Below are 56,375 nucleotides of genomic sequence, written 5' to 3' on the forward strand. Positions count from 1 at the left end.
CGGGGGCTTTTCTCCCTCGCACTAGTGCGCATTACACGGATCGTCGCGCGGGCCCGCCGGGGGGCGTTTTCCCCCGTAAAACGCCCGCCGACCGCCCGGACGGAGGAGTAGGGGCGCAGGGCGCTGACCTGCGTTTAGCGGGCTAAACGCGCTGCGTCGGCGCGCCGACCTGGGAAGGGGCCCAGTCGTGGATCTGCGCGCCCGGGTGACGTGCACTACGGTGCTGCAAGCGGTGCGCGGGCCGGTAGTGGTCCGCACGAAAAGTTACCCACGGGTCTGGCCAGAAAAGAAAACTGGTGAGTAACCTGTTCGCACTCAGCTCGTTGCACCTGGTTGACGCGGGTATCGCTGCGCGAACGCGTGCGTCTCTCCCGAGCCAGTGGCACGGGAAAGCAGTGCGCGACGACGCGGAACAGCTCCTGGAGGTGCGATGGGTGCCGAGGTGGTCATCGAAGGTCTGACGAAGTCCTTCGGTAAGCAGGCCATCTGGCGGGACGTCACGCTGACCCTGCCCCCGGGCGAGGTTTCGGCGATGCTCGGTCCGTCCGGAACCGGTAAGTCCGTCTTCTTGAAGTCGATGATCGGTCTGCTCAAACCGGACCGCGGCCGCTGCATGATCAACGGCGTCGACATCGTGACGTGCTCCGAACACCAGCTTTACGAGGTGCGCAAGCTCTTCGGCGTCCTTTTCCAGGACGGCGCGCTGTTCGGTTCGATGAACCTCTACGACAACGTGGCGTTCCCCCTGCGCGAGCACACGAAGAAGTCGGAGACCGAGGTCCGCCGGATCGTGCTCGAGAAGCTCGAGATGACCGGCCTCAACGGCGCCGACAAGAAGCTGCCCGGCGAGATCTCCGGCGGTATGCGCAAACGTGCCGGCCTCGCCCGCGCGCTGGTGCTCGACCCGCAGATCATCCTGGTCGACGAGCCGGACTCCGGCCTCGACCCGGTCCGCACCACCTACATCTCCCAGCTCTTCCTCGACGTCAACGCGCAGATCGACGCGACGTTCCTGATCGTCACGCACAACATCAACCTCGCCCGCACCGTCCCGGACAACCTCGGCATGCTGTTCCGCAAGGAACTGGTCATGTTCGGGCCGCGTGAGGTGCTGTTGACCAGCGAGGAGCCGGTGGTCAAGCAGTTCCTCAACGGCAAGATGGAAGGCCCCATCGGCATGAGCGAGGAGAAGGACTCCGCGCAGATGGCCGCCGAGCGCGCGATGTTCGAGGCAGGCCACCACGCGGGCGGGGTCGAGGACGTCACCGGGGTGCCGCCGCAAATGCAGCCCACCCCCGGTGTGCCGACCCGGATGGGCGCGGTCCGCCGCAAGGACCGCGTCATGCAGATCCTGTCCGGTCTCCCGCCCGAGGCGCAGCAGAGCATCATCGAGTCGCTCTCGCCGGAGGAGCAGCAGCATTACGGCGTGCGCCCCCAGCGGCTCGCCGCGGCAGGGCACCGGTCGAGCCAGAGCGAAGGCCCGGTCCCGAACCACCACCAAGGTCAGCTGCCCGACGACCAGGTCGCCCACATCCCGCATCCGGGGAGACCGGGCAACCACCGCATGCGGCCGCATGATCCGGGGTCAGGTGGCGCGTGAGTTCTTCCGCTTCATCGGCGAAGATCCCCGGTATCGGCATGTTGCGCGAAACCGGGAACCTGTTCGCTCTCGGCCTCGACATCGTTCGTGGCATCTTCCAGCGCCCGTTCCAGCTGCGGGAGTTCGTCCAGCAGGCCTGGTTCATCGCGAGCGTCACGATCCTGCCGACGGCGCTCGTCGCGATCCCGTTCGGCGCGGTCATCTCGCTGCAGTTCGGTTCACTCGCCCGCCAGCTCGGCGCCCAGTCCTACACCGGCGCCGGGTCGGTGCTCGCCACCGTGCAGCAGGCCAGTCCGCTGGTCACCGCGCTGCTGGTGGCGGGCGCGGGTGGTAGCGCGGTCTGCGCCGACATCGGTGCGCGGACCATCCGTGAAGAGATCGACGCGATGGAAGTGCTCGGCGTCTCCGCGGTGCAGCGGCTGATCGTGCCGCGTGTGCTCGCGATGATGCTCGTGGCACTGCTGCTCAACGGCATGGTCAGCGTCATCGGCGTGCTCGGCGGCTACTTCTTCAACGTCGTCCTCCAGGGCGGGACGCCGGGTGCGTACCTGGCGAGCTTCTCCGCGCTGGCTCAGCTGCCGGACCTCTGGGTCGGCGAGCTGAAGGCGCTGATCTTCGGCTTCATCGCCGCGGTCGTCGCCTCGTACCGGGGACTGCATCCGTCCGGTGGCCCGAAGGGTGTCGGGGACGCGGTGAACCAAGCGGTCGTCATCACGTTCCTCATGCTGTTCGTGGTGAACTTCGTGATCACGCTGATCTACCTGCAGATCGTGCCCGGAAAGCTGGACTGACGCATGACCTTTCTCCAGGGCGCCAAACGGGTCGCCAACCGTCCATTGCAGACTCTGGACAACCTCGGCGACCAGATGTCCTTCTACGGCCGCGCGTTGCTGTGGACGCCGCGGACGTTGCGCCGTTACATGAAAGAGGTCCTGCGGCTGCTGGCCGAGGTGAGCTTCGGTTCCGGCTCGCTCGCGGTCATCGGCGGCACGGTCGGTGTGATGGTCGGCCTGACGTTGTTCACCGGTGTCCTCGTCGGCCTGCAGGGTTATTCGGCGCTGAACTCGATCGGCACCTCGGCCTTCACCGGCTTCCTGACCGCGTTCTTCAACACGCGTGAGATCGCGCCACTGGTCGCGGGACTCGCCTTGTCCGCGACGGTCGGCGCCGGTTTCACCGCGCAGCTGGGTGCGATGCGGATCTCCGAGGAGATCGACGCACTCGAAGTCATGGGCGTCCCGAGCCTGCCGTACCTGGTGACCACGCGGATCATCGCCGGTTTCGTCGCGGTCATCCCGCTGTACGTCATCGGCCTGCTGAGTTCGTATCTGGCGTCCCGGCTGGTCGTTATCTATATCTACAACCAGTCAGCGGGCACCTACGACCATTACTTCGACCTGTTCCTACCTCCACAGGATGTGCTCTATTCGTTCATCAAGGTGCTGTTGTTCAGCGTCTTGATCATCCTGTCCCATTGCTATTTCGGATACCGGGCCACCGGTGGCCCCGCCGGTGTCGGTGTGGCGGTCGGCAAGGCGGTCCGCCTGAGCATCGTCACGGTGTCCATCATGAACTTCTTCATCGGTTTCGCGATCTGGGGAACCGACGTCACGGTGAGGATCGCAGGATGATTCAGGGGCGGGCGGGATGGTGAACACACTGCGGCGCAGGCTGTTGGGCCTGCTCTTGGTCGCCGTCATCGTCGGCGGTGTGGCGCTGAGCATCGCGTTGTACGAGAAGGCGTTCACCCCGGTGGTGAGTGTGAAGCTGCAATCGAGCAGTATCGGGAACCAGTTGCTGAAGCAGTCCGATGTGAAGGTCCGCGGCCTGATCGTCGGTTCGGTGCGGGAAATCACCGCGACGCCCGCCGGTGCCGAACTCACTCTCGCGTTGAATCCGGAGTCGGCGAAACTGATCCCGCGGAACGTTTCCGCGCGATTCCTGCCGAAGACGTTGTTCGGCGAGCGTTTCGTTTCACTCGAGATCCCGGCCGCCCCGTCGTCGAAGACGATCGCGGAAGGCGACGTGATCACCCAGGACCGCACGTCCAGCGCGGTCGAACTCGAACAGGCTTTCGCACATTTGATGCCCGTACTCCAGGCGGTCCAGCCGCAGAAGCTGTCCAGCACGCTCTCGGCGATCTCCACCGCACTCAACGGCCGCGGCGATCAGCTCGGCGACACCCTCGCGCAGCTCGGCACCTACGTCGGCGACCTGAACCCGCATGAACCCCAGCTTCAGCAGAACCTCAAGGAGCTCGCGAAGTTCTCGGACAACTTCAGCGCCGTCGCGCCGGATCTGGTGCAGACGCTGGACAATCTGAGCACCACCACGCGCACCGTGGCCGACCAGAAGCTGAACCTGCAGAACCTCTACGGCAGCGTCACCCAGGCTTCGGTCGATCTGCGGACGTTCCTGCGGAACAATGCGGACAACCTCATCCGCCTCGCCGATTCCGCCCGGCCGACGGCGGAACTGCTGGCGAAGTACTCGCCGGAGTACCCGTGCGTGATCGGGCAGATGGCCGGCGTCGTGCCGAAGATCGACCAGGCACTCGGCAAGGGCACCAACCGGCCAGGCCTGCACGCGACCATCGAGATCACCGTCAACCGCGGCCCGTACCTGCCCGGCAAGGACGAGCCGAAGTTCGAGGACAAACGCGGTCCGCGCTGCTACGACCTGAAGCAGTTCCCGGACCCGTTCCCGCAGGATCCGCCGGACGGCCCGATCCAGGACGGCACGACGCACAAGCCGCCTGCCCGATCGAGCAACGACGGTCTCTCGCCGTCCAACAACGTCGCGAACTACGGCGGCTACAACGGGAACGGCGGTGGCGCGCCCGCCGGTAACCCGGCCTTCAGCACGTCAGAATCGGACTTCCTCGCGCAGCTGGTCGCCCCGCAGGTCGGCATGTCCGCTTCGGACGTGCCCGGCTGGGGTTCGCTGCTCGTCGGTCCGCTTTACCGCGGGGCGGAGGTGCATGTCCGATGATGGGAACGGGAGTTGCGCCCCTTGCCGAAAAGGTGATCGACACGCGCGCGTTCCGGCCGGAGGCCTCGCTATCGCGGAGGCAGGCCGCCTTTTCCCCGCGACCGTCGGCTGCGGCTGCCAGGTGCGGCCTGGCTACGCGATCGCGATCGCGCGCAGACGGGGGGAAGGCATGAGAGGGCTTCTCGCACCGCTGATCAAGCTCTGCGTCTTCGTCGTGATCACCGTGCTGTTCACGACGATCCTCGGGATCAGCATCGCCAACATCAACACCACCAGCACCAACGCCTACAAGGCACGCTTCAGTGACGCGACCCTGGTGCTGCCCAACGACGACGTCCGCATCGCCGGCGTCCGGGTCGGGCAGGTCAAGGAGGTCCGCATCGTCGACCGGCGCCAGGCCGAGATCGAGTTCGAGGTGGACGCCGGCCGCAAACTGCCGGCCGGGGTGACCGCGCAGATCAAGTTCCGGAACCTGGTCGGCCAGCGCTACCTCTCGCTCGGGCAGGGCACCGATTCCTCCGGCAAGACCCTGGCGCCCGGTGGCAACATCCCGCTGGAACGGACCACACCCGCACTCGATCTGACGCAACTGTTCAACGGCTTCAAGCCGCTGTTCACCGCGCTGAACCCGGACGACATCAACAAACTGTCCTACGAGGTCATCCAGGTCCTGCAAGGTGAGGGCGGCACGATCGAAAGCCTGCTGAAGCACACCGCTTCGCTGGCCACCACGATCTCCGACAAGGACCAGGTGATCGGTGAGGTCATCGATAACCTGAACTCGGTACTGGACACGGTCAACGCGCATACGCCGCAGCTGAACGACCTGATCGTCAAACTGCAGCAGCTGGTTTCCGGGCTGGCCGCGGACCGCGAGCCGATCGGCGACGCCATCGACTCGCTCGGCGACCTCGCCCAGACGACGTCCGGCTTGCTCGGTGAGGCTCGCGAGCCGCTCAAACAGGACATCGCCGCGCTCGGCACGCTGACGAAGAACCTCAACGACAGCCAGCCGATCATCGAGCACTTCATCCAGTTCTTGCCGCAGAAGGTGACGGCGCTGACCCGCACCGCCGACTACGGCTCCTGGTTCAACTTCTTCGCTTGCGAGCTGTCAGGAGCCGTCGCCCTGCCTCCGCTGATCAACGAACCGATCAATCTGCCGCTGCTGCCGGTCAACCGGGCGAGGTGCACGGCATGAAGTCGTTCCGGAAACGCAATCCGATCCCCATCGCGCTGGTCGGCATCTCGGTGCTGCTGCTCGGTTTCCTGGCCGCGCTCAACTCCGAGGACCTGCCGGTGATCGGCGGCGGGACGACCTACAGCGCGGACTTCTCCGAGGCTTCCGGCCTGCAGCAGGACAACGACGTCCGCGTCGCCGGGGTGAAGGTCGGCAAAGTCTCCGAGATCAAACTCGACGGCGACAAGGTCCGGATCTCCTTCAAGGTCAAGGACGCCTGGCTGGGTGACAAGACCAGCGCGGCGATCAAGATCAAGACGGTGCTCGGCCAGAAGTACCTGGCGCTGGACCCGCAGGGACAGCGCACGCTGGACCCGAGCGCGACCATCCCGCGAGACCGGACGATGTCGCCTTTCGACGTCCTCGACGCGTTCCGCGGGCTTTCGCAGACCATCGACGACATCGACACCACGCAGCTGGCGAAGAGCTTCGACGTCATCTCGGAGACCTTCGCCGACACCCCGGCCGACGTGAAGGGCGCGCTGAGTGGCCTTTCGCGTCTTTCGGACACGATCGCTTCGCGCGACTCGCAGCTGTCGACCCTGCTCGCGAACACGCGGCAGGTCTCGCAGACGCTGGTCGACCGGGACGCCGAGTTCCAGAAGCTGCTCGCCGACGGCAACAAGCTGCTCGGGGAGGTGTCGCGCCGCAAGGACGCGATTTCCGCGCTGCTGGACGGTTCGCGCAACCTCGCCACCCAGCTGAAGGGCCTGGTCGACGACAACGACGCGCAGCTCGACCCGGTGCTCACCCAGCTCGACCAGCTGACCTCGATGCTGCAGCGCAACCAGGACGCGCTCGGCCAGGGCGTCGCGCGGTTCGCGCCGTTCATCCGGGTGTTCACCAACACGATCGGCAACGGCCGCTGGTTCGACAACTACATCTGCGGCCTTGTCCTCCCGTCGTTCGGGCCGATCAACGAGAAGGGGTGCTACGACAAATGAGTACCCGTCTCGGAGCAGGTCTCGCCCGCGGCTTCACCATCGCGATCGTGCTCGCGCTGGTCGTCGCCGGCGCACTGTGGTGGACGCTCAAGGACGCCGGCCGCAACCACCTGACCGCCTACTTCGCCGGAGCCGTCGGTCTTTACGAGGGCAACAGCGTCCGCATGCTCGGCGTCGACATGGGCACCATCACCAAGATCCAGCCGATGGGCAATCAGGTCCGCGTCGATCTCGAATACGACCGTGCGGTGGCGGTGCCCGCGGACGCGAAGGCGATCATCGTGTCGCCGTCGCTGGTCAGCGACCGCTACGTGCAGCTCGCCCCGGCCTACAAGGGCGGCCCGCGGATCGACGACGGCGCCGTCATCGGCCTCGACCGCACCGAGGTCCCCCTCGAAGTCGACGAACTCGCCGCCAGCCTCTCGCGGGTCAGCAAATCGCTCGGCCCCAACGGTGCCAACAAGAACGGTTCGCTGTCGAACCTGCTCGACACCGCCGCCAAGAACTTCGACGGCAACGGGCAGGCTTTGCATGACACGATCACCAAACTCGGCCAGGCCGCCGGCACGTTGTCCGGTAACAAGGACGACTTGTTCAAGACCGTCGAGAACCTCGGTTCCTTCTCCCAGACGCTGGTGAACAGCGACTCGCAGGTCCGCGACTTCGAGCGGCAGCTCGCCGACGTCAGCGGTTTCCTCGCGGGGGAGCGGGAGAACCTCGCGGCCACGGTGAAACAGCTGTCCGACACGCTCACCGCGGTGCAGGGCTTCATCGAGAAGAACCGCGACCGGCTCAAGTCCAATGTGGACAAACTGGCCAGTGTGACCAAGGTGCTCGTCGACCAGCGCGGCGCGCTCGCCGAGATCCTCGACGTCGCCCCGGTCGGCCTCGGGAACCTGGTCAACACCTACAACGCCTCGTCGGGCACGCTCGACGCGCGGGCCAACCTGAACGAGCTCACCCAGCCGCCGCTGGTGATGGTGTGCAACCTGCTCAAGCAGACCCCGGAGGCACTCGACGCGCTGGGTGACGCGTGCAAGGGGATCGCCGGGCTGGTCGACGGATTGGTGCCGCTGCCGTCCATCGCTCAGGTGATCCAGTCCTCGCAGGCAGGCCGGCTGCCACCGCTTCCGCTTCCCATCGCGGGTCAGCTCTACGGATCGGCGGCGAAATGACGCGCTGCAAGGAAACCGAACTCAGTGCGCCCGGCCTCGCCGGAGAGCGCGGAGCGCCGCGGAAGACACTGAGGTCTCTTGCCCTCGTGGCCGCCGGAACCGTCGCCGCGCTGACGTTGAGCGGCTGCGGGTTCAGCGGCATCTACGACATCCCGCTGCCCGGCGGCGCCGAACTCGGCGACCACCCGTACACGGTCAAGGTGCAGTTCCGGGACGTGCTGGACTTGACCCCACAGGCAGGAGTCAAGGTCAACGAGGTGTCCATCGGCCGCGTCGAGGAGATCGGGCTGACCCAGGACGGCTGGAACGCCGAGGTCACCCTTCGGGTCAACGGCGACGTGAAGCTGCCGTCGAACGCGCTGGCCAACGTGCGGCAGTCGAGCCTTCTCGGTGAGAAGTACGTCGAACTGGCCGCACCCGCCGACGGACAGGGCAAGCTCGCCGACAACGCGGTGATCCCGCTGGCCCGCACGAACCGCAGCGTCGAGGTCGAGGAGCTCCTCGGTGCTCTTTCGCTGCTGCTCAACGGCGGTGGCGTGGAACAGCTCAACACCATCACCAAGGAACTCAACAACGCCACGAGCGGCCGGTCGCCGGAACTCAAGGCACTGCTGAACAACACCAACCAGCTGGTGACGAACCTGGACAAGCAGTCCGCGAACATCACGCGGGCACTCGACGGGCTGAACCGGCTCTCCTCCACGCTGAACGGCCAGAAGGACAAGCTGGTCGGCGCGGTCGACAACCTCGGCCCCGGCCTCGGTGTGCTGGAGCAGCAGCGCGGCCAGCTGGTGACCATGCTCAACGCGCTTAACAGCCTTTCCGGCGTCGCCATCGACACGGTGAACAAGAGCAAGGAAGACCTCGTCGCCGACCTCAAGGCACTGCAGCCGACCCTGCGGAAGCTCGGCGAGACCGGGGCGGATCTGCCCAAGGCGCTCGAAATCCTGCTGACCTTCCCCTTCAGCGACGCGGCGTACGACGGCGTCAAGGGTGACTACTTCAACCTGTTCGCGAAGGTCGACCTGAACCTCAAGGAGATCCTCGCGAACCTCGGCCGTAGCCGTCAGAACCCGCTCCAGGACGTCATCCCGGTGCCGGGGCTGACCGGCGGGACCGAGGGGCCGGGCGTGAACCCGCCGCTGCCGATCCCCGACAGCGTCGGCTCGTCGCCCGCGATCGGCCAGGCAGGCGCGACACAGGGCGGCGGACAGCCGCGACAGACCGGACCCGCCGGGATCTTCGGCCTGCTCTCGGGAGGTGCGGGCTGATGCTGATCCGCAGGACGAAGCTCCAGCTGGTCGCCTTCGCGATCATCTCCATCGTCGCGATCGTGTACGCGCTGATCCGGTTCGCCGGCCTCGGCCAGGTCTTCGGCGACGAGGGCTACACGGTGAAGCTCGAACTCAAGCAGTCGGGCGGCATCTTCCAGAACGCCGAAGTGACCTACCGCGGCTTCAACATCGGTCGCGTCGGCGAACTGCGCCTGACCAAGGCCGGACTGGAAGCCGACCTCAACATCGCGCCGGACGCCCCGGACGTGCCGAGCGACCTCGACGCGGTGGTCGCGAACCGGTCCGCCGTCGGCGAGCAGTTCGTCGACCTGCGGCCCAAGAGCGAGAAGGGGCCGTTCCTGAAGCCGGGTTCGGTCATCCCCGCCGACAAGGTCAAGACGCCGGTGCCCACCGAGCAGCTCATCGGCGACCTCGACAGCCTCGCGGCTTCGGTGCCGACGGACTCGCTGCGCAAGGTCGTCGACGAGTCGTACAACGCCTTCAACGGCACGGGCCCGGACCTGCAGACGCTGCTCGACACCGCGCGCAGCTTCACCACCACGGCGCAGGAGTACCTGCCACAGACCATCCAGCTGCTGGAAAAGGGCGGGCAGGTCCTCGAAACGCAGAACGACATGGCGAGTTCGATGAAGTCGTTCAGCGCGGACCTGAACAAACTGTCCGGCACGCTGAAGAACTCCGACGCCGACATCCGGAAGCTGATCGGCGTCACGCCGCAGGTGGCCACCCAGATCAGCGAGGTGCTGGCGGAATCGGGGCCGGGGCTGGGCGCGCTGACCGCGAACCTGCTCACGACGTCGAATCTGCTGGTGACCCGGCTCGACGGGCTGGAGCAGGGCCTGGTGACCTATCCGCTGCTGGCCGCCGGCGCGAACAGCGTCGCCAAGGACGGCACCGCGCATTTGGGCCTCGCGCTGAACCTGTTCAACCCGCCTTCGTGCACCAAGGGCTACATCGGCCTCGACAAGTACCGCGAAGGCACCGACACGACGGTGCGCCCGCCGAAGGACGACGCGTACTGCGCCGAACCGAAGGGCAGCCCGATCAACGTGCGTGGTTCGCAGAACGTGCCGTACAACGGTGTTCCGCAGATCCCGTCGCAGGGCGAGGTCGCCGCGAACGCCGGCCGGTCGGCCGAGGAACTGGCCAGCCTGCGCGCGGCGCAGGGCATGCCGAGCGTCCTGCAGAGCCCCGGTGTCAGCCTGGCCAGCCTCGGCGCGCTGCTGGGCCTGCCCGGCTGAGCCCGAGACCGCATACCTACCCTGGAGTGTCATGAGTTCTTCTCGATCGCGGACCCTGGTCCTCGGCGCGGCGGCGTTCGCGCTCGCCGCGTTCATCGCCGCTGCGATCTTCGGTGCCCTGTGGGCGGTGGCCGCGTCGGACGACAACGCCGGCTTGGCGCGCTCGCGGGACGACGTGGTCAGGGCGGGCGGCACCGCGATCAAGGCGTACACCGAGGTCGACTTCGAGAACCTCGACGAGTTCTTCAACCGGCAGAAGGCCGTCTCCGACGACAAGATGAGCCAGCAGCTGGCCCAGCTGGAGCCGACCTACCGCAAGGCGCTCGGCGACGCGAAGACCAAGGTCGCGACCACGATCCAGGACATCGCCGTCGAGGAACTCGACGACCACGAGGGCAAGGCGAGCTTCCTCGCCGCCATCACCACCCAGGTCACCCAGGGCGACAAGGCGAGCTCGAAGGCGCTGCGCCTGGAGGTCTCGATGACGCGGGTCGGCGACGAGTGGAAGCTGTCCGGGATCGACAACGTGCCCCTCGTCGCGGCCGGCAAGTAGAGCGTCACCTAGAACGGAGCCCGTAGTGCCCCCCTCCCGCCGCCAGCCTCCTCGCAGCACTCCGCCGGTGCGCCGCCCCCGGGTGGCCGGTCTGCGCCGGCCCGGTGCGTCTCCCTCCGACGCGCCGGATGCGGCTCCCGGGGTCGACGAGACGCCGGTTCCGGTTCGCCGCCCTTCGCCGCGGCCTGCTCCGCGTCCGGCGTCTGCTTCGGTGTCCGAGGCTGAGCCTGAGGTTGAGTCGGTTCCTTCGGTTCCTGAGGCTCCTTCGGCTCCTGAGGCTCCTTCGGTTCTTGAGGTTGAAGCTGAGGCTCCTGAAGCTGTTGAGGCTCCTGAGGCCGAGGTAGCCGCGGTTGAGGCTCCTGAAGCGCCTGAAGAGGCTCCTGAGGACACTGAGGCCTCCGAAGACGAGGTTGTCGCGAAGCCGAGTCCGCGCGCGAAGGCCCGTGCGGCCGCCGAGGCGAAGCCCGACGACATCGAAGAGGCCGAAGCAGAGGTCGCTCTTTCCGAGTCCGAAGCGAAGCCAAGGAAGCAGGGCTCCTGGCAGCTGAATTTGGCGGCAGCCCTGGTCGTCGTCGGGCTGCTGCTGGTCGCGACCGCGGTGTTCTTCAAGATCCAGGCCGACGACGTGTCGAGTTCGACGGACAACACCGCGCTGCTGGACGTCGCGAGGACCGCGCAGGTCAAGGACCAGGTCGCGAAGGCGACCGAGGCGCTGTTCTCGTACGACTACAACAACATCGCGAAGACCGAGACCGCGGCGGGTGACCTGCTGGTCAACGACGACGTCCGTGCGAAGTACAACCTGCTGATGGGCGAGGTCAAGCGGCTGGCCCCGCAGCAGAAGATGGTCGTGACGTGCAAGGTCACCCGGAGCGCCGTCATCCGGCTGGAGGGCGACCGGGCCGACGTGATGGTGTTCGTCGACCAGAGCTCGACACGGGCCGACACGAACAAGACCACCGCCGGGAGCGCGCAACTGCACTTGAACGCGGAGCTGCGGGGCGACAAGTGGAAGATCACGGCGATGAACACCTACGCCGCCCCTCCCTCCCCGGCCGCCCCCTCGGCCCCCGCCCCCTCCAAGTAGCGCCCGACGTGCGTTTAGCCCCCTAATCGCGCTCCGGCACCTGTCCCCGCGGCAGGCGCCCGGACGTGCGTTTAGCGGGCTAATCGCGCTCCGGCGCCCCGGCCTGCGGTAGGTGCCCCGACGTGCGTTTAGCGGGCTAATCGCGCTCCGGTATCCGAGTGGGTCACTGGCCCGCGGTGGGTGCCCCGACGTGCGTTTAGCCCCCTAATCGCGCTCCGGGGCCCGGAGGGAAGGCCTCGACCAGCCGCACACTGTCCCGGCACCGGGACCCGCCGCTCCGGTCAGCCCCGGCGACCCTCGCGGGCCTCCATGAGCACAGCGCGTTTAGCCCGCTAAACGCGCTCTGGGCACCTTCCTGTGCGCTGCCCCAGCCGACCCATCCGTCACGGCGGCCACACGGCCTGGCGCACCTCCCAGGCCGCCCTGCCCCGGCTTGGTGACTCTCCGGAGCAGGCCCGGCGGGAGCGCGTTTAGCCCGCTAAACGCAGGTCGGCGCCCCAGCGCCGTCACCTGCGGGTACCGGGCGGTAACCGGGATGGACGTCCTGGTGGTCACCCTGTGCGCGACCTCTTCGACGCTGCGCCAACCGGCGGGACCACCGCGCGGCATCTTGACTGGGAGCCCGCTTGGGGTCACGCTTACTGCCAACGGTGAGAACCGGCGGTGCCCTTGCGGGAGGGACGAGCCGGGGAGGCCGAGGAGAGGCATACCTGAAGACGTCGCGACGCAGGCTGGGCCCCATCAGGAGCGCCCCCTGGACATACCGTGACGTTCGGGCTAGACTGCTTCTTTGCGCTGCCCTCTTTCAGGCTGCCCGGAGCCGGTAGTTAGGATAGTGGGCACACGGCACCCTTGACAGACCGCATCAGCTGTTGCTGACGCGGCTGCTCACCGCTCATTGTCCCCGGAAGGACGCATCTTGGCAGTCTCTCCCGCGAACCAGGCCACTGCTGCGACCACATCGGCTGTATCTCGCTCGGAGTCCACGGGAATCCCGGGAGCCCCCAAGCGGGTCTCCTTCGCAAAGATTCGCGAGCCGCTCAGCACCCCGAACCTGCTCGACGTGCAGATCAGGTCCTTCGAATGGTTCACCGGCGACGAGGCGTGGTTCGAACGCCGCGTCGAAGAAGGTGAAGAAAACCCGGTCGGCGGCCTGGAAGAGGTCCTCAACGAGATCTCGCCGATCGAAGACTTCTCCGGATCCATGTCGCTTTCCTTCTCCGACCCGCGCTTCGACGAGGTCAAGGCCTCCGTCGAGGAGTGCAAGGACAAGGACATGACGTACGCGGCCCCGCTGTTCGTGACCGCCGAGTTCGTGAACAACAACACCGGCGAGATCAAGAGCCAGACGGTCTTCATGGGCGACTTCCCGGTGATGACCGACAAGGGCACCTTCGTCATCAACGGCACCGAGCGTGTCGTCGTGTCGCAGCTGGTCCGTTCGCCCGGTGTGTACTTCGACAGCAGTGTCGACAAGACCACCGACAAGGACGTCTTCAACGTCCGTGTGATCCCGAGCCGGGGTGCCTGGCTCGAGTTCGACGTCGACAAGCGCGACACCGTCGGCGTCCGCATCGACCGCAAGCGCCGCCAGCCGGTGACCGTGTTGCTGAAGGCGCTGGGCTGGACCACCGAGGCGATCCGTGAGCGTTTCTCCTTCTCGGAGACGCTGCTCGCCACCCTCGAGAAGGACCACACCGCCGGCACCGACGAGGCGCTGCTCGACATCTACCGCAAGCTGCGCCCGGGCGAACCCCCCACCAAGGAGAGCGCGCAGACGCTGCTGGAGAACCTGTTCTTCAAGCCGAAGCGCTACGACCTGGCCAAGGTCGGCCGGTACAAGGTCAACAAGAAGCTCGCTCTCACCACGCCGTACGACACCGGGACGCTGACCGAAGAGGACATCGTCTCGACGATCGAGTACCTGGTCCGGCTGCACGCGGGCGAGGACAAGGTGACCATCGGCGACCAGACCATCCCGGTCGAGACCGATGACATCGACCACTTCGGCAACCGTCGTCTCCGCACCGTCGGCGAGCTCATCCAGAACCAGATCCGCGTCGGTCTGTCCCGGATGGAGCGCGTCGTCCGTGAGCGGATGACCACGCAGGACGTCGAGGCGATCACGCCGCAGACCCTGATCAACATCCGTCCCGTCGTGGCGGCGATCAAGGAGTTCTTCGGTACTTCGCAGCTGTCGCAGTTCATGGACCAGAACAACCCGCTGTCGGGGCTGACGCACAAGCGTCGTCTGTCCGCACTCGGCCCCGGTGGTCTGTCCCGTGAGCGCGCCGGCATGGAGGTCCGTGACGTTCACCCGTCGCACTACGGCCGCATGTGTCCGATCGAGACGCCGGAAGGCCCGAACATCGGCCTGATCGGTTCGCTCTGCTCGTACGCGCGGGTCAACCCGTTCGGTTTCATCGAGACCCCGTACCGCAAGGTCGTCGAGGGCCGCGTCACCGACCAGGTCGACTACCTCACCGCGGACGAGGAAGACCGTTTCGTGAAGGCGCAGGCGAACGCGCCGATCACCGAGGACGGCACCTTCGTCGAAGACCGCGTCCTGGTCCGTAAGAAGGGCGGCGAGGTCGAGCTGATCGACCCGCTCGACGTGGACTACATGGACGTCTCGCCGCGGCAGATGGTCTCGGTCGCGACGGCGATGATCCCGTTCCTCGAGCACGACGACGCGAACCGCGCCCTGATGGGTGCGAACATGCAGCGTCAGGCCGTTCCGCTGCTGCGCAACCAGGCGCCGTACGTCGGCACCGGTGTGGAGCTGCGTGCCGCGGTCGACGCCGGTGACGTGCTCGTGGCCGAGCAGTCCGGTGTCGTCGAGGAGCTCTCGGCCGACCTGATCACGATCATGCACGACGACGGCACGCGGAAGAGCTACGGACTGTACAAGTTCCGCCGCTCCAACCACGGCACCTGCTTCAACCACCGCCCGATCGTCAACGAGGGCGACCGGGTCGAGCAGGGTCAGGTCATCGCCGACGGCCCGTCCACCGAGAACGGTGAGATGGCGCTCGGCAAGAACCTGCTCGTCGCGGTCATGCCGTGGGAGGGCCACAACTACGAGGACGCGATCATCCTCTCGGAGCGCCTGGTGCAGGACGACGTGCTCACGTCGATCCACATCGAGGAGCACGAGATCGACGCCCGCGACACCAAGCTGGGCGCCGAGGAGATCACCCGGGACATCCCGAACGTCTCCGAGGAGGTACTGGCCGACCTCGACGAGCGCGGCATCATCCGCATCGGTGCCGAGGTCCGCGACGGCGACATCCTCGTCGGCAAGGTCACGCCCAAGGGCGAGACCGAGCTGACGCCGGAAGAGCGCCTGCTCCGCGCGATCTTCGGTGAGAAGGCCCGCGAAGTCCGCGACACCTCGCTGAAGGTGCCGCACGGCGAGACCGGCAAGGTCATCGGCATCCGCGTGTTCTCGCGCGAGGACGACGACGAGCTGCCCCCGGGCGTCAACGAACTGGTCCGCGTCTACGTGGCACAGAAGCGGAAGATCCAGCCGGGCGACAAGCTCGCCGGCCGCCACGGGAACAAGGGTGTCATCGGCAAGATCCTTCCCGCCGAGGACATGCCGTTCATGGAGGACGGCACGCCCGTCGACATCATCCTGAACACCCACGGTGTCCCGCGTCGGATGAACATCGGCCAGGTCCTGGAGCTTCACCTCGGCTGGCTGGCGTCGCAGGGCTGGAAGATCGAGGGCAACCCCGACTGGGCGAAGAACCTCAACGAGGAGCTCTACGACGTCGACCCCGGCACGAACACCGCCACCCCGGTGTTCGACGGTGCGAAGGAAGACGAGCTGACCGGCCTGCTCGGTGCCACCAAGCCGAACCGCGACGGTGAGCGCATGGTGAAGCAGAACGGCAAGGCCACGCTGCTGGACGGCCGCTCCGGCGAGCCGTACCCGTACCCGGTCGCGGTCGGTTACATGTACATCCTGAAGCTGCACCACCTTGTCGACGACAAGATCCACGCCCGCTCCACCGGTCCGTACTCGATGATCACGCAGCAGCCGCTGGGTGGTAAGGCACAGTTCGGTGGCCAGCGCTTCGGTGAGATGGAGTGCTGGGCGATGCAGGCGTACGGCGCCGCATACACGCTGCAGGAACTCCTCACGATCAAGTCGGACGACGTGGTCGGCCGCGTGAAGGTGTACGAGGCGATCGTCAAGGGGGAGAACATCCCCGAGCCGGGTATCCCCGAGTCGTTCAAGGTGCTCCTGAAGGAGCTCCAGTCGCTCTGCCTCAACGTCGAGGTGCTGTCCAGCGACGGTGCCGCGATCGAGATGCGCGACTCCGACGACGAGGACCTCGAGCGCGCCGCCGCCAACCTCGGCATCAACCTGTCCCGCAACGAGTCGCCCTCGGTGGACGACGTCGTGCACTGACGGCTGTCCGAGGCGGGGCCTGCCTCCCGTGGGCCCCGCCTCGACCGCCAACCCCTCTAGTCGACTGGGACATCTGGGGAGCGACCCCCAGACCCCCGAAATACCCCAAGGGGATGCAAAGACGTGCTGGACGTCAACTTCTTCGATGAGCTCCGCATCGGCCTCGCTACCGCCGACGACATTCGTCAGTGGTCCTTCGGTGAGGTCAAGAAGCCGGAGACCATCAACTACCGGACGCTCAAGCCCGAGAAGGACGGCCTCTTCTGCGAGAAGATTTTCGGCCCGACTCGGGACTGGGAGTGCTACTGCGGTAAGTACAAGCGGGTCCGCTTCAAGGGCATCATCTGCGAGCGCTGTGGCGTCGAGGTCACCCGCGCCAAGGTGCGCCGTGAGCGGATGGGCCACATCGAGCTGGCCGCCCCCGTCACCCACATCTGGTACTTCAAGGGTGTTCCTTCCCGCCTGGGCTACCTGCTCGACCTGGCGCCGAAGGACCTCGAGAAGATCATCTACTTCGCGGCCTACGTGATCACCGGTGTGAACACCGAGCTGCGGCACACCGACCTGCCGACCCTCGAGAACGAGATCGGCGTCGAGCGTAAGAACCTCGAGACCAAGCGTGACGCGGACATCGAGGCACGGGCGCAGAAGCTGGAAGCCGACCTGGCCGAGCTGGAGGCGGAGGGCGCCAAGTCCGACGTCCGCCGCAAGGTCAAGGAAGGCGGCGAGCGCGAGATGCGTCAGCTGCGTGACCGCGCCGGTCGCGAGCTGGACCGTCTCGAGGAGGTCTGGACGACCTTCACGAAGCTCGACGTCCGTCAGCTGATCGCCGACGAGCTGCTCTACCGCGAGCTCGTCGACCGCTACGGCGAGTACTTCACCGGCGGCATGGGCGCGGAGGCCATCCAGAAGCTGGCCACCGAGTTCGACGTCGCGGCCGAAGCCGACAACCTGCGCGACACCATCCGCAACGGCAAGGGGCAGAAGAAGCTCCGCGCGCTGAAGCGGCTCAAGGTCGTCGCGGCCTTCCAGGCCACCGGCAACGACCCGCGCGGCATGGTGCTCGACGCCGTCCCGGTGATCCCGCCGGACCTGCGCCCGATGGTCCAGCTCGACGGTGGCCGGTTCGCCACCTCCGACCTGAACGACCTCTACCGCCGGGTCATCAACCGCAACAACCGGTTGAAGCGGCTGATCGACCTCGGCGCGCCCGAGATCATCGTCAACAACGAGAAGCGGATGCTGCAGGAGGCCGTCGACGCGCTGTTCGACAACGGCCGCCGCGGCCGCCCGGTCACCGGTCCCGGTAACCGCCCGCTGAAGTCGCTGTCCGATCTGCTCAAGGGCAAGCAGGGCCGGTTCCGCCAGAACCTGCTCGGCAAGCGTGTCGACTACTCCGGCCGTTCGGTCATCATCGTCGGCCCGCAGCTGAAGCTGCACCAGTGCGGTCTGCCGAAGGACATGGCGCTCGAGCTGTTCAAGCCGTTCGTCATGAAGCGGCTGGTCGACCTGAACCACGCGCAGAACATCAAGTCCGCCAAGCGGATGGTGGAGCGCTCGCGCCCGCAGGTGTGGGACGTGCTCGAAGAGGTCATCACCGGTCACCCGGTGATGCTGAACCGTGCGCCGACCCTGCACCGCCTCGGTATCCAGGCCTTCGAGCCGCAGCTGGTCGAAGGCAAGGCCATCCAGCTGCACCCGCTGGTCTGTGAGGCGTTCAACGCGGACTTCGACGGTGACCAGATGGCCGTGCACCTCCCGCTGTCCGCGGAGGCGCAGGCCGAGGCCCGCATCCTGATGCTGTCGGCGAACAACATCCTTTCGCCGGCGTCGGGCCGCCCGCTCGCCATGCCGCGTCTGGACATGGTGACGGGTCTGTTCCACCTGACCCGTCTGACCGAGAAGGCCGAGGGGGCGGGCAACGCCTACTCCTCGCCTGCCGAAGCCATCATGGCGTACGACCTCAAGGCGCTGAGCCTGCACGCTCCGGTCAAGATCCGCATCACCGATCGTCAGCCCGCCAAGGCCGACGAGGCGAGGCTCGCGGAAAAGGGCTGGGAGCCGGGCAAGGCTTGGCTGGCCGAGACCACCCTTGGCCGCGTGCTGTTCAACGAGCTGCTGCCGGCGGACTACCCGTTCATCAACGAGCCGATGCCGAAGAAGCGTCAGGCCCTGATCGTGAACGACCTCGCCGAGCGGTACTCGATGACGCAGGTCGCGCAGACCCTGGACCGCCTGAAGGACGCCGGTTTCTACTGGGCGACCCGTTCGGGTGTCACGGTCGCGATCTCCGACGTGCTGGTCCCGACGGGCAAGAAAGCCATTCTGGACGAGTACGAAGGCAAGGCCGACCAGGTCGAGAAGCGGTACCAGCGTGGCCAGCTGTCGCACACCGAGCGCAACAACGAGCTCGTCAAGGTGTGGACGCAAGCCACCGAAGAGGTCCACAAGATCATGGAAACGGCGCTGCCGGACGACAACCCGATCGCGATGATCGTGAAGTCGGGCGCGGCGGGCAACATGACGCAGGTCCGGTCACTGGCCGGTATGCGTGGCCTGGTGTCGAACCCGAAGGGTGAGTACATCCCGCGTCCGATCAAGGCCAACTTCCGTGAAGGCCTGTCGGTGGCGGAGTACTTCATCGCGACGCACGGTGCCCGTAAGGGTCTGGCGGACACGGCGCTCCGTACCGCCGACTCGGGTTACCTGACCCGTCGTCTGGTGGACGTTTCGCAGGACGTCATCGTCCGTGAGACCGACTGTGGCACCACCCGCGGTATCAACATGCCGATCGGGCAGGTCCAGCCGGACGGCACGGTCCTGCGTGATCAGCACATCGAGACCAGCGTGTACGCCCGGAACATCGCGGTGGACGCGGTAGACCCGAAGGGCAACGTCGTGCTGAACGCTGGCGACGACATCGGCGACCCGGCCCTGGACAAGCTCGTGTCGAGCGGGATCGCCAAGGTCAAGGTGCGTTCGGTCCTGACCTGCGAGTCGGCCGTCGGTATCTGTGCCACCTGCTACGGCCGGTCCATGGCGACCGGTCAGCTCGTCGACGTCGGCGAGGCCGTGGGTATCGTCGCGGCCCAGTCGATCGGTGAGCCGGGTACGCAGCTGACGATGCGTACGTTCCACCAGGGTGGTGTCGCCGGTGACGACATCACGACCGGTCTGCCCCGTGTCCAGGAGCTGTTCGAGGCCCGGGTCCCGAAGGGCAAGGCGCCGATCGCCGACGTCGATGGCCGCGTGCGCATCGAGGAAAGCGAGCGGTTCTGGAAGATCACGCTGATCCCGGACGACGGCAGCGAAGAGATCGTCTTCGACAAGCTGTCCAAGCGTCAGCGGCTCGCGAACACCCCGAACGGCCCGCTGGGCGACGGTGACCGCGTCAACGTCGGTCAGCAGCTGCTCGAAGGCACGCCGGACCCGCACGAGGTCCTGCGGGTCATGGGGCCGCGCGAGGCGCAGATGCACCTGGTGGACGAGGTCCAGAAGGTGTACCGGGCGCAGGGTGTGTCGATCCACGACAAGCACATCGAGGTCATCGTGCGGCAGATGCTGCGCCGCGTGACGATCATCGACTCCGGTGCCACGGACTTCCTCCCGGGCGAACTGCCCGAGCGGACCAAGTTCGAGGCGAAGAACCGGGCGTCGGTCGCCGAAGGCGGCGAGCCCGCTTCGGGTCGCCCGGTGCTGATGGGGATCACGAAGGCCTCGCTGACCACGGACTCGTGGCTGTCGGCGGCCTCGTTCCAGGAGACCACGCGTGTCCTGACCGACGCGGCCATCAACGGCCGTTCGGACAGGCTCGTGGGCCTCAAGGAGAACGTGATCATCGGTAAGCTGATCCCGGCCGGTACCGGGATCAACAAGTACCGCAACATCCAGGTGCAGCCGACCGAGGAGGCGCGGGTCGCCGCTTACGCGATCCCGTCCTACGACGACGGCTACTACACCCCGGATGTCTTCGGCTCCACGCCGGGGGCGGCGGTTCCGCTGGACGACTACGACTTCGGCCGCGACTTCCGCTGATCCACTCTGCTCCACCGAAGCGCCCCTGGCTCCCGGCCAGGGGCGCTTCACTTTCCCCACCCTCTGCTCCGCCCCCGCTCCGCTCACCCGCCGACCTGCGTTTAGCGGGCAAATCGCGATCCGACGCCGCCAGCTCCACGCCCGGCCGACCCGCGTTTAGCGGGCTAATCGCGATCCGGCCGGGGTAGCGACGATCGGTGCGGTATCCGCCTGGATGCGCGACGGTTGGCGGGCGATCTCGGAGGTGTCGACCGAAAAGATGGTCGATATGGATCCCCTTGTGACAGACGAGAAACCAGCCACGGAGACTCTGCTCGATCCCGCAGAGCTGCGGTCTGCATTGGACGGTGTCCACCACGCGGGAGTACCGGGTGTGTTCGCCGAGGTGCGTCAGGGCGAGCAGGTCTGGCATGGCGCTTCCGGAGTCGCTGACCTCGACACCGGCAACCCCGTCCATCCCGGCATGCGGCAGCGCGTCGGCAGCATCACCAAGACGTTCGTCTCCGCCGCGGTTCTGCTGCAGGTCGAGAAGGGACACGTACGGCTCGACGCGCCGATCGGCGACTACCTGCCACGGCTGGTCCCAGGGGAGCGCGGCCGGAAGATCACGGTCCGGATGCTGCTCAACCACACCAGCGGCCTCGCCGAGTACCTCCCGTACGCCTTTCCGTCGCTCAAGGAACTCGCTCCCGAGAGCCTCGACGACAACCGCTTTCGGCAGTTCCGACCCGTCGAGCTGATCGCCTTGGGCGTCGATGCTCCCTCCACCGGCGAGCCGGGAAGCACTCCTGGCGTGTACTCGAACACGAACTACCTGCTCCTGGGTGAACTCCTGCAGCATCTGAGCGGCACCACGGCCGAGGAACACATCGCCGGCTCCGTCATCGAGCCCGCTGGTCTCACGCAGACTGGATTTCCCGGTGAGCCGCAGATCGAGGAGCCGCACTCGCGGATGTACGAGGCGCTGTTCGGCCGGATCGACCCGCCGCGCGACTACAGCGTCTACAACATGTCCTGGGTGATGCCCGGTGCCGGACTGATCTCGACCGTCGAGGACCTCAACCGCTTCTACGGCAAGTTGCTCGGCGGCGAGATCGTCACACCATCGTCGCTGGAGCAGATGCGGCGCACTGTCCCCGTCATCGCCCAGGACGGTCGGACGCTCGACTACGGCCTCGGTCTGTACAAGACCGAGACTGCCGACGGTGGCACATTCTGGGGTCACGACGGCACTGTCTGGGGAGCGTTGACGATGTCCTGGACCCGCGACGACGGCGGCCGTCAGTTCTCCGCCGCGATGAACCTCGCGAGGTGGACCAAGCCGGGCTCCGAGCCGCACCCCATCGACGACGCCCTGGCGACCTTCAAACGGCAAGCCATGTGACCCCCGACCGGAGCGCGTTTAGCCCGCTAAACGCGCTCCGGGGCGGGAGGCGCGACTCGCGTTTAGCGGGCAAAGTGCGATCTGGCTCGCCGGGGGACAGGCGCTCCCGGGTCGCGTTTAGCGGGCTAATCGCGACCCGGCGGCAGGGCGGGCCGACCTGCGTTTAGCCCCCTAATCGCGGTCTGGACGCGGGGGCGCGTGAAGTGCCCAGAGCGCGTTTAGCCCGCTAAACGCGCTCCGGTCGGGGGGAGGCGGGCAGGTCAGGGGCAGGTCAGGGAGCGCCGGGTGACGGGGAAGTCGAAGTAGGTGTCCGGGAACGGCTCCCCGTTGAACGTGTAGTGCCACCACTCCTCGGCGAGGTTCCGGAACCCCGCGGCCGCGAGCGTGCTCTTCAGCAGCTGCCGGTTCGCCCGCGCCTCGCCGGTGATCCGCGGGTCATCGGTGTGCGAAAGCGTGTCGAAGCAGTCGTACCCGGTCCCCATATCGACCATGTTGTCCGGGAACCGGCCCGGCGCGAAGCACGGCGTCAGGGGTTCGCCCGGCCGATAAGGCCGTTGCGGTCGCGGCGGCAGCTTCACGATCGTCAGGTCCACCGTGCTGCCGCGGCTGTGCCCCGACTTCTCCGCGATGTACCCATCGGCGAACAGTCGTTCCTTCGCCACATTCGGATAGAACTCCGCCTTCATCTTCTCGTCGGTGAGGTCCTTGGCCCATCGGACGAAGTGGTCGACGGCGTGCTGCGGCCGGTAGCAGTCGTACACCTTGAGGGTGTAGCCCTGCCGCAGCAGTCGCCGTTGGGCCGTGCGCAATCCCTCCGCGGCCTGGCGGGTCAGGAGACACAGCGGCTGGACGTATTCGTCGATCCGGCTGCCGACGAAGTTGTGCTGCCCGCGGTATCGGATCTCGTGCAGGATCGTCGGCGCCACGTCGGAGAGCGCGACGAACTCCGACGGCGCCTTCGGTTCGGAAGCCTGCGCGGGTACGGGAAAAGCGGTGAGTACGGCGAGAGCGGCAACGGCCAGCGCTCTTCTGAACGTCTTCGGCATGTGCCTGTCTTACCGCCTCCGGGTCACTCGCGGACCAGCCAATCGTGCGGTGCTCCGGGCGAGTTCCCGAGAATCGGTAACGAATTCATAACGGCGGAGTGTTCGGCGGACGCAGGTTACTGGGCCGTTGTGACCTGCAGTAGTGCCGCCAAGTGGCTTAATTCCCAATATTCGGAAAATCGCCACCCAATCGGTCTAGTGGCCGATCCGCATGGTGGGAAATTCACTCCGTCGTGGTGTCTCCCATTCTTTGATCACGAGATTGACACCCGGGCGGGTTCACACGAGTATTTCGCCCATGCAATCCCCAGTCGCCTTGGTGTGGCGCCGGCACGTTGACTTGCGGCAGCAAGCAAGCGCGCTGTGTATGGATTCCTGACCTATTCAGGCTCGTCGCGCCGTCGCTGAATTCGCGTATCCGAAACGGATATGCCCATTCCTCGTGCGCTGACGCTTTCCGCTGTGCCGCAACGGTTCCTTGCTCGAACCGGCGGCTGTTTGCTTTCCCCTGATCCGCGCCGGTGACGCCTGCGTGAAATGAGGGGAGGGGTGTGCCAATTGTCTGGCGCTTCGGTAGCGAAAACAGGGAGAAAGAATGCTATCCAACTCGCCTAAGCGGCGAAAAGAGTGGCGAAAAGTGGTGATAGGCGCCATGGCGGCGGCGCTCGCCGTGGGCATGGTGACCTATACCGGGTCCGCCACGAGTGCCTACGCCGACGTCCAGGTCGTCAAGGACGCGAAGAAGGCGGCCGACGGCAAGGAGTACTGGGTCCAGAACCACCTCGTGTCCAAGGACGTCGCGGCGTCCCGGAGTGCCGACGGCAAGCGCAAGAAGTGGCTGCTGGTCTGGGCCGGTGACGAGAACATCGCCGACACCCTTGTCAAGGACATCAAGAATCTGCCCGGCTCGCTCGGCGGCGGCCTCAACAAGATCAAGAACGCGTTGCCAGGTCCGGACTTCCTCGCCGTGATCGACGCGACGCAGGGCTCACCGACCTACGGCAAGGTGGTCAACACCGCCACCGTCGGCCCGCTCGTCGAGAACGAGCCGCACCACATGCAATACGTGTGGCACAAGGGAGACACGATCTACGCCGGCGCGTTGTTCGCCGCCGCGACGTACGCCTTCGACGTCTCCGCGTTGCCGCAACTGAAGCTCAAGGGCGTCAGCCTCCCGACCCAGACCCTCGGCGGTTCCGTGCCGGACGCGTACTGGGTGCTCAAGGACGGCACCGCGTACGGCACGTACATGGGCGGTCCGGTCGTTCCCGGCCCGCACACCTACGCCAACGGTTCCACCGTGGTGGGCAACGGTTTCGCCGGCAGCCCCGGCGAGGTCGTCCGCTTCGACCAGAACGCGCGGGTGCTTTCCGAGTCCCCGGCGGCCACACCGCAGGGCGACAACAAGAAGCTCTGCGACAACCTCCCGCAGCTGGACAAGCCGACGTGCGCCAACCCACACGGCATCCAGGCCCGCGAGGACCTCAACACGCTGGTCACCAGTGATTACGCCGAGCCGCGCAACATCATTCTCGACCCGGTGAAGCAGCCGTCGCCGTATCTGCGGCGCCCGACGGTCCGGACCTGGGACATCTCCGATCGCAACAAGCCGAAGCTGAAGGCGGTCTCGTACCTGCCGGACGGCCCCCGTGCCGACCCGGCGGACCCGCTGCACGCGGAAAGCCGCGCGGTCATGGAGACCACGGTGACCAACCAGCCCGGTCACAAGGGCGCGTTCGCCCAGACCATGCAGGGTGGCGCGGTGTTCTACACGCCGGACATCACCGCCAAGGAGCCGCACTGGATCCAGGTGTTCGACGACGGCGCCGCGAACAAGGCGATCCACCCGAACAACGATTCCAACGGTGGCGGGTCGAACGGTGGCTGGATCCAGACCAGCCCGGACGACAAATACCTCTACCGCGCGATCACCGGTCGCTCCAAGGGTGCGCTCGGCCCGGACGACCCCGGCACCACCGGTGGTGTGTACATCCTCGACATCCAGAAGCTGCTCGCCGCGGGCGACAAGGTCGAGAACATCCAGGGCCGGATCGACACGAAGGAGAAGTCGCAGCAAGGCGGGGGCGGCGACCTGCCGACCGTCGTCGGTGCCGCGGCGATCAACCCGGGCACACCGGGTGGCGGCCCGCACTGGGGCGCGTACGACAACTTCGTGCTCGGTGACGACGGCTTCTACCGCGAGACCGACAAGCCGCGGCACCTCGCGGTGTCGAACTACTTCGTCGCGCGGTCCGGTTTGGACGGTGACCACAAGGTCAACCTGCTGAACCTCGGTGAGGACGGGAAGCTCGGCGTCGACCAGAACTTCCGGGACGAATTCACCGGACAGGTCGGGATCAACTTCAACCGGAAGACCTGGCCGCATGGGTCCTTCGGCAACGCCAAACCGCACTCCGAACTGTTCGTCGTAGCGGACGCGGATCTCAAGTAACCCTGTTGGGCGCGGAAGGTCGTGGGTGGCGGGTCCGCCCGTCACCCACGATCCCGCCGACTGCTCGGAGAAGGTCCCCATGGATCACCACGTCATACCGGCGAGCTCGGGTTCGTCCGGAGCGGACCTCGCCCTGGTCCTGCTCCGGCTCGGACTCCTGCTGACCACCGCTTTCCTTGCCGGCAGCGGGATTCTGCGTCCGCTGGTCGGCGGCCTGCCCAAACGCCTGTACCTCACCCTCGGCGCACTCGGCGCGGTTTCCGCCGCGCTCGCCGCGGTTTCGGCCATCACGGTCGACGTCAACGTCCTCGCGTTGATCGTGCACATCCTGCTGGCACTGGCCATTCCGGTCCTCGTCAGGTGGCCGTCCGCTGGGCGCTGGGCCTCCCTCGCGCTCGCCGCGCTGGTGGTGCTCGAAACCTCGCTCGGGCGGTCCGGCGTCGAGTTCGCCATCGACACCGTTTACGTCGCGGCCGCCGCCCTGTGGTTCGGCGTCACGGTTCTTTCGGTCTGGTTGCCCGCCGTGCAGTGGCGCCAGACGAACTTCCGGCTCGGCCCGCTTTCCCTGACACTGGGCGGACTTCTCGTCGTCGCGGGTGCGGTTCACCTGTTCTCCTCTGGTCTCGGGTTCGACCGCAGGATCTACGAAACCTTCTTCGGCATCACGTTGCTGGTGATCGCCGTGCTGCCGGTTGTCGCCACTGTCGTCGCCGGATTCTTCTTGACGGGTACGGATTCCACCCGCTCCTACCGATTCGGTGCGGCCGCTGTCGCGGTCGGATTCGTTGCCTGGAGCGCCATCGCGGCCATTCCGAAGCCCGCCGAGCTGCCGACTCCCGGCGTGCCGCTACTGGCCGACGCCTCCGTCGGTGACCGGACGTTCCCGGTGCTGGTGAGTCCGCAGCGGCCCGGCAAGAACCTCGTCCACTTCCCGGCGAGCGCGGGCGACGAACTGTCCGCCGGAGTCGAAGGGGGGCTGATCGGCAAGGCCATCGTGCGCCCCGGCGCCGAAGGCAGCTGGGCCGAGGTCGACCTGCCGCGAGGACGCAGCGACCTGATCATCAGCCGCGGCGACCAGAAGACGACGATCGTCCTCGACGCCGGCGACGAGCAGGGGCCCGCCGTCGAGGACGTCGACGCGCCCGAGTGCGCTTCGGCGGCGCTGGGCGGCCTGATCGCCGATCGTCGCGAAGTCCTCACCTCTTGCCCTGCCGACGCGCTTTCCCGCGAGGACGGCGGGTCGCTCGTCAAGCTCGTCGAGTTCCTGGCCGGGCGCAAGCCTTCCGCGCTCACCCTCGTCGAGGACACGTCACCGCGCGGTGTGGCCGCCGCGAAGCTGGTCCGGGAGACGGCCGCCCGCTCCGGGCTTCCGGTGCGGGCCGAAGCCGGTCCGAACACCGCGCTGCTCGTCGTGTCCGGCTGGGCGGGCGGCTACACGGCGATGACCCGCGCGGCCGAGTCACAACGGCTCAAGCCGACCCATCAGTACGGCCTGTACCTGGCGCCCTGGCTGCTGAACGGCCCGATCGTGAACTCCGTCGCGAGCTCTTCGCTGCCACTGAGGTTCGACCCGCGCGAGCAGGTCGCCGTGAGTTTCGCGGTCGCCGCGGGCAACGCCTTCGGCGGCGAAAGCCCCACGCTCGGCGGGTTCCGGAACTGGCTCGGAGACCAGTGGACGTCGATCAACGGCGACGTCCAGATCTTCGCGGCGGCGCAGGTCAACGCGATGCCGATGTATCCGGGCGAACCGCACGCCGTCGGGATGATCGCCGACCGGAACTACGCGGGGCAATGGATCCCCGACGGCACGATCGTGCCGATCAGCTCGGTACTCCGCTAAGGATTCCGCTCGATTCCAGCAGCGGTAAGGAAAAGGGAGAAGAGATGAAGCGAATCGTGACCCGTGTGCTGCTGCCGCTCGCCGTGGCGGGCGCGCTGTCCGGACTGGCGGGCGGGGTCGCCTCGGCCGACCCGCTGCCGGGTCTGCCGACCGGTGGCGGCGCCCCCGCGCTGTGGCTGATCCCCGGCCTCGACCTCGGTGGCCTGCTCGGCCCGACCGTCCCGGTGCCCACCGAGGTCCTCGCCCCGATTTACGGGATCATCACGCCGATTTCGTAAGAACTGTTACCAGCAAAGGAGAATCCCTTGAAGAAGACCCTCAACCGCGCGATCACCGGTGCGGTGCTCGCCGGGCTCGTCGTGCTCGGTTCGGCCGCTCCCGCGCTCGCCGTTCAGGCTGCCCCGAACGATGTCGTGGTCGTCGACGAGCCCGACACGAGCGACCTCAACAACATCTGGACGTTCGCCCCGCTCGGTGTCCCGGCGCTGGGCCTCATCCAGTCCCTCAACGGCGTTCCCGGCAGGCTGCTGCCGTCCTGACTTCCACCGCGCGGCGCGGCTCCGGTCCGGGGCCGCGTCGCGTTTCGCTTCGCTTCGGTGAGGAGACCGATGGCCGACAGACAACTGATCGGGCGCATCGCGATCGCGGGGATCGTGGTGGCCGCGCTCGCGACCTGTGTGGTGCTGCTCAACGGCGGCGAGGAACCGCGAGCCGAGACCGTGGCCGTCGTCGGCGAGCCGACCGGCGCCGCGCCGTCGCGGGAGCCGGATCGCACGATCACCCGGACACTGAGCCAGGCGCGGCCGCAGCCGGTGTCGAACGACTGGCAGATCGCCTACGAGCTCGTCGGGACGGGGACCGCGACCGTGGTCTACGACTCGAACGGGCTGGGGCTGGTGCATCAGGAACTGCAGGTGACGCTGCCGTGGCGTAAGGAACTCACCTGGAAGAACACCGGCACCCCGCCGACCGTGCAGCTGATGGGGCAGGGCGAGGGCGCCGTCGAATGCCGGGTGGCCGTGGGTGGCGCCGTCGTCACCTCGGAGAAGTCCACCCCCGGCGAGGTCGCCACCTGCGCCGGCCGCCTTGCCCCCTCCTGACGTGCGTTTAGCCCCCTAATCGCGCTCTGGCGGCCAGGGTCCGCCCGGGTGCCCCAGAGCGCCTTTAGCGGGCTAATCGCGCTCCGGCGGCGGGGGTCTGCCCGGGTGCCCCAGAGCGCGATTAGGGGGCTAAACGCACGTCGGGGGCCCGAAAAATCGCTGGCCAGGGTCGCGAGGATGGGCACATGACCTGGAGCTTCGAACTCGTCGCCGTCGACCACCCGGACGCCGTCCGCATCCTGCGCGAGTACATGGTCGACGTCGCGACGCGCTATCACCAGCGCCACGTGCCCGACGAGGAGATCGACGGCTACCTCGAAGAGCAGCACAGCCGGGACCTGGTGCCGCCGACCGGAGCCTTCCTCCTCGCGCGACGCGACGGCGTGCTCGCCGGATGCGCCGGGGTGCGGGTCGCCATGCCCGGGACCACCGAACTCACCCGCGTCTTCCTCCGGCCGGAAGCGCGGGGCCAGGGCGGGTCCGCGCTGCTCGTAACCGCCGCCGAGGACGTCGCGCGCGACCTCGGGGCCACCGTCATGCGCCTCGACACCCGAAGCGACCTCGTCGAGGCGAGAGCTCTGTACGCGCGCCTCGGCTACGTCGAGATCGAGCCGTTCAGCGACGGCCCTTTCGCCCAGCACTGGTTCTCGAAGCCCCTGGTCCTGCCACTTTCAGAGCGCGTTTAGCCCGCTAAACGCAGGTCGGGGCGGCGCGGGCGCGGGAGGTAGGTCGCCTTCGCGAGGGCCAAGCCAACGAGGGCGGGGGCCAGGCCGATCAGCAGCAGGAAGACGCCGGTGTCGGTGCCTTCGATCAGCGGGTGCCACCAAAGTGGCCCGATCGACACGTCGACGACGTCACCCCGCTCCGGGAACGTGCCGAACGACATCCACCGCAGGTCGGTGACGCGGACCGTCTCCCCGGAAAGCTCATACGTGCCGTCCACCAGGTTGCCGTTGCCACAGCTGGTGCAGCTCGCCGTACCCGCCTCCGCCCGCTGGGTCGTGGTCACGGTGAGCCGCACTTCGGGGGCCAGCCCGGTTAACGCCGTCAGCGAGTTCACCGCTAGCGCCAGCCCCGGCAGCACCAGCGCGAGCGCGATCACCGAGCGGGCCACCAGGGAGAACATCGACAACGGCTGCCGGTCGGCGGCTTCGCGCCGCCGGTCGAGCGACCCGCCCTGCCCCGCACCGCCGGTGTCCGCCGCCTTCGCGACCGCATCGAACGCCTCATCACGCCAGTCCGCCGCCGCGGCCAGCAGCGCCAGCCGCCGCGCGCCGGTGAACATCCGCTGCTCGGTCAGCGCCCCCGCCTCGGTGACCCACAGCGAGCCGCCGTGCAGCGCGACCTCCCGGACCCGGAACCACACGTCGCGGGTCAGCAGATCGCGGACCGCGGGGGAGAGGAACGTGCGCGCGAACTCCGGATCGGACGTCGTGACCGTGAACCGGCGATCGAAGTCGGTCCCGGTCTCGAACCGCTGAAGCAGCGCGTCGGGCTTCGGCGCCCCGATCGTGTTCCGCGTGATGCGTGCGTCCTCGAACGGCGTGAACCGCTCCGGTTCGAACGCGCCGACATTCGGAGTGATGACCAGCGACGGCACCACGGGGGTCCGCAGCTGCACCAGGGAGTACGTCCCATCGATCAGGTCAGCTGTCCTGACCGGTTCGCCGAGGCCGCCCGGCGGCGTGAGCGAGTACTCGGCACCGAGCAGCCGGTGCCCGTTGTGGTCGAGCTCGACCAGCGCCGCCACGGAGTCCTCCTCCGAGTGGCTGACGGCGATGCCATGCCGAGGGAGGACACCGAAGCTCGCCGTCCCGGATCCGCCGAGCCGCTTGATCCACGTCGTCTGCCGATACCCCCGCCAGGCCACCAGGGCCACGATCACCAGCGGGACGGCGAACCAGAGCCACTGAGCCACGCCGGTCCCCGCCGAAAGCCAGTACAGCGACGTCTCCGAGAACGCGACACCCGCCACCGAGTAGCAGACGGCGGCCGCTTTCGGACGCCGTCCGTCGAACCGGTTACCCAGGAACAGCAGCCCGGCTCCGACGGCGTAACCGGCGGCGATGAGCCACGGCCCGCCCAGCTGAGGGTCCATCGGGCGACCCTACTGGTCCATGTCGAGGTTCTCGCGGGTCTCTTCTTCGGTGTGGTGCCCGCCGGTGCGGCCGTACTCCTGCCCGGCGATGGTGGTCCTCGAGTTGTCGATGGTCTTGTTCACGAAGTCGAAGCCCGCCTTGCCCGCGTACGCCGAACCCTTCGAGATGTCGGCGGGGTTGACCCCGACCACCTGCTTGATCGCCTGGTTCGGCACACCCTTGAGGACGTCCTTCGCGGCATCGCCGAACGTGCCCAGCTGGGTCCCGGAGCCCTTGGCGACCGCGCCGACGATCGACTTCTCCTGACCGGGGGTCATCCCGATCTTGCCTGCCTTCGTCAGCTTCGAACCCTGTTTGACCAGGTCGTCGGTCCACTTGAGCAGGAAGCCCATGAACTTGTCGAGCAGCTTCCCGAGCTTGCCGAGGTGTTTGGTGATCTTGCCCATCGCGCTCGCGGCCTTGGCGATGGTCGCGGTCATCGCGGCGGCCACCGAGGAGCCGAGGCTGACGATGGACGCGGCCAGTGCCGGCAGCCAGATGTAGATCGCCCAGGTGACCAGCTCGGAGATGATCGATTTGACGACCTCTTCGATGACGGTCATCACCATCGACCACATCTGCAGTGTCTCGGCCACCGTCCCGGCGCTGCTGCCGATGCCCTTGATACCGACGGCGAAGTCGCCGAGCGCGTTGCGAGCGGCGTCGCCTGCCTCGCCAACCCAGTCCTTCAGCGAATCGTCACCGGTTTTGACGAAGTCGTCGGCCAGTGTGACGAAGCCCTTGGCGATGTTGCCGAAGTTGCCGGCCGCGGTCTTGAGCGCCGGGCCGTCACCGGTGACGAAATGCAGTGCGTCCTGCAGTGGCTGGATCAGCTCGATCAGGATGTTGAGGCCGTTGCTGACCAGCCAGCCCACCGGGTCGAGCACGAAGCTCGCGAGGTCCGCTCCCGCACCAGCGATGAAGCCCGCGCCGTCCTGCACCAGCTGCCCGCCCGCGGCCGCGAGGTCACCGGGACCCTGCGCGGTACTGAACTTGTCGTAGGCGTTGGCAATCGTGGTGACGCCTTTGCCCGCGACAGGCACTTTCTTCGCCGCGTCGAGCGCGTTCTTGCCGAAGCTGTCGTCGCCGGTGATCTTGACGCCGTCGGCGACGCTCGCCTTCTCGTCGGTCATGCCGTCCCCCAGCTCACTTCGGTCCGTCGATCTTGGCTTCGTACTTCCCCAGGGTGATCGTCGCGTCGTTCTCGAAGCCGTCGTAGATCGACGCCGCCTGGTTGAGCTTGCCGGAGAAGGCGTCGACCCCGGTCTTCATCAGCTCGAGCAGCTCACGCAGGTCGGCGAGCTTGCCGGTGTAGGTCTGCTTCACCGCGAGCCCGATCAGGCCCCACGACTTGTCCGTGACGTCGGCCTGGTCGACAAGGCCGCCGAATTTGCCGGCCTCGTCCTTGTAGTAGCCGAGGTTGTTCGCGTAGCCGGTCAAGGCCTGCGTCTTGACTTCGTGTCCTCCGGGGCCGCCCATCAGCGTTCCTCCTGGTCGTCGAACAGGTTCTTGAGGAACTGGTCACCGGCCGAATTCCCACCGGCCGCCGCCGGGCCGGGAGCCGGTTCGTCCGAGCGCCGGAGCACCGAGTCCTCGCTGAAGTCGTCTTCGTCACGAAGGCGGTTCGCGGGGCGGCCGGTGTCCTGTGGTGGCTCCTCCGACATCTGAGACCGCAGATCGTCCGCCGTGGTTCCCAGTGCTTCGGCTTGGGCTTCGAGAACCTGCTCTTCGACGTTCAGATGGAACGCGTCGCCGAATTGCGAGTCGACGATCCCGGCCTGCTTCCGGGCCGCGTCCGCGACCGCGGTGTGCAGTGTGGACAGTATGACGGCCGCGAGCTGTTGTGGTTGCTGCCTAAGGGCTTCCGGGGTGAGCTGGATGTCCTTCACCGATCCGCCGGGGCCCGCGACGACGGTGACCGAACGATCAGGGGACGCCGCCACCGATTCCAGTCCGGCCAATTCCTCCTGCATCTCGCCGACCTTCGCGAACTGCGTTTCGGCCTTTTTGATCTTGGACTGGAACTTCTCGAATTCCGCGACCAGTTGTTCGAACTCGGCCGACATGGAGCCTCCCCGTGCGGTTTCGTGCGGCCATCGCTGTGACCGGCGTCATCGTGACCCATTGGGCCGTTTGACGCATCGGGGTGCTTCCCGGATCCATCCGGCTCACCCGTCAGGGGAATAGGTAGCGTGGTCCGCCGAGTAGGGGAGACAGCGCAGAACAGCGCAAACAGTGAGGGGAGGCGTCGTGGACGCCGAGCAGCAGGAAAGCATCGAGGAACCCAGGCGGGGGAGTCACGCGGCGCCGGAGGGCGCACCCGTGCATCCGCTGATCAATCTCGGCCGGGACCCGAACCCCGGCCGGGCGGACCACGCCAAGCCCGACGGGGAATGAAGGCTGGGCGCGGCGCCTTCGTTGAGGACGCCGACCAGGAATGAAACGGCCCGAAACGCCGTTCCATCAGGGTGGCCGCGGCGTAACGCGCGGCACGATATAGTTATCGACCCCCCGATTTGGTCGGCCCCGAAGTGGGCGGGTATCTTTGGAGACCGTGCCCGGCAGGCGTCGGGCCGTCCCGTGTGCCGTGCGGCATGAACGGGGTGCTCAGGCATCCGGTTCCAAGGCTGCGCCACACGGGGTCCGACGGAAAATCCCTACGGGAAGTTACCGGTCGAGAGACCGTGACGCGGGCCGACACGCCCGACCGCGGGGGCCGGAGAAAGCACGAAGTAAGCAAGATCGCGAACAGAAAGCTGGTCCATTGCCCACGATCCAGCAGCTGGTCCGAAAGGGCCGCCAGGACAAGGCTGCCAAGCAGAAGACCGCGGCCCTCAAGGGGAGCCCGCAGCGGCGTGGCGTGTGCACTCGCGTGTACACCACGACCCCCAAGAAGCCGAACTCGGCGCTGCGCAAGGTCGCGCGTGTGAAGCTGACCAGCGGCATCGAGGTCACCGCCTACATCCCCGGTGAGGGCCACAACCTGCAGGAGCACTCGATGGTGCTCGTGCGCGGTGGTCGAGTGAAGGACCTGCCGGGTGTTCGCTACAAGATCATCCGCGGGTCGCTCGACACCCAGGGTGTGAAGAACCGTAAGCAGGCGCGCAGCCGTTACGGTGCCAAGAAGGAGAAGAGCTAATGCCCCGCAAGGGTCCGGCCCCTAAGCGGCCGTTGATCTCCGACCCCGTCTACGCCTCGCCGCTGGTCACCCAGCTGGTGAACAAGGTGCTGAAGGACGGCAAGCGCTCCCTGGCCGAGCGCATCGTTTACGGCGCACTCGAAGGTGCTCGCGAGAAGACCGGCACTGACCCGGTCGTCACGCTGAAGCGCGCCCTGGACAACGTGAAGCCGACCATCGAGGTGAAGAGCCGCCGGGTCGGTGGTGCCACGTACCAGGTGCCGATCGAGGTCAAGCCGGGTCGCTCCACCACCCTCGCCCTGCGTTGGCTGGTCTCCTTCTCCGCGGCCCGCCGCGAGAAGACCATGATCGAGCGCCTGCAGAACGAGCTGCTCGACGCGAGCAACGGCCTTGGCGCCAGCGTCAAGCGTCGCGAAGACACGCACAAGATGGCCGAGTCCAACAAGGCCTTCGCGCACTACCGCTGGTGATGACCGCCCGGCTGCCGATCAACGCCTTGCCGGGCCCCATTCTTGAGACAGGGGAACACTCTCGTGGCACGTGAAGTGCTGACCGACCTGAACCAGGTCCGCAACATCGGCATCATGGCCCACATCGACGCCGGTAAGACCACCACCACCGAGCGGATCCTGTTCTACACCGGGGTCAACTACAAGATCGGCGAGGTGCACGACGGCGCCGCGACGATGGACTGGATGGAGGAGGAGCAGAAGCGGGGTATCACCATCACCTCGGCTGCCACCACCACCTTCTGGGCCGACCACCAGATCAACATCATCGACACCCCGGGCCACGTCGACTTCACCGTCGAGGTGGAGCGTTCGCTTCGCGTGCTCGATGGTGCCGTCGCCGTCTTCGACGGCAAGGAAGGTGTCGAGCCGCAGTCCGAGCAGGTCTGGCGTCAGGCGGACAAGTACGAGGTTCCTCGTATCTGCTTCGTCAACAAGATGGACAAGCTCGGCGCGGACTTCTACTTCACCGTCCGCACCATCGAGGAGCGCCTCGGCGCCCGCCCGCTGGTCATCCAGCTGCCGATCGGCGCCGAGAACGAGTTCGAAGGCGTCATCGACCTGGTCCGCATGAAGGCGCTGACCTGGCGCGGCGAGGTCCAGAAGGGCGAGGACTACGCCGTCGAGGAGATCCCGGCCGAGCTCGCCGACAAGGCGGCCGAGTACCGGGAGAAGCTGGTCGAGGCCATCGCCGAGACCGACGACTCCCTGATGGAGAAGTTCCTCGAGGGTGAGGAGCCGACGGAGGCCGAGCTGAAGGCCGGTATCCGCAAGCTCACCGTGAACCGCGAGGCGTACCCGGTGCTCACCGGTTCCGCCTTCAAGAACAAGGGCGTCCAGCCCATGCTCGACGCGGTCATCGACTACCTTCCGTCGCCGCTGGACGTCCCCGCCGTCGAGGGCACGCTGCCCGACGGTGAGACGGTCGTGTCGCGCAAGCCGTCGACCGAAGAGCCGTTCTCCGCACTGGCGTTCAAGATCGCCGCGCACCCGTTCTTCGGCAAGCTGACCTACATCCGGGTGTACTCGGGCAAGGTCTCCGCCGGCGCGCAGCTGATCAACGCCACCAAGGAGCGCAAGGAGCGCATCGGGAAGCTCTTCCAGATGCACTCCAACAAGGAGAACCCGGTCGATGAGGCCCAGGCGGGCCACATCTACGCGGTCATCGGCCTGAAGGACACCACCACCGGTGACACCCTCGCCGACCCGCAGAACCCGGTCGTCCTCGAGTCGATGACGTTCCCGGCGCCGGTCATCCGCGTCGCGATCGAGCCGAAGACGAAGGCCGACCAGGAGAAGCTCTCCCTGGCGATCCAGAAGCTGGCCGAAGAGGACCCGACGTTCCAGGTCAACCTGGACGAGGACACCGGCCAGACGATCATCGCGGGTATGGGTGAGCTGCACCTCGAGGTGCTGGTCAACCGGATGAAGTCCGACTACAAGGTCGAGGCGAACATCGGTAAGCCGCAGGTCGCCTACCGCGAGACGGTGCGCAAGACGGTCGAGAAGCTCGACTACGTGCACAAGAAGCAGACCGGTGGTTCCGGTCAGTTCGCGAAGGTCATCGTCAAGCTCGAGCCCCTCGAGTCCACCGACGGTGCACTCTACGAGTTCTCCAACAAGGTCACCGGTGGCCGCGTGCCGCGGGAGTACATCCCGTCGGTCGACGCGGGCGCGCAGGACGCCATGCAGTACGGCGTGCTGGCCGGTTACCCGCTCGTCGGGTTGAAGTTCACCTTGCTGGACGGTGCGTACCACGAGGTCGACTCTTCGGAAATGGCCTTCAAGATCGCCGGCTCCATGGCGATGAAGGAAGCCGCGAAGAAGGCGGGCCCGGTCATTCTCGAGCCGTTGATGGCCGTCGAGGTCACCACGCCCGAGGACTACATGGGCGATGTGATCGGTGACCTCAACTCCCGCCGTGGCCAGATCCAGGCCATGGAGGAGCGTGCCGGAACCCGTGTCGTCAAGGCACTGGTCCCGCTGTCGGAGATGTTCGGCTACGTCGGTGACCTGCGGTCGCGTACCCAGGGGCGTGCCAACTACTCGATGGTGTTCGACTCCTACGCCGAGGTTCCCGCGAACGTCGCGAAGGAAATCATCGCGAAGGCGACAGGGGAGTAGTTCCCTCTCGCTCGCGGGCATAAGGAAAACTCCTGAACGTCCGCACCACCCACCGAGAAACGAATCTCCGTCTGACGACAGCCACGTCGGCCGGTGAGTAAGCAAAACAGTCCAGGAGGACATTCCAGTGGCGAAGGCGAAATTCGAGCGGACCAAGCCGCACGTCAACATCGGGACCATTGGTCACGTCGACCACGGTAAGACCACTCTGACCGCGGCGATCACCAAGGTTCTGCACGACAAGTACCCCGAGCTGAACACCGCTTCGGCGTTCGACCAGATCGACAACGCGCCGGAAGAGAAGCAGCGCGGTATCACGATCAACATCTCGCACGTCGAGTACCAGACCGAGAAGCGTCACTACGCCCACGTGGACGCCCCCGGTCACGCGGACTACATCAAGAACATGATCACCGGTGCCGCGCAGATGGACGGCGCGATCCTCGTGGTCGCGGCGACCGACGGCCCGATGCCGCAGACCCGTGAGCACGTGCTGCTCGCGAAGCAGGTCGGCGTGCCCTACATCGTCGTCGCGCTGAACAAGGCCGACATGGTGGACGACGAGGAGATCCTGGAGCTCGTCGAGCTCGAGGTCCGCGAGCTGCTGTCCTCCCAGGACTTCCCGGGTGACGACGCTCCGGTCGTCAAGGTCTCCGGTCTCAAGGCCCTCGAGGGTGACGAGGCGTGGGGCAAGTCCGTGCTCGAACTGATGGAAGCCGTCGACGAGAACGTTCCGGACCCGGTCCGTGAACTCGACAAGCCCTTCCTGATGCCGATCGAAGACGTCTTCACGATCACCGGCCGTGGCACGGTCGTGACCGGCCGTATCGAGCGTGGCCGCGTCAACGTGAACGAAGAGGTCGAGATCGTCGGCATCAAGGAGAAGTCGACCAAGACCACCGTCACCGGTGTCGAGATGTTCCGCAAGCTGCTCGACCAGGGTGAAGCCGGCGACAACGTCGGTCTGCTGGTCCGTGGCATCAAGCGCGAGGACGTCGAGCGCGGCCAGGTCGTCGTGAAGCCGGGTACCACCACCCCGCACACGGAGTTCGAGGGCTCGGTCTACATCCTGTCGAAGGACGAGGGTGGCCGTCACACCCCGTTCTTCAACAACTACCGCCCGCAGTTCTACTTCCGCACGACGGACGTGACCGGCGTGGTGACCCTCAAGGAGGGCACCGAGATGGTCATGCCGGGCGACAACACGGACATCAGCGTCACGCTGATCCAGCCGATCGCCATGGACGAGGGCCTGCGGTTCGCCATCCGTGAGGGTGGCCGTACCGTCGGCGCCGGCCAGGTCACCAAGATCAACAAGTGATTTAGACGCCCCCTGTCCGGGCAATACACCCCCGGGTAGGGGGCGTCAAATCACGTGTGCGACACTATTCAGGTTGCTCGTCCTGGGGCGGCCGAATCTTGCAAGTCATTTGACAAGCAGGTTCCGGCCGCCCTGGTATGAGTGGCCACGGTCCGCCGAGCACTTCCTTCGGGTGAGGCTAGCGGGCACGGGCGTTTGAGACGGCGATTCGAGTAAGACAGCCGGCTCGATGCCTCCTCACGTTGAGGAAGACCAGGCAAGACGACGATCCCACGGGATCCGTCTGTGCGTCGGGCGCGACACGCCCGACCGCGTGGACCGGGGACAGGGCCGTTGAACTGGGAAAACCTCAGTCACGACCGAGGTTTGAAGAGACAAAGCGGCACGAGACGACAAGGAACGAGCAGCCACCATGGCGGGACAGAAGATCCGCATCCGGCTCAAGGCCTACGACCACGAGGCGATCGACACCTCGGCGCGCAAGATCGTCGAGACGGTCACGCGCACCGGCGCCCGTGTTGTCGGGCCGGTGCCGCTGCCCACCGAGAAGAACGTTTACTGCGTCATCCGCTCGCCGCACAAGTACAAGGACTCGCGCGAGCACTTCGAGATGCGCACGCACAAGCGTCTGATCGACATCCTCGACCCGACGCCGAAGACGGTCGACGCGCTCATGCGCATCGACCTGCCGGCGAGCGTCGACGTCAACATCCAGTAGCGGCTGGCGAGCGGCGGAGAGTAAGAAACTCATGTCTGACAGGCAAATGAAGGGCATCCTGGGCACCAAGCTCGGCATGACCCAGGTCTTCGACGAGAACAACCGGGTCGTCCCGGTGACCGTCGTCCAGGCCGGTCCGAACGTGGTCACCCAGGTTCGGACCCAGGAAACCGACGGCTACAAGGCCGTGCAGCTGGCTTTCGGCGCGGTCGACCCGCGCCGGGTGAACAAGCCGCGCACCGGCCACTTCGACAAGGCGAGCGTGACCCCGCGTCGCTTCCTTGCCGAGCTGCGTACCACCGACGCCGAGACCTACGAGGTCGGCCAGGAGATCACCGCCGAGGTGTTCGAGGCCGGTATCGAGGTCGACGTGACCGGTACCAGCAAGGGCAAGGGCTACGCCGGTGTCATGAAGCGTCACGGCTTCAAGGGCCAGGGCGCGAGCCACGGTGCCCAGGCCGTGCACCGCAAGCCCGGCTCGATCGGTGGCTGTGCCACCCCGGGCCGCGTCTTCAAGGGCCTGCGCATGGCGGGCCGGATGGGCAACGACCGGGTCACCACGCAGAACCTGACCGTGCACGCGGTGCGTGCCGAGGACGGCCTGCTGCTGATCAAGGGCGCCGTGCCCGGTCCCAAGGGCGGCCTGCTGTTCGTGCGCAGCGCCGCGAAGGGTGGTAACTGATCATGACCAGCGTCGAGCTGAAGACCCCGGCCGGTAAAGCCGACGGCACGGTCGAGCTCCCCTCGGAGATCTTCGACGTGCAGGCCAACGTGCCCCTCATGCACCAGGTCGTGGTGGGCCAGCTGGCCGCCGCTCGCCAGGGCACGCATGACACCAAGACCCGCGGTGAAGTCCGCGGTGGTGGCAAGAAGCCTTACCGCCAGAAGGGCACCGGCCGCGCCCGCCAGGGTTCGACCCGTGCGCCGCAGTTCGTCGGCGGTGGTGTCGTTCACGGCCCCACGCCGCGCGACTACACCCAGCGGACCCCGAAGAAGATGAAGGCCGCCGCCCTGCGTGGCGCCCTCTCCGACCGGGCCCGCGCCGGACAGCTGCACGTCGTCACCGAACTGGTGACCGGCGAGAAGCCGTCCACCAAGTTCGCCAAGGCCGCCATCGCCGCGGTGACCAAGGCCAAGCGCGTTCTCGTGGTGCTGCACCGCGACGACGAGCTGAGCTGGAACTCCGTGCGGAACCTTGCCGACGTCCACATCATCACGCCCGACCAGCTCAACACCTACGACGTGTTGGTCAACGACGACGTGGTGTTCACCAAGGCCGCTTACGACGTGTTCGTCGCCGGCCCCGTCCGGGGCAAGGGCGCGAAGGCTTCGGCCCGGTCGAGTGAGGTTGAAGGGAGTGACGAGCAGTGAGTGCGATCGCCATCCCCGATCCTCGCGACATCTTGCTCGCGCCGGTGATCTCCGAGAAGTCCTACGGGCTGCTCGAGGACCACAAGTACACGTTCATCGTCCGCCCGGACGCCAACAAGACCCAGATCAAGATCGCGGTCGAGCAGGTGTTCGGCGTCAAGGTGGTCAGTGTCAACACGGCCAACCGCCAGGGCAAGCGTAAGCGGACTCGCGCCGGCTTCGGCAAGCGCAAGGACACCAAGCGCGCCATCGTGACTCTTTCGGCTGAAAGCAAGCCGATCGAGATCTTCGGCGGACCCACCGCGTAAAGGACTGAGCTGACACATGGGCATCCGCAAGTACAAGCCGACGACCCCGGGTCGTCGTGGCTCCAGCGTCTCCGACTTCGCCGAGATCACTCGGTCCACCCCGGAGAAGTCGCTGCTGCGTCCGCTGAGCAAGACCGGCGGCCGTAACTCCAGCGGCAAGATCACCACTCGCCACAAGGGCGGTGGCCACAAGCGTGCGTACCGGCTGATCGACTTCCGCCGGAACGACAAGGACGGCGTCCCCGCCAAGGTCGCGCACATCGAGTACGACCCCAACCGGTCCGCTCGTATCGCGCTCCTGCACTACGCCGACGGCGAGAAGCGCTACATCATCGCCCCGGAGAAGCTCAAGCAGGGTGACACGGTTGAGAACGGCCCCCGCGCCGACATCAAGCCGGGTAACAACCTGCCGCTGCGCAACATCCCGGTCGGTACCGTGATCCACGCGATCGAGCTCCGCCCCGGTGGCGGCGCGAAGATGGCGCGGTCCGCCGGTGCCAAGGTGCAGCTGGTGGCGAAGGACGGGCCTTACGCCCAGCTTCGTCTCCCGTCGGGCGAGATCCGCAACGTCGACGTCCGCAACCGCGCCACCGTCGGTGAGGTCGGTAACTCCGACCACTCCAACATCAACTGGGGCAAGGCGGGCCGTAACCGCTGGCGCGGCAAGCGTCCCACCGTCCGTGGTGTCGTCATGAACCCGGTCGACCACCCGCACGGTGGTGGTGAGGGTAAGACCTCCGGTGGTCGTCACCCGGTGAACCCGAACGGAAAGCCCGAAGGCCGCACCCGCCGCCGCAAGGCCTCCGACGCCATGATCGTCCGCCGCCGCCGTACCGGCAAGAACAAGCGCTGAGCAGGGAGGTAGAAGCACATGCCACGTAGCCTTAAAAAGGGCCCCTTCGTGGACGACCACCTGCTCAAGAAGGTGGACGTTCTCAACGAGTCGGGCAAGAAGACCGTGATCAAGACCTGGTCGCGACGCTCCACGATCATCCCGGATTTCCTGGGTCACACGATCGCGGTGCACGACGGCCGCAAGCACGTCCCGGTGTTCGTCACCGAGGCGATGGTGGGTCACAAGTTGGGCGAATTCGCCCCGACTCGGACCTTCAAGGGCCACATCAAGGACGACCGCAAGTCGCGCCGCCGCTGAGCGGGCACGAGAGAACAAGGAAGATAGCGATGAACGCCCAGAACGACGTGGCCGAGGCTTTGCCGACGGCTTACGCGCGGGCTCGCTTCGTCCGGGACTCGCCTACCAAGGTGCGCCGGGTGATCGAGCTGATCAAGGGACGTAGCGCCGCCGACGCCTTGGCCGTGCTCCAGTTCGCCCCGCAGGCGGCAAGCGAGCCGGTCGCGAAGGTGCTCGCCAGCGCCGTGGCCAACGCCGAGAACAACCTCGATCTCGATCCGGACACCCTCTGGGTCAAGAACGCCTACGCCGACGAGGGCCCGACCCTCAAGCGCATCCGTCCGCGGGCCCAGGGCCGCGCGTACCGGATCCGCAAGCGGACCAGCCACATCACCGTCGAGGTGGAGTCGCGTCCGAAGGCCGAAGCCAAGAAGGCACAGGGCAAGAAGAAGGCAGGTGGCCGGTAGTGGGCCAGAAGATCAACCCGCACGGCTTCCGCCTGGGTATCACCACGGACTGGAAGTCGCGTTGGTACGCCGACAAGCAGTACGCGGAGTACGTGGCCGAGGACGTCAAGATCCGGAAGCTGCTGTCCACGGGCATGGAGCGCGCCGGGATCTCCAAGGTCGAGATCGAGCGCACCCGTGACCGGGTTCGCGTCGACATCCACACCGCCCGGCCGGGCATCGTCATCGGCCGTCGCGGCGCGGAAGCCGACCGGATCCGCGGCGCGCTGGAGAAGCTGACCGCCAAGCAGGTCCAGCTGAACATCCTCGAGGTCAAGAACCCCGAGGCCGACGCCCAGCTCGTCGCTCAGGGTGTCGCGGAGCAGCTGAGCAACCGGGTGGCGTTCCGCCGCGCGATGCGCAAGGCGATCCAGACCTCCATGCGTTCGCCGCAGGTCAAGGGCATCCGCGTGCAGTGCGGCGGTCGTCTCGGCGGTGCCGAGATGTCCCGTTCCGAGCACTACCGCGATGGCCGCGTCCCGCTGCACACGCTGCGTGCCGACATCGACTACGGCTTCTTCGAGGCCAAGACGACGTTCGGTCGCATCGGCGTGAAGGTGTGGATCTACAAGGGCGAGCTCGTGGGTGGTCTCAAGGCCAGGGAGGCGCGTGACGCCGCCGCGGCCGCCGAGCGTGCCCCGCGCCGTGACCGTGGTGACCGTCCCGCCCGCCCGCGCCGTTCCGGCGCGTCGGGCACGACGCCGACCTCGACCGAAGCCGGCCGGGCCGCCGCCGCCGCGAAGAGCGACGACGCTGCCCCTGCGGCCACCGAGGCCCCGGCTGCTGAGACTGCAGAAAAGACGGAGGGCTGACACGTGCTCATCCCGCGCAGGGTCAAGCACCGGAAGCAGCACTCCCCGAAGCGCCACGGTGCCGCCAAGGGCGGTACGAAGGTGAGCTTCGGCGAGTACGGCATCCAGGCGCTTGAGCACAGCTACGTGACCAACCGGCAGATCGAGTCCGCTCGTATCGCCATGACGCGTCACATCAAGCGTGGCGGCAAGGTGTGGACGACCATCTACCCCGACCGCCCGCTGACCAAGAAGCCGGCGGAAACCCGCATGGGTTCCGGTAAGGGTTCGCCCGAGTGGTGGATCGCCAACGTGAAGCCGGGCCGCGTGATGTTCGAGATCTCGTTCCCGAACGAGGAGACCGCCCGTGAGGCGCTCCGTCGCGCGATCCACAAGCTGCCCATGAAGTGCCGCATCGTGACCCGTGAAGGTGGTGAGTTCTGATGGCGAAGGCAGGTGCCGCTCTGGCATCGGAGCTGCGTGAGCTCACCGCGGAAGAGCTCGTCCTGCGTCTGAAGGAATACAAGGAGGAGCTTTTCAACCTCCGCTTCCAGATGGCGACCGGACAGCTCGACAACAACCGCCGTCTGCGCACCGTCCGTACGGACATCGCGCGGATCTACACGGTCATGCGCGAGCGTGAACTCGGCCTGTCCGTTTCCCCTGACGCCGAGAGTGAAGGTGCCGCATGAGCGAGCAGCCCACCGAGGCGGCCGGCCGCAACGACCGTAAGGTCCGTGAGGGCTATGTCGTCTCGGACAAGATGAACAAGACGATCGTGGTCGAGCTCGAAGACCGCAAGAAGCACCGTCGCTACTCCAAGGTTCTCCGCAGCACCACCAAGGTCAAGGTGCACGACGAGAACAACGAGGCAGGCAAGGGCGACCGGGTCACTCTTATGGAGACCCGCCCCCTGTCGGCGACCAAGCGCTGGCGCCTGGTGCAGATCGTGGAGAAGGCCAAGTAAGTAGGGCTCTTTTTGAGTCCCTTAGTTCCGCAAGGCTCGCGTTCGAACGCGAGAACCAGCGCGACATACAGGAGTTGACGTGATCCAGCAGGAGTCGCGGCTTCGGGTTGCCGACAACACGGGCGCGAAGGAAATCCTTTGCATCCGCGTTCTCGGTGGTTCGGGGCGGCGCTACGCGGGTATCGGCGACATCATCGTCGCCACCGTGAAGGACGCCATGCCGGCCGCCGGCGTGAAGAAGGGTGACGTCGTCAAGGCGGTCATCGTTCGCACGCGCAAGGAGCGCCGTCGTCCGGACGGTTCTTACATCCGCTTCGACGAGAACGCTGCTGTGCTCATCAAGAACGACAATGAGCCCCGTGGCACCCGCATCTTCGGCCCGGTGGGCCGCGAGCTGCGCGACCGAAAGTTCATGAAGATCATTTCGCTCGCGCCGGAGGTGTTGTAGAGCATGAAGGTGAAGAAGGGCGACACGGTCGTCGTCGTCGCCGGCAAGGACAAGGGTGCCAAGGGCAAGGTCATCCAGGCCTACCCCGAGCGCGAGCGCGTGCTGGTCGAAGGCGTGAACCGGATCAAGAAGCACACGCGGATCTCCCAGACCCAGCGCGGCGCGCAGTCCGGCGGCATCGTCACTCAGGAAGCGCCCATCCACGTCTCGAACGTGATGGTCGTCGACTCCGATGGCAAGCCGACCCGGGTGGGCTACCGCATCGGCGAGGACGGCAAGAAGGTCCGGGTCTCGCGCCGGAACGGTAAGGACATCTGATCATGACCACCGCAGAGAAGATCGCCCCGCGCCTCAAGGTGCGGTACCGCGAGGAGATCAAGGGACAGCTCCAGGAGGAGTTCTCCTTCGAGAACGTCCACCAGATCCCGGGCGTCGTCAAGGTCGTCGTGAACATGGGTGTCGGTGACGCCGCCCGTGACAGCAAGCTGATCGAAGGCGCCATCCGCGACCTGGCCGCGATCACCGGGCAGAAGCCCGAGGTTCGCAAGGCTCGCAAGTCCATCGCGCAGTTCAAGCTGCGTGAGGGCCAGCCGATCGGTGCGCGCGTCACGCTGCGCAACGACCGCATGTGGGAGTTCCTCGACCGGCTGCTGACCATCGCGCTGCCGCGTATCCGTGACTTCCGCGGGCTTTCGCCGAAGCAGTTCGACGGCAACGGCAACTACACGTTCGGTCTCAACGAGCAGTCGATGTTCCACGAGATCGACCCGGACGCCATCGACCGCCCGCGCGGTATGGACGTCACTGTCGTCACCACCGCCAACACCGACGACGAGGGCCGCGCGCTGCTTCGCAAGCTCGGCTTCCCGTTCAAGGAGAACTGAGTCGATGGCCAAGAAAGCACTGGTCCACAAGGCCGCGAAGACGCCGAAGTTCAAGGTTCGCGGTTACACGCGTTGCCAGCGGTGCGGTCGCCCGCACTCGGTGTTCCGCAAGTTCGGGCTCTGCCGGATCTGCCTTCGCGAGATGGCACACGCGGGCGAGCTGCCCGGCGTCCGCAAGTCCAGCTGGTAAGAGTCTCCTTTGCCAATTCGGCCGAAAGCAGGCGGATGCGGACCGCGAGCCCACCGGCTCACCGGCTCCCTTTCGCCGTGACCGCCGGTCGGATTGGCAAACAATCGGATACAGAACTCCCACTTCGCCACAGGCCCCGCAGCATTGAGTGCGGGGAACCAGGGCGAGAAAGGTTGACAGGTCACCATGACGATGACCGACCCCATCGCAGACTTCTTGACCCGTCTGCGTAACGCGAACTCGGCGTACCACGACGAGGTCGTGCTTCCCCACTCGAAGATCAAGGCGAACATCGCCGCGATCCTCAAGCGCGAGGGCTACATCGCGGGCTACCGCGACGAGCCGGGCGAGAAGCACAAGAACCTCATCGTGGAGCTGAAGTACGGCCCCAACCGTGAGCGCAGCATCGCCGGCCTTCGCCGCGTGTCCAAGCCCGGCCTGCGGGTCTACGCAAAATCGACCGAACTGCCGAACGTTCTCGGTGGCCTTGGCGTCGCGATCATCTCGACGTCCTCCGGCCTCCAGACCGATCGTCAGGCCAAGCGCAACAGCGTGGGCGGCGAAGTCCTCGCCTACGTCTGGTAAGGAAGGGGGCACAGACATGTCACGCATCGGAAAGCTGCCGGTCGCCGTCCCCTCCGGGGTCGAGGTGACCATCGATGGTCAGCTGATCAAGGTCAAGGGGCCCAAGGGCACCCTTGAGCACACCATCGCCGAGCCGATCACCGTGGAGCAGGCCGACGGCACGCTCCAGGTGAAGCGACCCGACGAGGAGCGCACCAGCCGTGCCCTGCACGGTCTCACCAGGACGCTGGTCAACAACCTCGTCGTCGGTGTGACCGAGGGCTACGAGAAGAAGCTTGAAATCCACGGCGTCGGTTACCGCGTGCAGGCCAAGGGTTCGGACCTCGAGTTCGCCCTCGGCTACAGCCACCCGGTCAAGATCGAAGCCCCGGAAGGCATCACCTTCAAGGTCGAGAACCCCACCCGGTTCTCGGTCTCGGGCATCGACAAGCAGAAGGTCGGCCAGATCGCCGCGGTCATCCGCAAGCTGCGCCGCCCGGACCCGTACAAGGGCAAGGGCCTGCGCTACGAGGGTGAGAAGATCCGCCGCAAGGTCGGAAAGACGGGTAAGTGATCATGAGCGACACGACTACGAAGCGCAAGCCGGTCGGCAAGGACATCTCGACCCGCCGCCGCGTCGCGAAGGCCCGTCGGCACTTCCGGCTCCGCAAGAAGATCAACGGCACGGACCAGCGTCCGCGCTTGGTCGTCAAGCGTTCGTCACGGCACATCGCCGTGCAGCTGATCGACGACCTGGTCGGCAAGACCCTGGCGTCGGCGTCCACCCTCGAGGCGGACGTTCGCGCGCTGGACGGCGACAAGAAGGCCAAGGCCGCCAAGGTCGGGGAGCTTCTCGCCGCTCGCGCCAAGAACGCCGGTGTCTCGACCGTGGTGTTCGACCGTGGTGGCAACGCCTACCACGGCCGCATCGCGGCACTCGCCGACGCTGCCCGTGAGGCGGGGTTGGAGTTCTGATGCACATGCTCGTGAATGGAAGGACAGCCTGATGCCGGGACGTACACGGCAATTCGGCGGCGGCCAGGGTGGACCCGGCGGGCAGGGCGGCAACGACCGCAATGACCGTCGCGACCGCCGGGACCGGCGCGACAGCGGCCGTGGCGGGGCCGGCCAGGAAAAAACCCCGCACCTCGAGAAGGTCGTGACGATCAACCGCGTCGCCAAGGTCGTCAAGGGTGGTCGTCGCTTCAGCTTCACCGCCCTCGTCGTCGTCGGTGACGGTGACGGTCAGGTCGGCGTCGGCTACGGCAAGGCCAAGGAAGTTCCCGCGGCCATCGCCAAGGGCGTCGAGGAAGCGAAGAAGAACTTCTTCCGCGTTCCCCGCGTCGGCGGCACCATTCCCCACCCGATCCAGGGTGAGGAAGCCGCCGGTGTCGTGCTGCTCCGTCCGGCCAGCGCCGGTACCGGCGTCATCGCCGGTGGCCCGGTCCGCGCGGTACTGGAGTGCGCGGGTGTCCACGACGTGCTGTCGAAGTCTCTCGGCTCCGACAACGCGATCAACATCGTGCACGCGACCGTGGCAGCCCTGAAGGGTCTGCAGCGTCCCGAAGAGGTCGCGGCCCGCCGCGGTCTCCCGCTCGAGGACGTCGCGCCTGCTCGGATGCTGCGTCAGCGCGCGGGTCAGGGGGTCTGACATGACTCAGCTCAAAGTGACCCAGATCAAGAGCAAGATCGGCACCAAGCACAACCACCGTGAATCGCTGCGTACCCTCGGGCTGCGCAAGATCCGGCAGTCTGTGGTGCGTGAAGACACCCCCCAGGTTCGCGGCCTCATTCACACGGTCCGCCACCTGGTGGAGGTCGAGGAGGTCAAGGCATGACTGCCATCAAGATCCACCACCTTCGTCCGGCTCCGGGCGCGAAGCGCGAGAAGATGCGCGTCGGCCGTGGTGAGGGCTCGAAGGGCAAGACCGCCGGTCGCGGTACCAAGGGCACCAAGGCCCGGAAGAACGTGCCCGCCGGTTTCGAGGGTGGGCAGATGCCCATCCACATGCGGCTCCCGAAGCTTCGCGGCTTCAAGAACCGCTTCCGTACCGAGTACCAGCCGGTGAACGTGGGCGACATCGCCCGCGTCTTCCCGGACGGTGGCAAGGTCGGCGCCGAGGAGCTCGTCGCGAACGGTCTCGTCCGCAAGGGCAAGCTCGTGAAGGTGCTCGGCAACGGTGACCTGAACGGCGTCAAGCTGGACATCACCGCCGATGCTTTCTCCGGCTCCGCCAAGGAGAAGCTCTCCGCCGCCGGTGGCTCCGCCACCACGCTCTGAGCGCTCTCCACTCGCTTCACCGAAAGGCCCGCCCGGCTCCGCCCGGCGGGCCTTTCGCTTGCGCTCCTCCCTCCGCCGACCTCCCTTTAGCGGGCTAATCGCGATCTGGTCCCTTCTCCCCGGCGCTACCGCCGACGTGCGTTTAGCCCCCTAATCGCGCTCCGGCGGCCGGGTGGTCTCCCCGCGCCCAGAGCGCGATTAGGGGGCTAAAGGCGCTCCGGCGGTCGCCCAGGTCCCCGCAGCCTTGAGCGCGTTTAGCCCGCTAAACGCGCTCCGCCCGCAGGGCCGCGGGCGTGGCGGGCGGGGGGTCTGGGCTGGAAGGATCGCGAGGTGGACACACCTCCCGGGCAGGATCCGCAGCCCTTTCAGCAGCAGTCGGACGCGCCGCCGACAGTCGTCTCGGTGGCAGGCCCCACGGATCCCGTGGAAGTGCCGGGGCGACCTGGCAGGTCCGAGCCTCGCCGGCTCGTCGCGGCGGGACTGGCCACACTGGCGCTGGTCCTGACCCTCGTGGGTTGCTTCTTCCCGTTCTTCATCACTGAGCATCGGCTCGGCTTCGATCGCAGCGAAAAGATCGTGGTCGTGGTGGTCCAAGGCGCGTGGGAAACGAAGATCGTCCAGGACGACGGCCCCTCGCTCGTCGTGGCGTCGTCGCCGGTCGGTATTCCCCTCCTGGTCGCCGCGGCGATCCTCCTGGCGGCCGCGATCGTCAGCGTCCGCGCCGCCCGGCTGCGACGGCCGGACATCTTGGACCGATGGCTCACCACCATCGCGGCGGTGTTCCTCACCGGAGCCGTCGCCACCGCTACCACCATGCTGGGATTCGGGCGTCAGCTGGGAGAACCCACCAACGGGACACTGACGTTCGGGGCGGGTATCTGGGCTCTTTTCGCCGCTGTCGTCGCTGCGGTGGGCGCGGCGGTCATGAGTCACCGCGTCGACGAGGGCGAGATCCCGGTGAGCGAGGCACCCGGTCTCGCGGATCTGCCCACGCCAAAGGACGGCATCTCCATCATGGTGCTCCCGCCGGAGCCTCGGACCGAGGCGCCGCCGGACTACTCGGCCTTCGCGCCTCCGCGGGATTCCGGCTCCAGAGAGCGCGATTAGCCCGCTAAAGGCGTTCGCGTGGACCGATAGGGTTGGCCGATGACTTGGGTGGTGGTCTTTTTCGGCGCGGCGGTGCTCGTCGCTTTTACGCCAGGGGCGAACAACCTGCTTGGTCTGCACCACGGCATGACACAGGGGGTCTGGAAAGGCCTCGCCGGCCTGCTAGGCCGATTGGCCGCGTTCACGGTGTTGATCGCGGCCGTCGCGGCGGGGCTCGGGCGGATCCTCGCGGCCTCCGAACTTGCACTCACGGTGATCAAGTGGGCCGGTGTCGGCTACCTCGTCTGGATCGGCGGAAGACTGCTGTGGTCGACGTTCCGCGGTGAACGGACCACGGTGGTCACCGGGCCGGAGAAGGCCGAAACCGTTCCGGCGCTGAGGATCGCGAGGAAGGAATTCGTTGTCGCGATCACGAACCCGAAGGCGATCCTCATCTTCACCGCGTTCGTGCCCCAGTTCATCGACCCAGCTCACGGCTCCTTTTCCCGGCAGATCGCGGTTCTCGGCGCCGTCTACCTGCTCGCCGAATTCGTCGCGGGCGCGACCTACATCGGAGCGGGGACGCTCGTGAAGTCGCTTCGGCTGTCCCGCCGCGCCACGCGCAACGTCGACCGCGGTACCGGCGTCGTGCTCCTCGGCATGGCGGGCGCCCTCGCCACTTCGAGCTCCTGACCCCGAACCCCGGTCACAGCGCGTTTAGCGGGCTAAATGCGATCTGAAGGGGGTCGGAAAGCAGGTAACGACAGGGCGTTCTGTCAAGGTTCCGGAGCAAGAAGCGGAAGTCGATCAACCCCGCGCACCGACCTTCGTCCGGAAAACCCACACGCACTGCGGACACGCCCTGTGAAGCTGTTAGAGTCGGCGACACGCTTCGGGACGAGTGTGCCCCGAAGCGTTCCTGGCTTGTGCCAGAAAGCTGTGTGTTCCCGCCGGCCCCAGGTCGGCCAAGCCGATCGTCGGTAAGACAGCCGACGACGCCGAGGAGGTCCCCCGCGTGCTCAGCGCCTTCCGCTCGGCTCTCGCGACGCCGGATCTACGTAAGAAGATCCTGTTCACGCTAGCCATTGTCGCGGTCTACCGAATCGGTGCCACCATTCCGGCCCCGGGCATCTCGTACTCCGCCGTCCAGAAATGTACGGAGACCGGGTCGCAGGAGGGCGTCTATCAACTGCTGAACCTGTTCAGTGGTGGTGCGCTGCTGCAGCTCTCGCTGTTCTCGACCGGCATCATGCCGTACATCACGGCGAGCATCATCGTCCAGCTTCTCACCGTGGTCATCCCACGGTTCGAGGAACTGAAGAAGGAAGGCCAGGCCGGCCAGGGCAAGCTCACCCAGTACACCCGGTACCTGACGATCGCGCTCGCGATCCTGCAGGCCACCGGTGTGGTGGCGCTCGCCGACCGCAAGCAGCTTTTCCCGCAGTGCGACACCGCGATCATCCCGGACAACAGCGTCTACACGCTGGCCATCATCGTCATCACGATGACCGCCGGTACCGCCGTCATGATGTGGCTGGGTGAGCTGATCACCGAGCGCGGCGTCGGCAACGGCATGTCCGTCCTCATCTTCCTGAACATCGCGGCCCGTATCCCGATCGAGGGTGGCAACATCCTCAGCAGCGCCGGCCCGGTGGTCTTCACCCTGATCCTGGTGTTCGGTCTGGTGATCATCGCCAGCGTCATCTTCGTCGAGCAGGGCCAGCGCCGGATCCCGGTGCAGTACGCCAAGCGCATGATCGGCCGCCGTATGTACGGCGGGACCTCGACCTACCTGCCGATCAAGGTGAACCAGGCCGGTGTCATCCCGGTCATCTTCGCCTCGTCGCTGCTTTACCTGCCGGACCTCATCAGCCGCCTCGTCGGCGACGCCAACAGCAACTCCGGCTGGCAGGTCTTCATCCAGAACTACATCGTCAACCAGTCCAGCTGGGCGCACGTCCTGCTGTACTTCGCGTTGATCATCTTCTTCACGTACTTCTACATCACGATCACGTTCAACGTGGACGAGCGTGCGGAAGAAATGAAGAAGTTCGGTGGCTTCATCCCGGGTATTCGTCCGGGGCGCCCCACCGCGGAGTACCTCAGCTACGTCCTCGGCCGGATCACTCTGCCGGGCTCGCTGTACCTGGGCATCATCGCGATCCTTCCGAACTTCTTCTTGTCCGTCACCGGTAGCGGGAACAACCAGAACTTCCCGTTCGGTGGCACGGCTGTGCTGATCATGGTCGGTGTCGGTCTCGACACCGTGAAGCAGATCGAAAGCCAGCTGATGCAACGTAACTACGAAGGGTTCTTGAAGTGACGCGCCTGGTTCTCGTTGGCCCTCCTGGCGCGGGCAAAGGTACTCAGGCGGTAGCACTGTCGGAGAAGCTCCGGATCCCGCACATCTCGACCGGCGACCTGTTCCGCGCTCACGTGGGCGAGCAGACGCCGCTGGGCCAGGAAGCCAAGCGCTACCTGGATTCCGGTGAACTCGTGCCCGACTCGGTCACGAACGAGATGGTGCGTGAGCGCCTCGCCGAACCGGACGCCAAGGCCGGCTTCCTGCTCGACGGCTTCCCCCGCAACACGAAGCAGGCCGATGTGCTCGGTGAGATCCTCGGCGAGGTCGACACCAAGCTGAACGCGGTCATCCAGCTTCAGGTCTCGGAAGACGTCGTCGTCGAGCGGTTGCTTTCGCGTGGCCGTTCGGACGACACCGAAGACGTCATCCGTCGTCGTCAGCAGATCTACGTGTCGGAGACGGCTCCGCTGCTCGAGTACTACGCGGACATCCTGGTCACGGTCGACGGCGTCGGCACGGTCGAGGAGATCTCCGCCCGCGTGCTGGAAGCGCTGCGCGACCGCACGTGAATCTCGGAGGACTGCGTGTACTGCAACGGCTTCGTCGTGGGCGCATGATCGAAATCAAGACCCCTGGCGAGCTCCAGGCGATGCGGGCGGCCGGTCTGGTGGTCGCCCGCACCCTCGCCGCGGTGCGCGAAGCCGCCAAGCCGGGAGCCACTACGGCCGATCTCGACGAGCTCGCCGAGCAGACGATCCGCGACGCCGGCGCGGTGCCCTCGTTCAAGGGGTACCACGGCTTCCCGGCGTCGATCTGCGCGTCGGTGAACGAACAGATCGTCCATGGCATCCCGTCGTCGGCGCTGGTCCTGGACGAGGGCGACATCATCTCCGTGGACTGTGGCGCGATCCTCGACGGCTGGCACGGAGACTCCGCGGTCACCCTCGCGATCGGTGAGGTGTCGAAGGCGGATCTCGCGCTTTCGGCGGCCACCGAGGCCGCGATGTGGGCGGGGATCGCCGCGGTTTCGTCCGGCGGCCGGCTCACCGACATCTCGCACGCCGTGCAGACCGCGGCTGAGAAGGCGAGCCGGGAAGACGGCGTCGAGTACGGGATGATCGTCGAGTACGGCGGTCACGGCATCGGTCGTCAGATGCATATGGACCCGTTCCTGCCGAACCTCGGCAAACCGGGCAAGGGCCCGCGGCTCAAGACCGGGATGGCGCTCGCGATCGAGCCGATGCTGACCGGTGGCGGTGGTGAGACCGTCGAACTCGACGACGGCTGGACCGTCGTGACCGCGGACGGCTCGCGCGCGGCGCACTGGGAGCACACCGTCGCCATCACCGATGACGGCCCTTGGGTGCTGACCGCCCCCGAAGAGGCCTGACCCCGCTTCCACTCCCGCCCCGGCCTGCGTTTAGCCCCCTGATCGCGACCACCGGAGCGCGTTTAGCCCGCTAAACGCGCGTGGGCGCCGGAGCGCACTTAGGCCGCTAAACGCAGGTCGGCCCGTCGGCAGGAGGACCTCCCGGGCCGGCCGCCGAGGCCTCCCCGCGTCGCCCCCAACCGGGTGCACCTCGACCCGCGGAACCCGCCAGATCACGGGCCCGCCGGAGCGCGTTTAGCCCGCTAAACGCACGTCGGCGGGGGCGTAGGATGGTGAAGGTCGCTACAGGTGGGCTCAGGGGTCACCTAACACAGTCACCCCCCGTTTGGGGCTCACGACACGGGTTGCGTACACTGTCAAGTCGGTGTACTCATCGCGCCCGGATCCTGCGCGCTCGTGACTTCTCGCGAACGACATTGGACCCGGGGAGGAGTGTGCCGAAGCACCACCCAGCCAAGCACTCAAGCTCTGACTGATAACACAGCGTAGCGACAGGAAATGCGGAGGACATGGGCAAGAAAGACGGGGCCATCGAGGTCGAAGGCCGCGTAGTCGAGCCGCTCCCCAACGCGATGTTCCGCGTCGAGTTGGAGAACGGCCACAAGGTCCTTGCACACATCAGCGGCAAGATGCGGCAGCACTACATCCGCATCCTGCCCGAGGACAGGGTTGTCGTGGAGCTCTCGCCCTACGACTTGTCTCGTGGTCGCATCGTCTACCGCTACAAGTGATCACGACGAGTTAGCACAAGCAGGAGAGCAGGAGACGTGAAGGTCCAGCCGAGCGTCAAGAAGATCTGCGACAAGTGCAAGGTGATCCGCCGTCACGGCCGGATCATGGTGATCTGCGAGAACCTGCGGCACAAGCAGCGGCAGGGCTGATCACTCGCACTCGTTCAGAGTGGATTGACGGCTACACAATCTCCCCGCACCTGCCGGGCCGTGCGAACGGCCCGGTTCACCCCCGGACTTCAGGCCGGGGCCGGGACACCCGAAGCGCGAGCCAAGGGCACGACAGGCGAGTCGGTCCCGGGACCGGACGGGGAGCAGACCTGAAGACGAATTCTATGAAGGAGCATCAACGCCAATGGCACGACTCGCTGGCGTAGACCTCCCCCGCGAAAAGCGGTTGGAGATCGCGCTGACTTACATCTACGGCATCGGCCGTACCCGCTCGAAGCAGCTCGTCGCGGCTGCCGAGCTCAACGCGGACACTCGCGTCAAGGATCTGAGCGATGACGACCTCGCCAAGTTGCGGGTCTACATCGAGGAGAACTTCAAGGTCGAGGGTGACCTTCGCCGTGAGGTGAACGCCGACATCCGTCGGAAGATCGAGATCGGGTGCTACGAGGGCCTTCGTTGGCGTCGCGGACTTCCCGTCCGTGGTCAGCGCACCAAGACGAACGCCCGCACCCGCAAGGGTCCGAAGAAGACGGTCGCCGGCAAGAAGAAGGCTGGCAAGAAGTGAGCCTCCAGGGCAAGAAGGTCGTGCAGATGGGCGGCGTTCACCGTCGCGGCTCGGCTTGTGTCTCGCCCAAGGCGCTCTACGCCCGCCCGATGGCGCTCCGCAACCTGTACACCGACGCCGGATCGATCATCCGTCGCGGTCAGGCCGAAGCGGTCGCCGCTCACCAAGAGAACGCGCGCTAACAGGAGAACCCTCAGAACATGCCACCGAAGTCTCGTACTGCGGCGGGGGCCAAGAAGGTCCGCCGCAAGGAAAAGAAGAATGTCGCGCACGGCCACGCGCACATCAAGAGCACCTTCAACAACACCATCGTCTCGATCACGGACCCGACCGGTGCCGTGATCGCGTGGGCGTCGAGTGGTCACGTGGGCTTCAAGGGCTCGCGTAAGTCCACCCCGTTCGCCGCGCAGATGGCCGCCGAGAGCGCCGCCCGCAAGGCTGCCGAACACGGCATGAAGAAGGTCGACGTCTTCGTGAAGGGCCCGGGTTCGGGCCGCGAGACGGCGATCCGCTCGCTGCAGGCCGCCGGCCTTGAGGTCGGCACCATCCAGGACGTGACCCCGCAGCCTCACAACGGCTGCCGCCCGCCCAAGCGGCGCCGGGTCTGAGGAACGGGGAGGAGTAAGAAGAAATGGCTCGTTACACCGGCCCCGCGACGCGTATTTCGCGTCGCCTCAAGGTTGACCTCATCGGCGGCGACCAGGCTTTCGAGCGTCGCCCCTATCCGCCCGGCCAGCACGGCCGCGGTCGGATCAAGGAGTCCGAGTACCTCCTGCAGTCGCAGGAGAAGCAGAAGGCTCGTTATACCTACGGCGTTCTCGAGCGTCAGTTCGTCCGGTACTACAAGGAAGCCGTCCGGCGTCCCGGTAAGACCGGTGAGAACCTGCTGCAGATCCTCGAGTCCCGCCTGGACAACGTGATCTACCGCGCCGGCATCGCCCGCACCCGCCGTCAGGCGCGTCAGCTGGTGAGCCACGGCCACTTCGTGGTCAATGGCGTCAAGGTCAACGTGCCCTCGTACCAGGTCAGCAAGTGGGACATCATCGACGTGCGGCCGAAGTCGTTCGCGATGCTGCCCTTCGTCGCTGCGAAGGAGTCGTTCGGCGAACGTCCCGTTCCCGCGTGGCTCCAGGTTGTTCCGTCCAACCTCCGTGTGCTGGTCCACCAGCTCCCGGAGCGCGCTCAGATCGACGTTCCGGTTCAGGAACAGCTGATCGTCGAGCTCTACTCGAAGTGATCCATCACCGGGCCGGGGAAACCCCGGCCCGGTGTGGGCACGGGCGGCGGCGTCCTGAGTGCGCCGTCGCTTCGCCATCCCTTTCGGTGTCATATGGCGGGCGCCGTTTGGAAAGGAATTAGGAAAGATGCTGATTTCCCAGCGGCCGGCTCTCGGCGAAGAGACGGTCAACGAGACCCGCTCCCGGTTCACCATCGAACCGCTGGAGCCCGGCTTCGGCTACACGCTCGGCAACTCGCTGCGTCGCACGCTGCTGTCGTCCATTCCGGGCGCGGCCGTGACGAGCATCCGCATCGACGGCGTGCTGCACGAATTCACCACCGTTCCCGGGGTGAAGGAAGACGTCACCGACATCATCCTGAACCTCAAGGAGCTCGTGGTGTCCTCGGAAGAGGACGAGCCGGTCACCATGTACCTGCGCAAGCAGGGCCCCGGTGAGGTCACGGCTGCCGACATCGTGCCCCCGGCCGGTGTCACCGTGCACAACCCGGATCTGCACATCGCGTCGCTGAACGGCAAGGGCAAGCTCGAGATCGAGCTCGTCGTCGAGCGCGGCCGCGGTTACGTTCCGGCCCTGCAGAACAAGCAGGCGGGCGCGGAGATCGGCCGGATCCCGGTCGACTCCATCTACTCCCCGGTGCTGAAGGTGACCTACAAGGTCGAGGCGACCCGTGTCGAGCAGCGCACCGACTTCGACAAGCTGATCCTGGACGTGGAGACGAAGCCGTCGATCACGCCGCGGGACGCCGTCGCGTCGGCCGGTAAGACGCTGGTGGAGCTGTTCGGTCTCGCGCGCGAGCTGAACGTCGACGCCGAGGGCATCGAGATCGGCCCGTCGCCGCAGGAGGCGGACACCATCGCCGCCTACGCGATGCCGATCGAGGACCTGGACCTCACCGTCCGGTCGTACAACTGCCTCAAGCGCGAGGGCATCCACACCGTCGGCGAACTGGTCTCGCGCAGCGAGGCCGACCTGCTGGACATCCGCAACTTCGGTGCGAAGTCGATCGACGAGGTCAAGCTCAAGCTCGTCGGTCTCGGCCTCGCGCTGAAGGACAGCCCGCCCGGGTTCGACCCGACCGCGGCCGCGGCCAGC

General features: G+C 66.5%; 63 protein-coding genes (1 of these 63 running past the window's edge). 58 read left to right on the forward strand and 5 right to left on the reverse strand.

Annotated elements, in window-relative coordinates; all coding sequences use genetic code 11:
• Positions 1-430: 430 nt before the first annotated feature.
• The 14 genes from AB0M65_RS12930 to AB0M65_RS12995 all read left to right on the forward strand — a co-directional run bounded on the left by AB0M65_RS12930 (position 431) and on the right by AB0M65_RS12995 (position 21,965).
• Positions 431-1,600, forward strand: coding sequence for an ATP-binding cassette domain-containing protein (locus tag AB0M65_RS12930; protein ID WP_364025953.1), 1,170 nt, complete (start codon positions 431-433; stop codon positions 1,598-1,600).
• 38 nt (positions 1,601-1,638) lie between these two features.
• On the forward strand, positions 1,639-2,391 hold the full coding sequence (locus tag AB0M65_RS12935) for an ABC transporter permease (RefSeq protein ID WP_364026086.1): 753 nt from the start codon (positions 1,639-1,641) through the stop codon (positions 2,389-2,391).
• Between the two features lie 3 nt (positions 2,392-2,394).
• On the forward strand, positions 2,395-3,231 hold the full coding sequence (locus AB0M65_RS12940) for an ABC transporter permease (protein ID WP_364025956.1): 837 nt from the start codon (positions 2,395-2,397) through the stop codon (positions 3,229-3,231).
• A 16-nt stretch (positions 3,232-3,247) separates the two neighbouring features.
• On the forward strand, positions 3,248-4,591 hold the full coding sequence (locus tag AB0M65_RS12945) for an MCE family protein (protein WP_364025959.1): 1,344 nt from the start codon (positions 3,248-3,250) through the stop codon (positions 4,589-4,591).
• Positions 4,592-4,760: 169 nt separating this feature from the next.
• A complete protein-coding gene (locus AB0M65_RS12950) occupies positions 4,761-5,792 on the forward strand; it encodes an MCE family protein (protein WP_364025961.1) in 1,032 nt (343 codons plus the stop codon).
• Positions 5,789-6,775, forward strand: coding sequence for an MCE family protein (locus tag AB0M65_RS12955; RefSeq protein WP_364025964.1), 987 nt, complete (start codon positions 5,789-5,791; stop codon positions 6,773-6,775). Before AB0M65_RS12950 ends, AB0M65_RS12955 begins: the two co-directional genes overlap by 4 nt.
• A complete protein-coding gene (locus AB0M65_RS12960) occupies positions 6,772-7,950 on the forward strand; it encodes an MCE family protein (protein WP_364025967.1) in 1,179 nt (392 codons plus the stop codon). Before AB0M65_RS12955 ends, AB0M65_RS12960 begins: the two co-directional genes overlap by 4 nt.
• Positions 7,947-9,221 carry an MCE family protein gene (locus tag AB0M65_RS12965; RefSeq protein ID WP_364025970.1) on the forward strand — a complete coding sequence of 425 codons (1,275 nt, stop codon included), beginning with the start codon at positions 7,947-7,949 and terminating at the stop codon, positions 9,219-9,221. Before AB0M65_RS12960 ends, AB0M65_RS12965 begins: the two co-directional genes overlap by 4 nt.
• The gene (locus AB0M65_RS12970) at positions 9,221-10,486 is read left to right on the forward strand and encodes an MlaD family protein (RefSeq protein WP_364025973.1); all 1,266 of its coding nucleotides are present in this window, start codon (positions 9,221-9,223) and stop codon (positions 10,484-10,486) included. Before AB0M65_RS12965 ends, AB0M65_RS12970 begins: the two co-directional genes overlap by 1 nt.
• Before the next feature lie 31 nt (positions 10,487-10,517).
• Complete coding sequence (locus AB0M65_RS12975) at positions 10,518-11,039, forward strand: hypothetical protein (RefSeq protein WP_364025976.1); 522 nt, start codon at positions 10,518-10,520, stop codon at positions 11,037-11,039.
• Between the two features lie 550 nt (positions 11,040-11,589).
• Positions 11,590-12,126: a hypothetical protein gene (locus AB0M65_RS12980; RefSeq protein WP_364025979.1), complete on the forward strand. Its 537-nt coding sequence runs from the start codon at positions 11,590-11,592 to the stop codon at positions 12,124-12,126.
• A gap of 919 nt (positions 12,127-13,045) precedes the next feature.
• Positions 13,046-16,546, forward strand: coding sequence for a DNA-directed RNA polymerase subunit beta (locus tag AB0M65_RS12985; RefSeq protein WP_364025982.1), 3,501 nt, complete (start codon positions 13,046-13,048; stop codon positions 16,544-16,546).
• A gap of 123 nt (positions 16,547-16,669) precedes the next feature.
• Positions 16,670-20,581, forward strand: a complete 3,912-nt coding sequence (locus AB0M65_RS12990; RefSeq protein WP_364025985.1) for a DNA-directed RNA polymerase subunit beta' — start codon at positions 16,670-16,672, stop codon at positions 20,579-20,581.
• Between the two features lie 280 nt (positions 20,582-20,861).
• Positions 20,862-21,965, forward strand: coding sequence for a serine hydrolase domain-containing protein (locus AB0M65_RS12995; protein WP_364025988.1), 1,104 nt, complete (start codon positions 20,862-20,864; stop codon positions 21,963-21,965).
• Positions 21,966-22,225: 260 nt separating this feature from the next.
• On the opposite strand, the gene AB0M65_RS13000 is transcribed toward AB0M65_RS12995, so the two are convergent.
• Positions 22,226-23,011, reverse strand: a complete 786-nt coding sequence (locus AB0M65_RS13000; RefSeq protein WP_364025991.1) for a M15 family metallopeptidase — start codon at positions 23,009-23,011, stop codon at positions 22,226-22,228.
• 652 nt (positions 23,012-23,663) lie between these two features.
• On the opposite strand from AB0M65_RS13000, the gene AB0M65_RS13005 reads away from it, so the two are divergent.
• The 6 genes from AB0M65_RS13005 to AB0M65_RS13030 all read left to right on the forward strand — a co-directional run bounded on the left by AB0M65_RS13005 (position 23,664) and on the right by AB0M65_RS13030 (position 29,089).
• Positions 23,664-25,463: a hypothetical protein gene (locus AB0M65_RS13005; protein WP_364026089.1), complete on the forward strand. Its 1,800-nt coding sequence runs from the start codon at positions 23,664-23,666 to the stop codon at positions 25,461-25,463.
• A 79-nt stretch (positions 25,464-25,542) separates the two neighbouring features.
• Positions 25,543-27,303 (forward strand): hypothetical protein, encoded by a 1,761-nt coding sequence (locus tag AB0M65_RS13010; protein ID WP_364026092.1) that lies wholly within the window; start codon positions 25,543-25,545, stop codon positions 27,301-27,303.
• Positions 27,304-27,347: 44 nt separating this feature from the next.
• On the forward strand, positions 27,348-27,581 hold the full coding sequence (locus AB0M65_RS13015) for a hypothetical protein (protein WP_364025994.1): 234 nt from the start codon (positions 27,348-27,350) through the stop codon (positions 27,579-27,581).
• A 27-nt stretch (positions 27,582-27,608) separates the two neighbouring features.
• Positions 27,609-27,842 carry a hypothetical protein gene (locus AB0M65_RS13020; RefSeq protein WP_364025997.1) on the forward strand — a complete coding sequence of 78 codons (234 nt, stop codon included), beginning with the start codon at positions 27,609-27,611 and terminating at the stop codon, positions 27,840-27,842.
• A 69-nt stretch (positions 27,843-27,911) separates the two neighbouring features.
• Positions 27,912-28,403, forward strand: a complete 492-nt coding sequence (locus tag AB0M65_RS13025; protein WP_364025999.1) for a hypothetical protein — start codon at positions 27,912-27,914, stop codon at positions 28,401-28,403.
• 185 nt (positions 28,404-28,588) lie between these two features.
• Positions 28,589-29,089, forward strand: a complete 501-nt coding sequence (locus tag AB0M65_RS13030) for a GNAT family N-acetyltransferase (RefSeq protein WP_364026002.1) — start codon at positions 28,589-28,591, stop codon at positions 29,087-29,089.
• Here AB0M65_RS13030 and AB0M65_RS13035 read toward each other — a convergent pair.
• From AB0M65_RS13035 to AB0M65_RS13050, 4 genes are read right to left on the reverse strand one after another with little or no spacing between them, the layout of a single operon-like run.
• The gene (locus tag AB0M65_RS13035; protein ID WP_364026005.1) at positions 29,086-30,501 is read right to left on the reverse strand and encodes a hypothetical protein; all 1,416 of its coding nucleotides are present in this window, start codon (positions 30,499-30,501) and stop codon (positions 29,086-29,088) included. The genes AB0M65_RS13030 and AB0M65_RS13035 overlap by 4 nt on opposite strands.
• 9 nt (positions 30,502-30,510) lie before the next feature.
• Positions 30,511-31,674: a hypothetical protein gene (locus AB0M65_RS13040; RefSeq protein ID WP_364026008.1), complete on the reverse strand. Its 1,164-nt coding sequence runs from the start codon at positions 31,672-31,674 to the stop codon at positions 30,511-30,513.
• Between the two features lie 13 nt (positions 31,675-31,687).
• Positions 31,688-32,020: a hypothetical protein gene (locus tag AB0M65_RS13045; RefSeq protein ID WP_364026011.1), complete on the reverse strand. Its 333-nt coding sequence runs from the start codon at positions 32,018-32,020 to the stop codon at positions 31,688-31,690.
• On the reverse strand, positions 32,020-32,607 hold the full coding sequence (locus AB0M65_RS13050; RefSeq protein ID WP_364026014.1) for a YbaB/EbfC family nucleoid-associated protein: 588 nt from the start codon (positions 32,605-32,607) through the stop codon (positions 32,020-32,022). The genes AB0M65_RS13045 and AB0M65_RS13050 overlap by 1 nt, the downstream gene beginning before the upstream one ends.
• Positions 32,608-32,791: 184 nt before the next feature.
• Here AB0M65_RS13050 and AB0M65_RS13055 point away from each other — a divergent pair, with 184 nt between their 5' ends.
• From AB0M65_RS13055 to AB0M65_RS13240, 38 genes are all read left to right on the forward strand, one after another.
• The gene (locus AB0M65_RS13055; RefSeq protein WP_364026017.1) at positions 32,792-32,938 is read left to right on the forward strand and encodes a hypothetical protein; all 147 of its coding nucleotides are present in this window, start codon (positions 32,792-32,794) and stop codon (positions 32,936-32,938) included.
• 367 nt (positions 32,939-33,305) lie between these two features.
• Positions 33,306-33,680, forward strand: coding sequence for a 30S ribosomal protein S12 (gene rpsL / locus AB0M65_RS13060; protein WP_003102113.1), 375 nt, complete (start codon positions 33,306-33,308; stop codon positions 33,678-33,680).
• A complete protein-coding gene (rpsG, locus tag AB0M65_RS13065) occupies positions 33,680-34,150 on the forward strand; it encodes a 30S ribosomal protein S7 (protein WP_005166770.1) in 471 nt (156 codons plus the stop codon). Before rpsL ends, rpsG begins: the two co-directional genes overlap by 1 nt.
• A 63-nt stretch (positions 34,151-34,213) precedes the next feature.
• Entirely contained in the window at positions 34,214-36,313 is a 2,100-nt protein-coding gene (fusA, locus tag AB0M65_RS13070) for an elongation factor G (protein WP_364026020.1), read from the forward strand.
• A 127-nt stretch (positions 36,314-36,440) separates the two neighbouring features.
• The gene (gene tuf, locus AB0M65_RS13075; protein WP_364026023.1) at positions 36,441-37,634 is read left to right on the forward strand and encodes an elongation factor Tu; all 1,194 of its coding nucleotides are present in this window, start codon (positions 36,441-36,443) and stop codon (positions 37,632-37,634) included.
• Between the two features lie 412 nt (positions 37,635-38,046).
• Positions 38,047-38,352, forward strand: coding sequence for a 30S ribosomal protein S10 (gene rpsJ / locus AB0M65_RS13080; protein WP_003102098.1), 306 nt, complete (start codon positions 38,047-38,049; stop codon positions 38,350-38,352).
• A 31-nt stretch (positions 38,353-38,383) separates the two neighbouring features.
• Entirely contained in the window at positions 38,384-39,034 is a 651-nt protein-coding gene (gene rplC, locus AB0M65_RS13085; RefSeq protein WP_125788816.1) for a 50S ribosomal protein L3, read from the forward strand.
• 2 nt (positions 39,035-39,036) lie between these two features.
• Positions 39,037-39,723, forward strand: coding sequence for a 50S ribosomal protein L4 (rplD, locus tag AB0M65_RS13090; protein ID WP_364026026.1), 687 nt, complete (start codon positions 39,037-39,039; stop codon positions 39,721-39,723).
• Entirely contained in the window at positions 39,720-40,031 is a 312-nt protein-coding gene (gene rplW / locus AB0M65_RS13095; protein ID WP_364026029.1) for a 50S ribosomal protein L23, read from the forward strand. Before rplD ends, rplW begins: the two co-directional genes overlap by 4 nt.
• Positions 40,032-40,047: 16 nt before the next feature.
• Positions 40,048-40,884 (forward strand): 50S ribosomal protein L2, encoded by an 837-nt coding sequence (gene rplB / locus AB0M65_RS13100; protein ID WP_364026031.1) that lies wholly within the window; start codon positions 40,048-40,050, stop codon positions 40,882-40,884.
• Positions 40,885-40,902: 18 nt separating this feature from the next.
• The gene (rpsS, locus tag AB0M65_RS13105; protein ID WP_026468892.1) at positions 40,903-41,184 is read left to right on the forward strand and encodes a 30S ribosomal protein S19; all 282 of its coding nucleotides are present in this window, start codon (positions 40,903-40,905) and stop codon (positions 41,182-41,184) included.
• Positions 41,185-41,213: 29 nt separating this feature from the next.
• On the forward strand, positions 41,214-41,630 hold the full coding sequence (gene rplV, locus AB0M65_RS13110; RefSeq protein WP_005166780.1) for a 50S ribosomal protein L22: 417 nt from the start codon (positions 41,214-41,216) through the stop codon (positions 41,628-41,630).
• Positions 41,630-42,481: a 30S ribosomal protein S3 gene (gene rpsC, locus AB0M65_RS13115; protein ID WP_364026035.1), complete on the forward strand. Its 852-nt coding sequence runs from the start codon at positions 41,630-41,632 to the stop codon at positions 42,479-42,481. Before rplV ends, rpsC begins: the two co-directional genes overlap by 1 nt.
• A 3-nt stretch (positions 42,482-42,484) precedes the next feature.
• Positions 42,485-42,904, forward strand: a complete 420-nt coding sequence (gene rplP, locus AB0M65_RS13120; protein ID WP_004558864.1) for a 50S ribosomal protein L16 — start codon at positions 42,485-42,487, stop codon at positions 42,902-42,904.
• On the forward strand, positions 42,904-43,152 hold the full coding sequence (gene rpmC / locus AB0M65_RS13125) for a 50S ribosomal protein L29 (RefSeq protein ID WP_005166783.1): 249 nt from the start codon (positions 42,904-42,906) through the stop codon (positions 43,150-43,152). Before rplP ends, rpmC begins: the two co-directional genes overlap by 1 nt.
• Positions 43,149-43,427 carry a 30S ribosomal protein S17 gene (rpsQ, locus tag AB0M65_RS13130; protein WP_364026038.1) on the forward strand — a complete coding sequence of 93 codons (279 nt, stop codon included), beginning with the start codon at positions 43,149-43,151 and terminating at the stop codon, positions 43,425-43,427. The genes rpmC and rpsQ overlap by 4 nt, the downstream gene beginning before the upstream one ends.
• 79 nt (positions 43,428-43,506) lie before the next feature.
• Complete coding sequence (rplN, locus tag AB0M65_RS13135) at positions 43,507-43,875, forward strand: 50S ribosomal protein L14 (protein WP_005166785.1); 369 nt, start codon at positions 43,507-43,509, stop codon at positions 43,873-43,875.
• 3 nt (positions 43,876-43,878) lie between these two features.
• Complete coding sequence (gene rplX / locus AB0M65_RS13140) at positions 43,879-44,193, forward strand: 50S ribosomal protein L24 (protein ID WP_076163007.1); 315 nt, start codon at positions 43,879-43,881, stop codon at positions 44,191-44,193.
• A 2-nt stretch (positions 44,194-44,195) separates the two neighbouring features.
• Positions 44,196-44,759, forward strand: a complete 564-nt coding sequence (gene rplE, locus AB0M65_RS13145; RefSeq protein ID WP_016331092.1) for a 50S ribosomal protein L5 — start codon at positions 44,196-44,198, stop codon at positions 44,757-44,759.
• A 4-nt stretch (positions 44,760-44,763) separates the two neighbouring features.
• Positions 44,764-44,949, forward strand: coding sequence for a type Z 30S ribosomal protein S14 (locus tag AB0M65_RS13150; protein WP_005166789.1), 186 nt, complete (start codon positions 44,764-44,766; stop codon positions 44,947-44,949).
• A gap of 186 nt (positions 44,950-45,135) precedes the next feature.
• The gene (gene rpsH, locus AB0M65_RS13155) at positions 45,136-45,534 is read left to right on the forward strand and encodes a 30S ribosomal protein S8 (protein ID WP_364026043.1); all 399 of its coding nucleotides are present in this window, start codon (positions 45,136-45,138) and stop codon (positions 45,532-45,534) included.
• Positions 45,535-45,550: 16 nt separating this feature from the next.
• A complete protein-coding gene (rplF, locus tag AB0M65_RS13160; protein ID WP_364026046.1) occupies positions 45,551-46,087 on the forward strand; it encodes a 50S ribosomal protein L6 in 537 nt (178 codons plus the stop codon).
• 2 nt (positions 46,088-46,089) lie between these two features.
• Entirely contained in the window at positions 46,090-46,488 is a 399-nt protein-coding gene (rplR, locus tag AB0M65_RS13165; RefSeq protein ID WP_039795639.1) for a 50S ribosomal protein L18, read from the forward strand.
• 31 nt (positions 46,489-46,519) lie between these two features.
• Entirely contained in the window at positions 46,520-47,164 is a 645-nt protein-coding gene (rpsE, locus tag AB0M65_RS13170) for a 30S ribosomal protein S5 (RefSeq protein ID WP_005166795.1), read from the forward strand.
• Between the two features lies 1 nt (position 47,165).
• The gene (gene rpmD, locus AB0M65_RS13175) at positions 47,166-47,351 is read left to right on the forward strand and encodes a 50S ribosomal protein L30 (protein WP_364026050.1); all 186 of its coding nucleotides are present in this window, start codon (positions 47,166-47,168) and stop codon (positions 47,349-47,351) included.
• A complete protein-coding gene (rplO, locus tag AB0M65_RS13180; protein ID WP_364026052.1) occupies positions 47,348-47,794 on the forward strand; it encodes a 50S ribosomal protein L15 in 447 nt (148 codons plus the stop codon). The genes rpmD and rplO overlap by 4 nt, the downstream gene beginning before the upstream one ends.
• Positions 47,795-48,124: 330 nt before the next feature.
• Positions 48,125-48,901 (forward strand): hypothetical protein, encoded by a 777-nt coding sequence (locus tag AB0M65_RS13185; RefSeq protein ID WP_364026055.1) that lies wholly within the window; start codon positions 48,125-48,127, stop codon positions 48,899-48,901.
• 39 nt (positions 48,902-48,940) lie between these two features.
• The gene (locus tag AB0M65_RS13190; protein ID WP_364026058.1) at positions 48,941-49,573 is read left to right on the forward strand and encodes a LysE family translocator; all 633 of its coding nucleotides are present in this window, start codon (positions 48,941-48,943) and stop codon (positions 49,571-49,573) included.
• A gap of 322 nt (positions 49,574-49,895) precedes the next feature.
• The gene (gene secY / locus AB0M65_RS13195) at positions 49,896-51,203 is read left to right on the forward strand and encodes a preprotein translocase subunit SecY (protein ID WP_364026061.1); all 1,308 of its coding nucleotides are present in this window, start codon (positions 49,896-49,898) and stop codon (positions 51,201-51,203) included.
• A complete protein-coding gene (locus AB0M65_RS13200) occupies positions 51,200-51,754 on the forward strand; it encodes an adenylate kinase (RefSeq protein WP_364026064.1) in 555 nt (184 codons plus the stop codon). The genes secY and AB0M65_RS13200 overlap by 4 nt, the downstream gene beginning before the upstream one ends.
• A 44-nt stretch (positions 51,755-51,798) precedes the next feature.
• Entirely contained in the window at positions 51,799-52,575 is a 777-nt protein-coding gene (map, locus tag AB0M65_RS13205; RefSeq protein ID WP_364026067.1) for a type I methionyl aminopeptidase, read from the forward strand.
• A 509-nt stretch (positions 52,576-53,084) separates the two neighbouring features.
• Entirely contained in the window at positions 53,085-53,306 is a 222-nt protein-coding gene (infA, locus tag AB0M65_RS13210; RefSeq protein ID WP_005166804.1) for a translation initiation factor IF-1, read from the forward strand.
• 36 nt (positions 53,307-53,342) lie between these two features.
• Positions 53,343-53,456, forward strand: coding sequence for a 50S ribosomal protein L36 (rpmJ, locus tag AB0M65_RS13215; protein ID WP_004558882.1), 114 nt, complete (start codon positions 53,343-53,345; stop codon positions 53,454-53,456).
• Positions 53,457-53,661: 205 nt separating this feature from the next.
• On the forward strand, positions 53,662-54,042 hold the full coding sequence (gene rpsM / locus AB0M65_RS13220) for a 30S ribosomal protein S13 (RefSeq protein ID WP_101612179.1): 381 nt from the start codon (positions 53,662-53,664) through the stop codon (positions 54,040-54,042).
• The gene (locus AB0M65_RS13225) at positions 54,039-54,224 is read left to right on the forward strand and encodes a hypothetical protein (protein ID WP_364026071.1); all 186 of its coding nucleotides are present in this window, start codon (positions 54,039-54,041) and stop codon (positions 54,222-54,224) included. The genes rpsM and AB0M65_RS13225 overlap by 4 nt, the downstream gene beginning before the upstream one ends.
• Positions 54,225-54,242: 18 nt before the next feature.
• Positions 54,243-54,650, forward strand: coding sequence for a 30S ribosomal protein S11 (gene rpsK / locus AB0M65_RS13230; RefSeq protein ID WP_020643222.1), 408 nt, complete (start codon positions 54,243-54,245; stop codon positions 54,648-54,650).
• Positions 54,651-54,673: 23 nt separating this feature from the next.
• Positions 54,674-55,279 (forward strand): 30S ribosomal protein S4, encoded by a 606-nt coding sequence (rpsD, locus tag AB0M65_RS13235; protein WP_037314696.1) that lies wholly within the window; start codon positions 54,674-54,676, stop codon positions 55,277-55,279.
• 127 nt (positions 55,280-55,406) lie between these two features.
• Positions 55,407-56,375, forward strand: the 5' portion of a protein-coding gene (locus tag AB0M65_RS13240) for a DNA-directed RNA polymerase subunit alpha (protein ID WP_005166811.1). The gene runs 105 nt beyond the window's last position; 969 of the gene's 1,074 nt are visible here — the first part of the coding sequence; it begins with the start codon at positions 55,407-55,409; its stop codon lies beyond the right edge, outside the window.

The sequence above is a fragment of the Amycolatopsis sp. NPDC051071 genome (assembly GCF_040682875.1).
Taxonomy (GTDB): Bacteria; Actinomycetota; Actinomycetes; order Mycobacteriales; family Pseudonocardiaceae; genus Amycolatopsis.

Coding starts and splice junctions, on each gene's coding strand:
- rplV (WP_005166780.1), top strand. CDS start 41,214: ATGAACGCCCAGAACGACGTGGCCGAGGCTTTGCCGACGGCTTACGCG.
- AB0M65_RS12960 (WP_364025967.1), top strand. CDS start 6,772: ATGAGTACCCGTCTCGGAGCAGGTCTCGCCCGCGGCTTCACCATCGCG.
- AB0M65_RS13010 (WP_364026092.1), top strand. CDS start 25,543: ATGGATCACCACGTCATACCGGCGAGCTCGGGTTCGTCCGGAGCGGAC.
- rpsQ (WP_364026038.1), top strand. CDS start 43,149: ATGAGCGAGCAGCCCACCGAGGCGGCCGGCCGCAACGACCGTAAGGTC.
- AB0M65_RS13050 (WP_364026014.1), bottom strand. CDS start 32,607: ATGTCGGCCGAGTTCGAACAACTGGTCGCGGAATTCGAGAAGTTCCAG.
- rpmC (WP_005166783.1), top strand. CDS start 42,904: ATGGCGAAGGCAGGTGCCGCTCTGGCATCGGAGCTGCGTGAGCTCACC.
- rpsD (WP_037314696.1), top strand. CDS start 54,674: ATGGCTCGTTACACCGGCCCCGCGACGCGTATTTCGCGTCGCCTCAAG.
- rplF (WP_364026046.1), top strand. CDS start 45,551: ATGTCACGCATCGGAAAGCTGCCGGTCGCCGTCCCCTCCGGGGTCGAG.
- AB0M65_RS12955 (WP_364025964.1), top strand. CDS start 5,789: ATGAAGTCGTTCCGGAAACGCAATCCGATCCCCATCGCGCTGGTCGGC.
- AB0M65_RS13000 (WP_364025991.1), bottom strand. CDS start 23,011: ATGCCGAAGACGTTCAGAAGAGCGCTGGCCGTTGCCGCTCTCGCCGTA.
- AB0M65_RS13005 (WP_364026089.1), top strand. CDS start 23,664: ATGGCGGCGGCGCTCGCCGTGGGCATGGTGACCTATACCGGGTCCGCC.
- rplE (WP_016331092.1), top strand. CDS start 44,196: ATGACCACCGCAGAGAAGATCGCCCCGCGCCTCAAGGTGCGGTACCGC.
- AB0M65_RS13025 (WP_364025999.1), top strand. CDS start 27,912: ATGGCCGACAGACAACTGATCGGGCGCATCGCGATCGCGGGGATCGTG.
- AB0M65_RS13190 (WP_364026058.1), top strand. CDS start 48,941: ATGACTTGGGTGGTGGTCTTTTTCGGCGCGGCGGTGCTCGTCGCTTTT.
- rplC (WP_125788816.1), top strand. CDS start 38,384: ATGTCTGACAGGCAAATGAAGGGCATCCTGGGCACCAAGCTCGGCATG.
- AB0M65_RS13150 (WP_005166789.1), top strand. CDS start 44,764: ATGGCCAAGAAAGCACTGGTCCACAAGGCCGCGAAGACGCCGAAGTTC.
- AB0M65_RS12935 (WP_364026086.1), top strand. CDS start 1,639: ATGTTGCGCGAAACCGGGAACCTGTTCGCTCTCGGCCTCGACATCGTT.
- AB0M65_RS12975 (WP_364025976.1), top strand. CDS start 10,518: ATGAGTTCTTCTCGATCGCGGACCCTGGTCCTCGGCGCGGCGGCGTTC.
- rplX (WP_076163007.1), top strand. CDS start 43,879: ATGAAGGTGAAGAAGGGCGACACGGTCGTCGTCGTCGCCGGCAAGGAC.
- rplD (WP_364026026.1), top strand. CDS start 39,037: ATGACCAGCGTCGAGCTGAAGACCCCGGCCGGTAAAGCCGACGGCACG.
- AB0M65_RS13045 (WP_364026011.1), bottom strand. CDS start 32,020: ATGGGCGGCCCCGGAGGACACGAAGTCAAGACGCAGGCCTTGACCGGC.
- rplR (WP_039795639.1), top strand. CDS start 46,090: ATGAGCGACACGACTACGAAGCGCAAGCCGGTCGGCAAGGACATCTCG.
- rpsH (WP_364026043.1), top strand. CDS start 45,136: ATGACGATGACCGACCCCATCGCAGACTTCTTGACCCGTCTGCGTAAC.
- AB0M65_RS12970 (WP_364025973.1), top strand. CDS start 9,221: ATGCTGATCCGCAGGACGAAGCTCCAGCTGGTCGCCTTCGCGATCATC.
- rplO (WP_364026052.1), top strand. CDS start 47,348: ATGACTGCCATCAAGATCCACCACCTTCGTCCGGCTCCGGGCGCGAAG.
- AB0M65_RS13035 (WP_364026005.1), bottom strand. CDS start 30,501: ATGGACCCTCAGCTGGGCGGGCCGTGGCTCATCGCCGCCGGTTACGCC.
- AB0M65_RS12930 (WP_364025953.1), top strand. CDS start 431: ATGGGTGCCGAGGTGGTCATCGAAGGTCTGACGAAGTCCTTCGGTAAG.
- AB0M65_RS13015 (WP_364025994.1), top strand. CDS start 27,348: ATGAAGCGAATCGTGACCCGTGTGCTGCTGCCGCTCGCCGTGGCGGGC.
- AB0M65_RS13030 (WP_364026002.1), top strand. CDS start 28,589: ATGACCTGGAGCTTCGAACTCGTCGCCGTCGACCACCCGGACGCCGTC.
- rpsE (WP_005166795.1), top strand. CDS start 46,520: ATGCCGGGACGTACACGGCAATTCGGCGGCGGCCAGGGTGGACCCGGC.
- infA (WP_005166804.1), top strand. CDS start 53,085: ATGGGCAAGAAAGACGGGGCCATCGAGGTCGAAGGCCGCGTAGTCGAG.
- rplB (WP_364026031.1), top strand. CDS start 40,048: ATGGGCATCCGCAAGTACAAGCCGACGACCCCGGGTCGTCGTGGCTCC.
- rpsK (WP_020643222.1), top strand. CDS start 54,243: ATGCCACCGAAGTCTCGTACTGCGGCGGGGGCCAAGAAGGTCCGCCGC.
- rpsS (WP_026468892.1), top strand. CDS start 40,903: ATGCCACGTAGCCTTAAAAAGGGCCCCTTCGTGGACGACCACCTGCTC.
- AB0M65_RS12940 (WP_364025956.1), top strand. CDS start 2,395: ATGACCTTTCTCCAGGGCGCCAAACGGGTCGCCAACCGTCCATTGCAG.
- map (WP_364026067.1), top strand. CDS start 51,799: ATGATCGAAATCAAGACCCCTGGCGAGCTCCAGGCGATGCGGGCGGCC.
- rpsM (WP_101612179.1), top strand. CDS start 53,662: ATGGCACGACTCGCTGGCGTAGACCTCCCCCGCGAAAAGCGGTTGGAG.
- AB0M65_RS12945 (WP_364025959.1), top strand. CDS start 3,248: ATGGTGAACACACTGCGGCGCAGGCTGTTGGGCCTGCTCTTGGTCGCC.
- rpsJ (WP_003102098.1), top strand. CDS start 38,047: ATGGCGGGACAGAAGATCCGCATCCGGCTCAAGGCCTACGACCACGAG.
- AB0M65_RS13040 (WP_364026008.1), bottom strand. CDS start 31,674: ATGACCGACGAGAAGGCGAGCGTCGCCGACGGCGTCAAGATCACCGGC.
- AB0M65_RS12950 (WP_364025961.1), top strand. CDS start 4,761: ATGAGAGGGCTTCTCGCACCGCTGATCAAGCTCTGCGTCTTCGTCGTG.
- rpsG (WP_005166770.1), top strand. CDS start 33,680: ATGCCCCGCAAGGGTCCGGCCCCTAAGCGGCCGTTGATCTCCGACCCC.
- AB0M65_RS12965 (WP_364025970.1), top strand. CDS start 7,947: ATGACGCGCTGCAAGGAAACCGAACTCAGTGCGCCCGGCCTCGCCGGA.
- rpmD (WP_364026050.1), top strand. CDS start 47,166: ATGACTCAGCTCAAAGTGACCCAGATCAAGAGCAAGATCGGCACCAAG.